The following is a 53718-nucleotide window of genomic DNA, read 5'->3' as shown; positions in this document are numbered from 1 at the left end:
ACCACCAGTTCCTTCGGGTTCTCGGCCACTTCCGGGTCGAGGTTGTTCATCAGCATGCGCAGCGGCGCTTCGGTCAGCCAGCTTTTGGCGGTCAGTTGGTTGCCGCGGGCAGCGCGGATTACGACGTCACGCAGGCGAGTGGTTTTGGCAGTCATGGTCATCTCCTCATTCAATGGTCAGCGGGTTGGCGCTAGCGTTACCGCATGTACATATACGCTTATACCAACCTGTATGTACAAGTGAATGCAAGTGAGGGGCCAAAATCTGGTTTTTTGGAGGGGGTAAAAACCAAAAAATCAATAAAAATGTTTTAAATCAAATAGTTAAATTAATGATAAAAATATCGAGCGCAGAGAGATGGCTGCAAATTCTGTTGCAACATTGCGATTTTTACGTGAAGGCGGTGTGCGTTTTGTAACACTTTTGTGCGCGTTTTGAGGCGAGGTGTCACCCTTTTGCCGATCGGTGCGGCAGTGGTAACAGCTTCAGGGGAAGTTTGTGCAGGCGGGTTCGTCGAGCGACCGGCGGGGGCCGCTCGAACGGTGATTCAGTTGCCGAATTTGCCTTCCAGGCGATAGCGCGAACCCGGATAGACCAGGCGAGCACAACCGACCTGACCTTTTGCCGCCCATGTACGACGGCGGATCAACAGGCAAGGCTCATAGCGTTTGATCTGCAGCAGTTTGCACTCGGCGGCTTTGGCGTGGATCGACTCGACGACATGCTCGCCTTCGGTCAGTGGCGCCAACTGGATCAGGTAGGCGTACGGCGTGACCTTGCTGAAGTCCTGCTGCAAATAGGCGGGGGCCACTTCGGCATTGACGAAGCGCTCTTCGATTTGCACCGGTACGCCATTCTCGTGATGCACCACCACCGAGTGAAATATCCGGCTGACACCTTCGAGCGGGAACGGCATCGAAGCCCGCGCGCGTTCCGGCATTTCTTCAAGCACGATCACTTCGCAGCGATGCTCATGCCCTCGGGCGGCAATTTCTTCGGCGATATTGTGGATCTCGAAGAGCGCGGCATGGCCCTTGGGCTCGGCGACAAAAGTGCCGACACCCTGCATGCGCACCAGCGATCCCTCGATCGTCAGTTCACGCAGGGCCCGGTTGATGGTCATGCGACTGACCCCCAGCAAATTCAGCAATTCGCTTTCCGAGGGCAGTTTGGAGTTGGGCAACCATGCGCCGGAGCGAATCTTCTGCATGATGATTTGCTTGACCCGGGCATACAGGGGGGAGGGGCTTTCGAGCGAAAAGGACTCGAGGGATGCATTATCCTCAACAGGTTTGGACACAGTAATTCCTGATTAAAAAATGAATTGCTCCGATAGGCCTGGAGCGAAGTTTACTCTGTCGCCGAGGATACGCCTATGCAGGAAATGGAGCGGAAGGGCGGTCAAAGCTATCCACAAAAGTCGTGGGTATTCCTGTGGATAAACACCCAGACACAGCGAAATGCAGGGCTTGTAATGTGTTGGTCATTTATTGAGCTTAAAGGCGCGTTCGCCGTGATGCCGGTAGCGCTCGACAGGGTTTCGAGGGCCGCCGTCGGCCCCCGCCACTACTCCATCGCCGCGACCGGGTCGGCACTCGGCGGGTTCTTCGCCGGCTTGATGATCAACAGCAGCGGCATGACCGCCAGCGACAACAGCATCAACAGCTTGAAGTCATCCAGGTAGGCCACCCAACTGGCCTGCACCGTGATCATGGCGTCCAGCGTGGCGCGACCGGAGGCGACCATCGGGTCCAGGTAGCTCTTGATCGCCCAGGCATCGAAAGCCCGGTTGAACGGAGTAACGTAGGCGCCGATTTCCGCATGGTTGACCTGGATGTTCTGCGCCAGCAGCACGGTGACGATGGAGATCCCGACGCTGGAGCCGACATTTCGCGACAGGCTATACAGCCCGGTCCCTTCGGCCCGCAGGTTGACGGGCAGTGTTGCGAAGGCAACGGTGGTCAGCGGCACAAAGAGCATGCCCAGGCTGGTGCCTTGAATGAAGCCGACCACGATGATGGTTTGTATCGACACATTGGGCGTCCAGCCGGTCATCAGCCACATGGACAGTGCCGACAAGCCCAGACCGGTCAACAGCAATAGGCGCGTATCGACTTTGCCCAGCAAGCGACCGGCGAGGAACATGGTCAGCATCGTGCCCAGGCCCCGAGGGCCCATCACCATGCCGGCGGTCAGCACCGGGTAGCCCATCAGGGTTTGCAGGTAGGGCGTCATCAACGCCAGCGAAGCCAGGTAAGTGATGCCAACGATAAAGATGAAGATCACGCTGATCGAAAAATTGCGGTCCTTGAACAGCTTCGGGCTGATGAAGGGATTGTCGGCCGTGAAGGTGTGGACCAGGAACACGTAGCTCGCGGCGGCGGCCACCACGGCTTCGATCAGGATTTCAATGGAAGAGAACCAGCCCAGCTGTTCACCTCGATCGAGGAACAGTTGCAAGGCCATGATCGCCACGCTCAGCGACCCGAAGCCGAGCCAGTCCAGGCGCGTTTCAGTGTCGGTGGGTGTTTCGCTCACGTAGTAGACGATACCGGCCAGCGCCAGCAAACCAATGGGCAAGTTGATGAAGAACACCCATCGCCAGCTGAAGTTATCGGTCAGCCAGCCGCCCAGCATCGGGCCCAGCACAGGGCCGACCATGACCGAGACACCGAACAGCGCCATGGCCGAACCGCGTTCCTTGAGGCTGTAGATGTCCAGCAAAATGCCCTGGGACAGCGGCACCAGCGCGGCGCCCGCAAGGCCCTGGAGCAAGCGGAACAGGATGATTTCTTCCAGTGATTGCGCCAGGCCGCAAAGAATCGAGGAGACGACGAAGCCGATGATCGCCCACAGCAGCACGCGTTTGCGCCCGAAGCGCCGGGCCAGAAAGGCAGAAGGCGGGGTCATGATCGCGGCAGCGACGATGTAGGAGGTCAGTACCCAGTTGATCTGGTCCGAACTGGCCGAGATGCTGCCTTGCATGTAGGGCAGGGCGACGTTGGCGATGGTCGTGTCCAGCGCTTGCATGATCACCGCCAGCACCACGCAGGCGGTGATCATGCCGCGATGGGCTACCGGTTGCGTCGCGGCCGACTCATTCATGGCCCGGGGCCTGACTGGCAAGCGACCCCGAGAACATTTCCGGCAGCCCGCGCGCCTTGCCGGTATTGATCCGGGCCTCCACGCTCATGCCGGTGCGCAGGGAGGGTTTTTGTCCGGCATCGTCGATGCTGATGCGCACGGGAATCCGTTGCACGACTTTGACCCAGTTGCCCGTGGTGTTCTGCGCCGGCAGCAGGGAAAAGCTGGAACCCGAGGCGGGGCTGATGCTTTCGACGGTGCCGTGCCATTGCACGCCGGGGTAACTGTCGACGCTGATATCGACGGGCTGGCCGGGTTTCACATGGGTCAGTTCGGTTTCCTTGGGTGATGCGGCGACCCACAGATGGTCGGCCGACACCAGGCTGATGCCCGATTGCGGCGGTTGCAGGTAGGCGCCGACTTGCAGCGAGTCAACGTTGGTCACGATGCCGTCGAATGGCGCCCTGACCACCGAGTTGGTCAGGTTGCGCTGGGCTTCGTCGACGGCGGCCTGGGCCTGCATGTAGGTGGGTTGCTGTTCGACCGGGGTATCGATGCGTCCACCCAATTGCGCTAGTACCATCTGCGCCGTGGCCTTGGCGACGGCGATTTTTTGCCGGGTGCTGTCCAGGGCGTGCTTGGCGTCGTCGTAGTTGGTCTTGGACACCGCGGAAACCTTGAGCAGGGTCTCCTGACGCTGGAAGCCGGCCTGGTAGTACGGAAGGTCGATTTGAGCCTGGTCGATTTCGGCCAGCGCCTGGTTGTAGCTGGCCTTGAGATTGAGGATCTGATTGCGCACGTTGCCCAGTTGCGCCCTGGCGCTGGCCAAGGCAATTTCAAAGGGCTCTGGCTTGAGGGTGAACAACACCTGGCCCTGGACGACCCGCTGGTTGTCCTTGACGTCCACCGAGGCCACCAGGCCCGAGACATCGGTGGAGACGCCCACATGATCGGCCTGGATATAGGCGTTGTCGGTCGAGATGATCTGCCCGCCGGTGACATACAGGTAGCCACCCAACAGCAGCATGAGGGGCAGCAATGCGAACAGCGCGGTTCGCGTGCGCTGGCGTTTCGGGCGATCAGGGGAAGCGTCGATCTGCCGGCCCTGCGCCTGGCCGAGGTCCGGTTTGGGCGCCTCGATTGACGAGGGGCTTTCCATTCGTGGGGCGGTGGGCCGCAGCGGTGACTCCGGCGGCGACTTCAGGCCTTGATCAGCCATGATGGCGCACCTCCTCCTCGTCGATAGGGCGGCTGCAGGCCTCGATCAGGTTTGCCCTGACCCGCTTCATCATCTGCAGCAGCAGTTGGCTCTCTTCCTCCGAGAACCCGGCCGTGGCTTCCTGGCGTGTCTGCTGCCCCATGCTGCGCATCAGTTCCAGCAGCGGATGGGCTTGTTCGGTCAGAAACAGCAGGGACAGGCGGCGATCGGTCGGGTGGCGGCGCCGCTCGATCAACCCGCGCTCGGCCATTTTGTCCAGCAGGCGCACCAGGGTGATCGACTCCAGCTCCAGCAAGTCCGCAAGGCCTTTTTGATGAATCCCCTCGTTGATCGACAACATGGCCAGCACCTGCCATTGCGAGCGCGTGAGACCGACGTGTCGCGCACGTTGTTCAAAACGCTTGCGCATTAAACGGGCGCTGTCGTGCAGGGCGAAACCAAGGGTCAGGATGTCGGTCATGGTGAAATCTTCAGGGGGAGAGTTAGCTCATCATAGTTGAGCTTGTAATTAGGCTGCTATCTATATTTTCGAGAAAATGCGCCGTGTGTGCGGAACGCTGCCGACGCCCCGCAGCGATCAGTCTGGCTCGGGGCTTACAGGTTGTTCGCCAGCCATTCGCAAAAGCTGCGGGCATTGTTCTCACTGTCGCGATGGGTCAGCAGGGCCCAGTTCGGACCGCGGATGGTTTGCTCGACCAGCGGCTGCAACAAGCCATTGGCCCGGGCCTGCTGGCTGAGCAATTCGCTGACCAGGGCAATGCCCAGGCCCGCGCATGCGGCATCGAGCAGCAGTCCGGGATCGGAGAAGTTCAGCCCCTGGTCTTGCTGACCGACATCGATGCCCGACTCCACCGCCCAATGACTCCAATCCATTTCCCGCTCGCCGTGCAAGGTGGTGCGCTGGTCACCGGGCAGCGCCAACAGGTTCGGGTGGCAGGCCGGGTAGAGGCGGTCGGCGTGCAGCACTTTGAAGCTGCACTCGGCCTGGGAGCTGATGTCATCGCGCACGGCAATGTCGATGGTCTGGCTGGCCATGTCCGGAACTTCATCGGTGCTGAAAATCCACAGGTCAACGTCCGGATGCTGGCGGCGAAAATCCCCCAGGCGCGGCAGCAGCCAGTGGCGGGCGAACGCCGGGGTGGTGTTGAGCACCAGTTGATTGGGTTTCTGGTATTGCCCCAGGCGTCGAATGCCAACGGCCAATTGTTGCAACAGTGCCTGGGTGGTGCTGAGCAGATCGTGGCCGGCGTCGGTCAGGCTGACGCTGCGCCCGCTGCGAAAGAACAGAGGTTGTTCAAGGTAGGCCTCCAGGCTGCGTATCTGCTGGCTGATGGCTGACTGGGTGAGGTGCAACTCCTCTGCGGCCTTGTGAAAGCTGCCCAGTCGGGCAGCCGCTTCAAAGCCGCGAAGGGTGCTGAGGGGTGGCCAGTGCTTGAGCATATCGATAAGTTTTCCTAATCAGTTGTCGGCAAAATCCATCGTTTGTTAGCCCGTTTTTGCAGCCGTAGCATGGAAGACAGGACCGCCAAGACGGTTTTTGTTGAACACAATGGCTTAACTAAAGGGCTTTTTATCATGCAGCACAACGAACTTCGAAGCACCGGTTGGATGATGCCGGCAGAGTGGGCCAGGCACGCCGCGACGTGGATGGTGTGGCCGCACAACAAGGCACTCTGGGAGTCGGGCTGGGGCGTCACCCTGGCCCAGGTACAGGAAGACTTCGCTGGCGTGGCCAACGCCATTGCCCGTTTCGAACCGGTGAAGATGGTGGTCGATCCATCGGCTGTTGCCCGTGCCAAAGCCCTGTGCGGGCCCAACATCGAACTGATCGAGCTGGCGGTAAACGACAGTTGGTGCCGCGACTCCGGCCCGAGCTTTGTCTGTCACCCGCAGCTGGGTCTGGCCGGGGTGAGCTGGCGCTTCAACGCCTGGGGTGGCAAGTCGGCCCATGATCTGGATGAAAGCCTGGCGCGACGTGCACTCAATCATCTGGGCGTGGAGTGCTTCGGCACACCTTTGAGCAACGAAGGCGGCGCCATTCACGTGGACGGCGAGGGCACGCTGATCACAACCGAATCAGTGCTGCTCAACCGCAATCGCAATCCGGGCATCGGCAAGGCTGAAATGGAGGAAATCTTCGCGCGGCTGCTGGGCGTGAAGAAGACGATCTGGCTGCCGGGTGACCCGGACCATGTGACCGGCGACATGACTGACGGCCATGTCGATGGAGTGTGCGCATTCGCGCGCCCCGGTGTGTTGCTGGTGGATGCCACCCATGACCAGCAATCGGTGTACGCCGAAGTGGTCCGCGAAAACCGGCGTGCGCTGGAACTGGCGACTGATGCCCAGGGCCGTCGGTTCGAACTGATCGAACTGTATGAAGCCACCGATGCCGTGGACAGCGAGGCAGAAGTGTTCTGTGCCTCCTGCACCAATTTCTACATCGCCAACGACGCGATCATCATGCCGGCTTACGGCATCGATGCCGATAACGTGGCTGCTGAAGTCCTGGCCAAGGCGTTTCCGGGGCGCGAAGTGGTACCGGTGCGGATCAATCATCTGGCCCATGGCGGTGGGGGAGTGCATTGCATTACCCAGCAACAGCCTGTCTGGCCGGTGGAGGGTTGATCTCATGACTGTGTTGACCATTGCCACGACCCAGATGCCTTGCACCTGGGACTTGCAAAAAAACCTCGATCAGGCAGAGCAACTGGTGCGCGATGCTGCGGCACAGGGTGCCCGGCTCATCTTGCTGCAGGAGCTGTTTACCACCCCGTACTTTTGTATCGAGCAAAGCCACCGACACCTCGCGCTGGCCGAAGAGTTTCGTGACAGTCTTGTGCTCCAGCGCTTTGCCGCGCTGGCCAGGGAGTTGGGCGTGGTGCTGCCCCTGAGCTGGTTCGAAAGGGCCGGTAACGCCTGTTTCAATTCGCTGAGCGTGGCCGATGCCGATGGGCGCTTGCTCAGCGTGTACCGCAAGACCCATATCCCCAATGCCATCGGTTATCAGGAGAAGGAATACTTCAGCCCCGGCGATACCGGCTTTCGTGTCTGGGACACGGCATACGGACGCATCGGCGTGGGCATCTGCTGGGATCAGTGGTTCCCCGAGACCGCGCGCTGCCTGGCGTTGATGGGCGCCGAGGTGTTGCTGTTTCCCACGGCCATCGGTTCGGAGCCCGGCTGCACGTCCCTGGACTCACGGGACCACTGGCAAATGACCATGCGTGGCCATGCGGCGGCCAACATCTTGCCGGTGGTGGCGGCCAACCGTGTCGGCCGTGAAGCCGCGACCACCGACCCTGACTTGCAGATGAGTTTCTACGGCTCGTCCTTTATCTGTAACCACAAGGGCAAATTGCTCGCCGAGGCCGACCGCGACAGCACCGCCGTGCTGGTGCACAGCCTGGACCTGGCCGCCATGCGCGAAGAGCGCTTGAGCTGGGGCATCTACCGTGACCGTCGCCCGGACATGTACGGGGCGCTGTTGAGTCAGGACGGTCGTCACATCAACGCACGCTGGAACACTCAAGGGGTATGACATGCGCTTATCCAACACGCTGTTGAGCGGTGCCCTCGGCCTGGCACTGAGCGGTGCCTTGCCCTCGTTGCACGCCGAGGAGAAAACCCTGCGGCTGTACAACTGGGCCGATTATTTTGCCGAGGACACCCTGAGTCGATTCACCGCTGAAACCGGGATCAAGGTGATCTACGACGTCATGGATGGCAGCGAGACGCTGGAAGCCAAGATGCTCGCCGGTGGCAGCGGTTACGACCTGATCTTCCCCGGTGACACCGTGGCCGAGCGCCTGATGCGCGCCGGTAGCCTGCTGCCGCTGGATCGCTCGAAGCTCACCGCCCTGGCCGATATCGAACCCGGTTTGCAGAAGCTGCATGGGCATTACGAGCATTCGAGCCAGGCCACGGTCCCTTATACCTGGGGCACCATCGGCCTGACCTACAATGACGAGCAGATAAGGCAGCGCTTGCCCAATGCTCCGGTCAACAGCCTGGACATGCTGTTCAAGCCGGAACTGGCGAGTAAATTCGCCGATTGCGGAATCTCGATGATTGATTCCCCGGACGAAGTGCTGGCCGTGGTGCTCAATTATCTCGGTCGGGAACCGCGCAGTGCCAGGCCGGAGGACCTGGCCGCGGCGAGTGACCTGCTGCTCAAGTTGCGGCCATACATTCGCAAGTTCCAGTCGCAGCCGGTGACGGATCTGGTCAACGGCAACCTGTGCCTGTCCCTCGGTTACAGCGGTGACATGACCCAGGCGCAACGGACCTCGGACGCCGCGGGCAAGAAAACCTCGTTCCAGTACCGCATTCCCCGCGAAGGCACCACGGTGTGGATGGACACCATGGCGATTCCTGTCGACGCCAGGCATCCGGAGTACGCCTATGCGTTCATCAACTTCGTCATGCGTCCCCAGAACATGGCAGCCATCAGTAATTTCACCGGCTACCCCACCTCGAATGCCAAGGCGCGTCCGGGCGTTGATGCAAGCATGCGCAACAACCCGGACATTTACCTCGACGAGGCCACCTACGAGCGGCTGATTCCGGGCAAGGACATTCCCCAGGCGGACATGCGGGCGCGCATGCGAACCTGGACCAAGTTCAAGACCGCCACGGCAAATTAACGTCCTCGTCATTCTTGAGGCACACAAAACCCTGTGGGGGCACGTTTGCTCCCACAGATGATTCGGGCTTATCCCGTGGATGCCTCAGCGCAGGCGTTCAAGCATTTGGTAGTACCACATGCCAGCGGCGAGCATCGGGTTGCCGAGCAGGTCGCCCATGGGGACGCGGATGTGCTGGCAGGCGGCGAAGGTGTCGAAGTGCTCCAGTTGTCCGGTGATCGCGCGGCCCATGATTTCGCCCATGATGTGGGTGGTGGCGATGCCATGCCCGGAGTAGCCCTGGCAGTACCAGACGTTGTCCGAAAGCTTGCCCAGTTGCGGGATGCGGTTGATCACGATGCCCATCGCGCAGCTCCACTGATAATCGATGGCCACGCCCTTGAGCGCCGGGAACGTTTGCTCGATGCAAGGGCGCAACTCGGCGGCGATGTCCCGTGAATCCTTGCCGCTGTAGTTGGCGCCGCCACCGAACAGCAGGCGACCATCGGCCGTCAGGCGGTAGTAGTCGAGGACGAAGCGGCAGTCGTAGACGGCCAGGTCTTCGGGGTTGATCTGTCTGGCCAGGTCGCCCAGCGGCGCGGTGGTGACGATGCCGCCCATGGCCGGGAAGATCTTGCCCTTGAGCTTGCCGGGTTCCAGTTTGTGGTAGACGTCGCCGGCCAGCAGCACCTGGTTGGCGTCGATGCGACCGTGGGCGGTGCGCACGCCAGGGCTCTTGTGCGGGCCATCGCCGTGAATGATCTCCAGCACTTCGCTGTTTTCGAAGATCAGCGCGCCCAGGCTCTCGGCCGCGCGGGCTTCGCCGATGCACAGGTTCAGCGGGTGCAGGTGCATGTTGCGGGTGTTCTTGATTGCTCCGTGGTAGAGGTCGCTTTGCAGCAGGTCGCGCACCTGGCTGCGGTCGAGCAGGCTGACCTCGTCGCCCATGCCACGGCGCACGGCTTCGTCGTAATCCTTGCGTAAACCCTCCATGTGACCTGGCTTGTAAGCCGCGTGCAGGTGACCGTGCTTGAGGTCGCAGGCGATGCCGTATTTTTCCACCCGCTGCCGGATGATCTGGTGCCCGCGCCAGCGCAGGTGCCAGATGAAATCGTCGACGTCTTCGCCGAGGGTGCGGCGCATCTGCTTGCGCATGGCTTCGTCGCCCGAGAGGCTGCCGGTGACCTGGCCGCCGTTTCGCCCCGTGGCGCCCCAGCCGATCTTGTGGCTTTCGACGATCGCGACTTTGAGGCCTTTTTCAGCCAGCTCGACCGCCGTGGCGACGCCGGTGAAGCCGCCGCCGATGATCACCACGTCAACCCGGTGTTGGCCTTGCAGGGTCGGGTAATCGGTGTCCTGGTTGAGGGTGGCGGTGTAGTAGGAATTGCAGCGTTGGTTAGTCATGTCAGGGTCCAGGCAAAAAATGAAGAGAAGTCAGCGCGGCCCCTGTGGGAGCGAGCCTGCTCGCGATAGGCCGTGTCAGTCATCTCAGTGGTGACTGACACACCGCCATCGCGAGCAGGCTCGCTCCCACAGGGGGTTGGGGGCTGATTGGGCTCACGCCTCAGTCAGATACCAGCGCCAGTCCTGCTCACCCACTTCGCCCATGAACTGCCGATACTCGGCACGCTTGACCGCCAGATAAACCCCAAGAAATTCCTGACCCAGTGCATCCCGCGCCCAGGCCGAGTTCTCCAGTGCCGTCAGGGATGTCAGCCAGTCGGTGGGCAGCAATTGCGTGGCTTGCGCATAACCGTTGCCTTGCACCGGCTCACCCGGATCGAGGTTTTCGCGGAGGCCGCGATGGATGCCGGCCAGAATTGCCGCCGCCGCCAGATACGGGTTGGCGTCGGCGCCGCAGATGCGGTGTTCGATGTGCCGGCTGTTGGCCGGGCCACCCGGCACGCGCAGGCTCACCGTGCGGTTATCGACGCCCCAGGTCGGAGCCAGGGGCGCATAGCTGTTGGCCTGGAAACGCCGGTAGGAGTTGGCGTTGGGGCAAAACAATAACAACGAATCGAGCAGCGAGGCGAGCATGCCGCCGATGGCGGTACGCAGCAGCGGGGTGCCGGCCGGGTGCTCGGAGGCGAACAGGTTGCGACCTTCGGCATCGGCAATGCTGACGTGCATGTGCATGCCGGTACCGGCCAGGTCGTCGAACGGTTTGGCCATGAACGTCGCCTGCATGCCGTGCTTGTGGGCGACCGCTTTCACCAGGCGTTTGTAACGCACGGCCTGGTCCATCGCCAGCAAGGCATCGCCGTGTTCCAGGGTGATTTCCACCTGGCCCGGGGCGTATTCGGAAATCGCCGTGCGTGCCGGAATGTCGTGCAGTTTGCAGGCGGCATAGAGGTCGGCGAGGAACGGTTCGATCTGTTCCAGCTCGCGCAGTCCGTAGACCTGAGTGTGCCGTGGACGACCGCCGTCAGCGTCCAGCGCCGGTTGCGGGCGACCGTTGTGATCGCGTTTGCTGTCCAGCAGATAGAACTCCAGCTCGCAGGCCATCACCGGGTGGTAACCCTCGGCTTTGAGGCCATCGATGACCTTGATCAGCAGGTGACGCGGGTCGGCGATGCTCGCCGGCATGCCTTCTTGCGGGTGCATGCTGACCTGCACCGCCGCTGTCGGAATCTGCCGCCACGGCAAGCGCACCAGGCTGCCTTCGAGCGGGTAGGCGCGGCAGTCGATATCGCCGACGTCCCACACCAGCCCGGAGTTCTCGACGTCTTCGCCCTGCAAGGTCAGGCCAAGGATGGTGCTGGGCAGCGGACGACCGCTTTCGTACACCGCCAGCAGTTCTTCGCGGTGCAACAGTTTGCCCCGTGGCACGCCGTTGGCATCGAGAATGAACAGCTCGATCATGTCGATATCGGGGTTGTTCGCCAGAAAGCGTTGGGCATCTTCAAGGGCTGCGAATTTCATTGTTCGTCACTCACGTTGGCGTCCCGCGGACGCACGGATTCGGGCCGCGGCACGGTCACGGACAAAGATCCGTTGCGTGCGGGCAGCGATAGCAAAAAGGCAGGGGAGGCTCGATGCGTCGAAGACGCAATCAGGCGAGCAGGCAGCTATCCGGCGGGCGTGCGGAGTGACGCAGTTTTGAGCGGCGCAGGGCCATGGGGAGGTTGACGATGCGTTTCATCAGGCAATGCCGTCCGCGACCAGCAGCGAGGTGGTCAGGATCGAGACATCCAGCAAGGGGTGCTCTGACGGCGAAGTGCGCATGACTCATGTTTCCAGGAGGAAAACGTCGGTGGCTGGTAAACAGCCATCCGGGGATGGCTGGATACTAGGGGTGAAAGCGGCACATGTAAATCTTTGATTCAGTGCAGCAGGTGCACGCCCAGTCCGATCAGGCCACAACCGAGCAACACTTCGATGACTCCGCGCTTGAACCGAAGCAAGGCAATGGCGGCCGCGATGGCGATCAGCAATGAAGGCCAGTCCAGCTGTCCGGCGAAGCCCTTGGGCCACAGCACGTGATAACCAAAAAAGCACGCCAGGTTAAGAATCACGCCGACCACCGCGGCAGTGATCGCCGTCAGTGGCGCGGTGAATTTCAGTTCGTTATGGGTGGACTCCACCAGTGGCCCGCCGGCGAGGATGAACAGGAACGAAGGCAGGAAAGTGAACCAGGTCACCAGCGTGGCCGCGAGGGCGCCGGCGACAAAAGCCTGATCGGGGCCGAACACAGGATGGACATAGGCGCCGATAAAACCGACGAAGGCCACGATCATGATCAGCGGCCCCGGCGTGGTTTCGCCCAGCGCCAGGCCGTCGATCATCTGCGTCGGCGTCAGCCAGCCATAGTGGCCGACCGCGCCCTGATACACATAGGGCAGCACCGCGTAGGCGCCGCCGAAAGTCAGCAGGGCCGCTTTGGTAAAGAACCAGCTCATTTGCGTCAGCGTGCCTTCCCAGCCGAACAGGACGGTGAGGGTCGCCATCGGCAGTGTCCACAACGCCGCGCCGATCAGCGCCAGGCGCAGCAGTTTCCAGCGACTGAAACGGGCATGGTCGGGGGGCGGCGTGTCGTCGTCGATCAGTGCCGGGCCGAAGGATTTTTTCGCAGTACCGTGGCCGCCCGTGGTGAATTTATCCGGGGCCAGGCGTCCGCCGAAGTAACCGATGATGGCCGCGCCCAGCACGATCAGCGGAAACGGCACGTTGCCGAGGAAGATCGCGGCGAATGACGCTGCGGCGATCGCCCACATCCAGCCGTTCTTCAGCGCACGGGAGCCGATCCGGTGCGCGGCTTGCAGCACAATCGCGGTGACCGCCGGCTTGATCCCGTAAAACAGCCCGGCCACCACCGGCACTTCACCGAAGGCGATGTACACCCAGGACAGGGCAATCAGGATGAACAGCGATGGCAGCACAAACAGCGCACCGGCGATCACGCCACCCCAGGTTCGGTGCATCAGCCAGCCGAGGTAGGTCGCCAGTTGCTGGGCTTCGGGGCCGGGCAGCAACATGCAGTAGTTGAGGGCATGCAGGAAGCGCCGCTCGGAGATCCAGCGGCGGCGCTCGACCAGTTCCTGGTGCATGATCGAAATCTGTCCGGCCGGCCCGCCGAAGCTGATGAAACCGAGCTTGAGCCAGAATCGGAACGCTTCACTGAGGCTGATTGGCGCAGGCTTGGTCAGTTCGGCGGGGCTGTTTGGGGAGGGCGTGAGGCTCAAGCGAATGTTCCTTGTGCGGGGGCGCTTTGAGCCGCTGACTGTAGCCATGAAGCGGGGGTTTGAACAGTCGGTTTTACTCGACCGTTGTGGGAGCTGGCTTGCCAGCGAGGGCGGCGGCACATCCGGCTTGGATGTCGACTGACAGGCCGCCATCGCTAGCCGCCCCCCGCGTTTTTTCAGTTCAGGACAAAGTCCACCGGTTCCAGTTGTGGCGGCAGTTCCGTCACGCCCAGTGCGTCCAGGACGTCGCGCTCGATGTTGCGCACGATGGCGTCGGTGGGCAGGTCGTTTTCGTCGCGGCCGAACGGGTCTTCCAGTTCATCGGCAATCGCATCCAGCCCGAAAAAGGTGTAGCTGACGATCGCGGTGAAAACCGGTGTCAGCCAGCCCAGGGGTTCGGCCATGGCGAACGGCAGCAGGATGCAGAACAGGTAGATGGTCCGGTGCAGCAGCAAGGTGTAGGGGAACGGCAGCGGGGTGTTTTTGATCCGTTCACAGATCGCCTGGGCGCGGGTCAGGTTGGTCAGGTGACCGGCAATGATTGTATAGCGCCATTCATTGATGGCGCCCGACTCGCTGAGTGCCGAGCACTGTTGGCCAACCTGCATCAGTACTTGCCCGCTGATGTCCTGGGTGCCGCCCTTGGGAATCGGCTGCAACCAGTCACCGCTGGCGGCCAGTTCGTTCTCCTTGCGCAATCGGGCGTTTAACGCATGGGCGAAGCCGCAGAGGTTACTGAGAATCGCGTGTCGCTCACGGGCGTCCTTGATGATCCGGGTTTCGCGAATCATCGACCGGACTTCCACGATGATGTCGCCCCACGCCTTGCGCGCTTCATACCAGCGGTCATAACAGGCGTTGTTGCGAAAGCTCATGAAGATCGACAGCGACAAGCCCAGCAGGGTGAAGGGCGTCGCACTGACTTTGGAAAAGTAGCTGGGGTGCAGCGTTTCGATGAACACGATGGCCGAGGCCAGCAGCGTCACCATCAGGCTGCGCAGGGCAATGCGCTTGGCAATCGAACCCTTGAGTGAAGTCAGGACACCGATCAGGTTGGGTTTGGGTCTGACGATCATGGTCTTTCAGCCGCCTGTCATGTTCATGAAGCGCACAACCTGGACATCGTCGTTCACTTCGAAATGGTGCCGATAAGGTTTGAGTTTCATCGCCTCGATGATGGCGTGTTCCAGACGTTCGGGCTGGCCGGGGTGGCTGCGCAAGACAGCCTTGAGGTCGACGGCGTGTTCGTTGCCCAGGCACAGCAGCAGGCGCCCCTCCACGGTCAGTCGCACCCGGTTGCAGGTGCCGCAAAAATTGTGGCTGTGGGGCGAAATGAACCCCAGGCGAATGTGCGGCGCTTCGGCCAGGCGCCAGTAGCGTGAAGGGCCCTGGGTCGACTCGGCGGAATCAATCAAAGTGTAGCGTTCGGCGATGTTTTCACGTACCTGGGCGCTGGAGAAAAACGCCTCGGCGCGGCTGTGTTCGTGGATGGTGCCCAAGGGCATTTCTTCGATGAAGGAAATGTCCAGGTTGCGGTCGATGGCAAAGCTCACCAGGTCATTGATTTCGTGATCGTTGCGGCCCTTCATCACCACGCAGTTGAGCTTGGTGTTGCGAAATCCGGCCTTGTTGGCGGCGTCGATGCCCTTGATGACCTGCGCCAGTTCACCGGTGCGGGTCAGTTCGCGAAAGCGTTGCGGGTCGAGGCAGTCGAGGCTGATGTTCAGCCGCTGGACCCCGGCCTCGAACAATGGCTGAGCCAGTCTGGCCAACTGCGAGCCGTTGGTGGTCAAGCACAGTTCACGCAGGCCGGGCAGGGCGGCGATCTTCTGGCACAGTTGCACCACGCCCGGGCGGATCAGCGGCTCGCCGCCAGTCAGGCGGATCTTGCGGGTGCCCAGTGCGACGAAGCTTTGGGCCACCTGATAGATCTCTTCCAGGGTCAGCACTCGCTGCCGGGGCAGGAACTGCATGTCCTCGGCCATGCAGTACACGCAACGGAAATCGCAGCGATCGGTGACCGACATGCGCAGGTAGTCCACACGCCGGGAGAACCCATCGACCAAGACTCGCTCTGACATGAATTCCTCATACGCATTGAATGAGTATCCGCAAAACCGGTAGGAACAAGCTCGCTCCTACCCTTACGAATGACGTGATGTGCGGATTTGTTGAGGGGAGGCTAAGGGCAACTCGGGAGAACGTCCAATCACTATGAGTAACCGGTTGATCGACGGCATCTATGAAGAGCTGTTTTCGTCAGGAACTGACATTTATGTTTTTTAAATTATTGATAAATAACGATAAAAATCTTGGTGTTTATCGTCGATAGAGGGGGCGCAACGAGCGAAAAGGCGACATTAAACGCGCATTCCTGTTCTTTTCACCGTCAAACGATTGATGACCTCAATCAGGTCAAGGTCAACGTCCGGCGCATCAATCGCCGTGGGCGGGCTGGTCGGCGATTACGCTCCGACAAGCCCCCTCGCCACAGAGGTCGTCTCAGGTCAGGTCGCTACTGCGCCCCGAACATCACGGTCCAGTAAATCCCCGCATCGCTCTTCGGATCGGTCGCGTAGGCCGCTCCCAGGTCACGAAACAGCGGGTTCATCACGTTGGCGCAATGACCGGGGCTGGCCATCCAGCCATCGACCACCTTGCGCACAGTGTCTTGCCCGGCGGCGATGGTCTCGCCGATCTCCTGGAAGTTGTAGCCCGCCAGTTCCGCCCGGTCGCCCGGCGTGCGGCCATCCTGGTCCTTGTGGTCGAAGAAGTTTTTATTGGCCATGTTGCGCGAATGCGCTTCGGCGGCGGTCGCCAGCGTGGCGTTCCAGGCCAGTGGCGTGGTGGCGGCAAAGGACTGCGTGCCGCACTGGCGTGCTTTGCTGCGGGCGATGTTGAGTTCGGCCAGCAGTTTCTGGCCTTCGGTCTGCCAGTCGCCCAGGCGTGCGCTGAGCAACGGACGGGCGACAACGATGCGCCAGTCACGGTCCTGATGGCTGACACCGACATCGACAAATTGCGGGTCCAGCACGATCTGGCAAAAACTCTCCTGTATCGCTTTCATCGCCGAGGCCGCATCACGGGGCCCGGACAGGCTGATCGCCTGCACATTCTTCATGGGGTAACCGGCGGTCGCCATGGCCTGCTGCAAATTGCCGATGCTGGTGGCGGACAGCACCAGGCGCGGGTCGGCCGACAGCGGCGGCAGCTCCGACGACACCTGACCGGCGCAACGCTGCAACTGGCTGCGGTAGACGTTGATCGATTCGATCAGCTGTGACTCTTCGCTCGCCATCGCGCTGGCGGCAAACAGCAGACCCAGTGACAACCCGGCAAAGCGCATTGCGGATGATAGTGAACGCATGGAAATCCCCCTTGAGCTGACTGCGCCCATGATGCGCGAAGTTACCCCGTCAAGGGCAACGGATTTTCCAGAATGTTGCGGCGAGCGTGCAAACATTTCACTACTACACTTTAGCGCTACTGCCCACTGAGTCTTGCCGACCATGCGCTTCGACTGGATTGCAACCTGCCTCGCAATAATGCTGCTCGCCGGCCCGGCATTGGCCACCGATCAGGAGCAAAAACAACAAGTTGCCAAAGAGAAGGCCGAGGTGCTGGAACAAAAGGCTACGCAAGACAGCAACCCGGCACCGGTACCCAAGGCCGAAGCCATTACCCAGCCTGAAGCCCAGGCCGTGGACCCGGCGGGCAAGGCGCCGCTGGATGACGCCATCACTTGCCTGGCCCGTTCCATCTACTGGGAAGCCAAGGGCAAGGAATCCACCGACATGGAGGCCGTCGCCAATGTGGTCATGAACCGCCTGGGCCACGAAGGCTTTCCCGATACCGTCTGCGGTGTGGTCAAACAAGGCTCGGAAACCAAGAGTTGCCAGTTCTCCTGGTGGTGTGACGGCAAGTCCGACACGGTTCAGGAGGAGGCGCCCTATGCCATGGCCAAGGAAATCGCGCGCAAGGCACTGAACAAGCAGCTGCCGGATCACACCGGCGGCGCCTTGTATTTCCATGACCGCACGGTCAAGCCCGATTGGGCGGACAAGTACGTCAAAACCGCGGATATCGGCTTGTTCAGGTTCTATAAACCCCGTGATGGGGATGCCAGGTAAGCAGGCGCGATCAGCAACGCGCTCTGAAAAAAATTATCCGAACCACCGAAACCTGAATATTTCTGATTTATAAGCTTCATGTCCGGGCCATGCAGTAGTAACTTCATGCGCGCAATCCATCTGCCGACAGGAACCGGTGTTTATCGCCGGCCAGGCCTTTGGCTTTATCGTGTACTTGCGCGATCTGCAGTTGATTGCCCAAAGCAAAAACCTTAAGGAATAAGCTATGCGTCGAACCCTATCGCCCCGAGTCGAATGCCTGGGCCTGATGCTGTTGGCCCTGTTATTGATCGGTGCAGGCCTTGGACTGCGCCAGGCGCAGAACGTCGATGAAGAACGTTTTCTCGGCGTGGCCCTGGAGATGCTGCAAAACGGCTCGTGGCTGATCCCACACCGCGCAGCAGAAATCTACGGCGACAAACCGCCGATTTTCATGTGGACAGTGGCGTTCTTCACCTGGCTCACCGGCAAACCCAACCTCGCGTTGTACCTTCCGGGGGTGTTTTCCGCGGTGACCGTCACGGCGATGGTTTATGACCTGGGCCGCCGGCTGTGGAACCAGCGCATCGGGCGCATTGCCGCGTTGTTGTACCTGGCGACCTACCAGACCTACAGCATCCTGCGCACCGGGCAGATCGACAGCTTTCTGATTCTGTTCACCACGCTGGGCCTGTATGGCCTGGCCCGCCATCTATTGCTGGGCCCGGCGTGGCGCTGGTTCTATGTGGGTTGCGCCGCCATGGGCATCGGGGTGATCACCAAAGGCGTGGGCTTTCTGCCGGCGCTGATGCTGATCCCTTATGCCTATGCGGTACGCAAGGATTGGCCGGGCGTGGTGGCCATGCCGGGCCAGGCGCGCAAATGGTGGCTCGGGTTGCTGGTGATGCTGGCGGCGATTGCGGTCTGGCTGTTACCCATGGCGTTGTCCATCGTATTCAATGGCACCGCTGACGAGGTGGCCTATGCCCGGGAAATCCTCCTGCGCCAGACCGCCGGGCGCTACGCCAACTCATGGCATCACCGCGAACCGTTCTGGTACTTCTTCACCAACGTCATTCCGCAATACTGGTTGCCTTTGGTGCTGGCCTTGCCATGGCTGGTGCCGGCCTGGCGCCGTCAGCTGAAAAAACGTGACGGCCGGGTGCTGGTATTGCTCGGTTGGGTCGCACTGGTGCTGTTGTTCTTTTGCATCAGTGCCGGCAAGCGCAAGTTGTACATCTACCCGGCGCTGCCGGGGCTGGTGCTGGTGGCTGCACCCCTGATCCCCTGGTTGCTGCAACGCTGGTTCAAGCAGCGTCCGCGACTGCGCCGGGTATTTCCGGCCCTGGTGGCGGCCTGGTTCGTGCTGTGGTTCGCCCGCGGGTTTATCGAACCGTTCGCCGAAGGCGCCAATCCGGATCGGGCCGTCATGGCCCAGGCCGCGACCATGAGTCACGGCGCGGACCTGGTGCTGGTCAACTGGGAGGAGGGGCACTGGTTGTTCGCCCGCCAGCCAATCGTGCATTTCGGCATGGACAACTCCTCGGTCGAAAAGGCCGCCCAATGGCTGCGGGAACACCCGCAGGCCTATGCCCTGGTGCCGGCCGATGTCCTGACCCGGTGCTTCAAGCCTGAGGCCGCTCATGAACTGGGCGAAAACTCCCGTGCACATTGGTCGCTCGTCGGCGCCGATGCCGATAACGGTCAATGCCAGCCAGGACCATCCCCCAAGTTCTATCGGTTCGAATGGACGCCAGTCGTCGTGAAGTAGTCAGGGGCATGAACCTTGCGATTGATGTTCAACAGCAATCGCAAGGCTTCCGGTCCTAAGGGGCTAACCCTTTAGAACTTGGCAAAATTCAACGCATCGACAATCGCCGAGCCGCCAATCCCGGTCAGCGACAACAGCAGCGCCTTGATCAGCGGGTCTTCGGCATAGCGCGAGAAAGAGCCGGTGTTGAGAGTCGCCACCCGCTCGCGGATCATCTTGAACTTGCCGTAGCAGGGCGCTGTTTCCTGGGTTTCCAGCAGGTAGGCGTCGAGTCGTTGCAAGGCCCGGGTACGGGCCTTTTCGGCGGCGCGTCGCAATGACAGCGCGGAACCGAGCAGCAACAGCGCCGTCACCAGGTACGAGATGACCAGGCCGGGCGGTGTCGGCCAGTTGTCGAACAGGCTGCTGCGCGAAGCCACCAGGATCAACATGACCACTGTCGGCGCGTAGATCAGCCGGTTGACGGCCGAGGTGCGCTTGGCGATCAGTTGCAAATCCACCCACTCATCGATGCAGGGGTGCTTGAGCATTCCGAAGATTTTCTTGTGCTCGGCCTGCAACGACCCCGGCCAGATCGCGTGATGCTCGCTCAGATGGCGGATAAATCGCGTCAGCAGCAGATTGGCGTCCATGACCCAGAACACCAACACCTGGAAAGTCAGGGTGGGGATCAGCCAGCTCACCATCCACCACATCGATTGGCCGCGAACGGGCATGCCCTCCATGGGCCAGACGACAAACAGCACGCTGGTGACGACGACGTAAAGCCAGGTGGCGAGTGCCGTTCGCAGCATGCGCGCACCGAACGAACCACAGATGCAATGCTCACCCCAGAAGCGGGCAATGGAGATCATTTTGCGCCCGTCGGTGCAACTGAGTTGAGCCGACGCACAGGGTTTTGACCAGTCTTCGCTGGCGCTCATCAACGGGAAAAATATCAGCAGCAACCAGTGCCCCAGTTCATTGCACCAGCGCCGCAAGCTCCAGCCTTTGCCTCGGCGCAGCAAACGTCGGACCTGGCCCCATAACGTCATCTCGTATTTGCGCATGTGCAGGCGCAAATGGAAGGTGGTTTCGATTTCGGCCCGGTTGATGCGCAACTTGCGCCAGCCCCAGGTCAATGCCGAGATTGATATCAGCACCGCCAGCAAACGCAACGCCACGGTCGGCCAGGCGCTGATGCCTTCGAACAGGAACATCGGCTCGCCCAGGCCGTTGTCGGTCAGGGTGCTGCGCATCTGGTAGGCCAGCATCAGCGCGAGGATGAACATCACCAGCGGGACCACGATGTACCATACCCAGGCGTCATCGGAGGCCGGGACGGGGCTGGCCATCGGATCCTCGGCCAGCGCCAGTTTTCGGGTGGAACGCCGGGTCAGGTTCAGCGACAGGATGCCCAGCAGGATCAACACGAAGGTGAACCAGAGAAACTCCGCATGCCAGAACCGTGTGGCGATGAAGGCGCACACCGCCGCGACCATGAACAGGCTGATCGGCACGCCGCGCACCCAGGCCAGCCGCGCGTCATGGTCATCCCGCGGACCTTCGATCCGCCACCAGAGGATAAAACCGGCAATCATCAGCAAGGAGAACGTGAGCGGCCCGGCCCAGAAAAAGGACTGGGTTTGTTTGAAACGCTCGCGGATCGATGGTGACGGTTCAGGGTAGGGCGGTGGCGAGGGATCCTGCAGGCAGCGCAGGGCCATGAGGTCGTGGGGGCGAATGCCGCGATCGGATTGCGATTGCGTCGGCGCCTGGCAATTGACCGGGCGCGAGGCGCTAAGCCGGGTCGCCAGGGGAATGAAGCCACTGATGCCGACTTCATAAATGCCCGGCGAAAGCAGCTCCGATTTTGAATAGTCGAATTTCGCACGCTTGACCTCGAATGACTGCGGCGCCAGCGCCGCCAGCACCGAGACAAATACGGCACTTTGCAGGCTGTCGCGAAACGGCGGCACATCTTGTTGCAGGGCGCGGGTCAGCGTGAGCCCGTAGGGGGCGGCGAGGATCAGGTTGCGGGTGGTCTGCGCCTGGCCCCGTTGCAGCATGCGGGCATCGAGGTCGGTGGAAAAGTACAGTTTGTAGGGCATCCGGCTCTTGAGTGCCTGCAACACCAGCAGCTTGTCGTAGGCATCCACGCCCAGTATGCCGATGGCGCCAATGCCGCTCTGGCCGTTGCGGTGATAAGTCGCGTCTTCGCTGGCGATGTGGTCGGCCAGGCGTCGCAGGTAGTCGAGCTGAGAATTGCCGTCGGCTTTTTCCAGCGGGCTCAGGTCGATCTGAGTGGTCCCCGCCGTGTTTTTGCTGGCATCGGTGCTGGCGGTCTTGTCGGTGCTCGCCGATTCCTCCGGCAGACGCCCATCCAGGCCGCGTAAATAGCTGAAGCGCAAAATCCATTGGTCGACCGCTTCGCGCTGGTTCTTTTCGCTGTCATTCAGGTGCGCGTCCCGGGCCACTTGCATCTTGAAGCTTTCGATCAGCGCGCGACTGTAGAAACTGTCCCATTCGGAAATCAAGGCGATGCGGTTGTCGCTGCGCCGCAGCGTGCGCGTGCAGGGTGAATCGGTCCTGCGCTGCGTGCCTTCGCCGCAACGCACGCCGATGGCCGGGTCGACGCGGCGCAACTGCAACTCTTCGAGCATCAATTGGGTCATGGTGCCGTCGTCGCTGACGGTGCGCAGCAACTTCATGGGTGGCCGATTGGCCAGCGGCGGTGACAACGGCTGGTAGCCGCGATCCAGGGTTTCGTTATCGGCGGTGGCCAGCGGCGAGTAGATCTCGACATTCGGCGTGGCCTTGCCGATGTCCTGATCCTGGAACATGTCCCGCAGCACGGTTGAGGTCGAGGGGCCGATGACCTTCAGCACGGCCTGCCCGGGCGGTTCGGCGCAGGCTGTGGGGGCGCACGCCGCAGCGACTTTCTGGTTCAGGGTCTGGCGCAGGGTTTCCAGGCTTTGCAACGGCGTCGGGCCAAGTGCGTCCTGTTTCAACCAGAAAACAATCGTGCGGTCGGGAGGAGGTGATGCGCCTTCAAGCGCTGTCGGCGGATCGAAGGAGTTGGAGATGAACACTTCATAGGGCGCGTCGACGAAAGCGCTTGCCTGCGGCGCATCGGGGGAAAGAGTGTCGGCGAGTCTCAGGCAGTGAATGTACTGCTCCTGATCCGGCACCCGATGGGAGTTCTTGAAGCCGGCCAGCAAGGCGTAGCGAATCCGCCGGCGTCGCTCGACCTCATCGGCGTAGGGGCCGCCCTCGACCAGCGCGACCATGATGTCGGGCAGCGGTTTAGCACCGGACAGCGTTGATAGCGCAGGGCTGCAAACGTTCGCGGCGTCCGGGTTTTTGCTGTCGCCGAGTTTTTTGCGATAGCGCTCCACCGCGTCGAAAGGGTCCTGCCAGAGCCGTGCTTCGATAGGCAGTTGCGCCTGGAATTGTGCGCCGACGGGGCGCGGCTCAAGGAAGGGTTCGCGGTTGAGGGCGAACATCGATACCACCAGACTCAGGATGACTGCACTGCCTGGCAACCAAAAGGCCAGGTTCGTGCCCGAACCCTTGCTGTCCACGGCCTGTGCCTCTTGTTGTCGGCCAACTGCGTACAGTTATGTATAGACGCAAACAACCAAGGGGTTTGGCCTGAATGGACGATTATTTGCCCGATTTGCCGCTGACTGACCGTTGTAGGAGCTCGCTCGCGATGGACGTCAATGATAACGCGTACATCTGGATAGACGCGGTACCGAGGAGTGCTTCGCGAGCGAGCGCCTACAGGTGTTGATTCATACAGGGCTTCGACGCCAGAAGCATCGCGCCAGCAGCGCATCGAGACTGAACTTGCCAGGGCCTGACAGCACCAGCGGCACCAGGGCGGCGAGGTAGATCAACGGCAGTTTGAAGTTGCCGTAGCCTTTATTGGTGATCGAATAGCCCTGAGCCAGGTCGCTCAAGGTCGACCAATCGGCAGGCCAGTGAACAGCGGCGGTGGCGACGATGGTCACCACGATCAGGCTGATCGCCGAAAAGCGCGTGGCCAGTCCCACCAGCAGGGCGAGGGCGCAGATCAATTCCACCCACATCGACAGTTCCCAGTTCAGCGTGGCCGGCAGGTGGTTGAACGGAAACAGGAAGCGGTCCTGGATGTCGGCAAACCAGTTTTCGCCATTGAATTTTTCCAGGCCGGACTCGAAGAATTCCCAGGCGAGGAACACGCGCAGGGTCAGGGGCGCAATCCAGCTGCCGGCACGGTCAAGGTTCAGGTGCAGGCCTTTCACGGCAGAGGAAATAGAGGCATTCATGGGCGTTGATCTCCTTCAAATCAGGGGTGTCGGGCGATGTGTTTGCCCGTTAGCGCAAGGATCGGCTTGGCCAATCGACAGGCGTATTTGATCAACCGGGTGTATCTGCGGTGTGTCGCGGGTGCGGGGGGTTGAAGGCATGATGTGTCGAGAGCCGGGCTGTACACACTTTGATACATGGCCGTCTCAAGTCATCGCCACCCTCCTGTGGGAGCGGGCTTGCCCGCGATGACGGTTGCACACCCAACATTGAGGGTGGCTGAACCACCGCTATCGCGAGCTCGCTCCCACAGGAATAGCCTTGAGCGCCTGCAATCGGCGGTCTGAGGCCCCATGCCCCAGAGCATGTCCGGGGCCGTTTGGATGGGGTTCGAGTCAGTCCGATAACGCCAGGACCCGGCTGCGCAAGTGGTCCAGGGTTTCGTCGTTGAGGACCGTGGTCAGGTCCAGCCCTTCTTTGGCCTGGAACAGGTTCATCGCGTCCCGGGTCTGCTTGCCGAGGATGCCGTCGATATCACCAGGGTGCCAGCCGAGGTACGTCAGGCAGGTTTGCGCCATGCGAATCCGCAGATCGGGTGTCCCGCCATAAGAAAACTTTTGATACGCGGCACTGAGGCGCAAGTCATAGTTGTTGATGGCGTAGTTGGGGCCATTGTAGCGACGGGCGAAATTGGCCCAGTCCTTGGCCCGCAGCGCCGCCACCGAACCCCCGCCGATCAGCTCGCCCACGGTGCACAGCAGTTGTTCGTTCTCGGATTCGACCATGCGCTTGACCATCGCCTCGACATCCGCCGAGCCCGTGGTGGCGAAATTGAAGCCCATTGTCTGGCCCAGTCCCCAGGAGGTGCTTTGCAGCGCTGCGTTGCGGTTCAGGCTGATGGCCTGATTCAGCCGATCATATTGATGCGCCCCCGATGCGCCATAGTTGCCAGGGGTCTTGCTGCTGATGTCCGGGTATTGGGTGTCAAACGCCTGTTGGGTCAAGCGGCTGAAGACGTGGCGCTCAAAAAGAATTTTCGGGCGGCGGTCGGAAAAGAATCCGTTGCCGGAGGTTTCTACTGCTAGCACAGCCCAGAGTTGCGCAGCACTGACTTTGGCCAGATCCAGGGCATTTTCCATTCCTTCGTCGTCAAGCGCCGCGCCATGGCTGGTGAATTCATCGCTCATGGCGGCCTCCTTCGAAACAGCAAATACCGGTGTACGGTTTAAGCGTAGGCGGGCCGGGCCTGTGCCGGCGGTTTTGCGATCATCGGCGCAAGGCAACGGCGGATGACGCTCAGGGACTTTTGCTATACATTTTCCGCCCGCCCATTGCATGGTGATACTGCTTCATGTCTCTCGCGCTCGAACGTCTAGTCGCTGGCACGCCGATCCCTTTCGCCGGTAATCGTGTCACCGTGGTCAGCCCTGAACTGGCAGCACGCTTTCAGCCCGGTGACCACCTGTTGGTGGAGCAGGTCAGCGGTGAACTGCTGCTGATCCCGGTGGCTGACCAGCAGGCGGCGTCGGTCGCGATTGCCCGTGCCGAAGCGGCGTTTACCGCGTTGTCGGCGGTGTCGGATCAGGCGATCAGCACCTTCTTCGACCTGTTTGCACAACGTCTGGAAAACCCGGACTGCTGGGCCCTGATCGAGGCGGCCAACCTGGCGGACATCGAGCGGGCCAAGGCTCGCGGTCGTTCGACCACGCGTTTGCTGGCCGATGAGCGCATGCGCCGCGACATGATTGCCGGCCTGCGCGCCTGGCGCGATGCCCCGGCGACACGGGGCAAAGTGGTCAGCTGCGTCGAGCATGACGGCTGGAAAGTCGAGCAGGTGGTGTCGCCGCTGGGCATCGTCGCGTTCGTCTTCGAAGGCCGGCCGAACGTCTTCGCCGACGCCGCCGGTGTACTGCGCACGGGCAACACCGCCGTGCTGCGCATTGGCAGCGATGCCTTGGGCACCGCCCAGGCCATCGTCACTCACGCCTTGAATCCGGCCCTGGCCGACGCCGGTTTGCCAACCGGCGCGGTGTCGCTGGTGGAAAGCGTCAATCATGCCGCCGGTTGGGCGATGTTCGCCGACCGGCGTCTGTCGCTGGCGGTGGCCCGGGGTTCGGGGCGCGCCGTCAGCCAGTTGGGCAGCATTGCGCAACAGGCTGGTACCGCCGTCAGCCTGCACGGCACCGGCGGGGCCTGGCTGATTGCCCACAGCGACGCCGACGCCACACGTTTCGCCGCGGTGGTGCGCAACTCCCTCGACCGCAAGGTCTGCAATACCCTCAATGTCTGCCTGATCCACCGCGACCGCGCTTCCGAACTGGTGCCGCTGTTCCTGGAGGCGCTGCAACAGGCCGGCAAGGCACGGGGCCAGGGCTGCAAGTTGCACATCGTCGAAGGCAGCGAAACCTATCTGCCAGCGCAGTGGCAAAGCGCGACCGTCGAGGTCTATCGCGCCGAAGGCTACCGCACCGAAGCACTGGCCGAACCGCTGCCGGAAGATCAGTTGGGCCGTGAGTGGGAATGGGAAGAAACCCCTGAAGTGAGCCTGAAGATCGTCGACGACCTGGACAGCGCCATCGCCTTGTTCAATCGCTACAGCCCGCAGTTCACGGTGTCGCTGCTCAGTGAAGACGCAGCGACCCAGGAGCGTTTCTACAACGCGGTCAATGCGCCCTTTGTTGGCAACGGGATTACCCGTTGGGTCGACGGTCAGTACGCGCTCAACAAGCCGGAACTGGGCCTGTCGAACTGGGAGAGCGGTCGCCTGTTTGCGCGCAGTGCGATTCTCTCCGGTGATGGTGTGTTCACCATCCGTAGCCGCATGACGCAGACGGATCTGTCGGTCAAGCGCTAGAAAATGGCGCAGCGGCTGCCTCGGCGGTCGCTGCGATCGGCTCAGGCCGCTTCAACGGCTTTGCCGTAGACGGCACAGGTGCCTGGGTGTTCGGCCAGCGAAACGAAGGTGCGGCTGCCGGCATCCAGGGCATCGATCGAACCGGTCTCGATGTCGTAGACCCAGCCATGCAGGTTCAGCAGGCCTTTTTCCTGGGCCAGGCGCACGCTCGGGTGAGTCTGGATGTTGGCCAGTTGGGCGATGACATTCTCGCGCACCATCGAACTGACTTTGGCCGCGTCATCGGTGTGGGGCCGGGATTCGTTGATGACTTTCGCCGACTCGGCGTGTTGCAACCAGCCGCTGACGGCGGGCAGGTGGTCCATGCATGTGCATTTGGCGACGGCGGTCATGGCGCCGCAGTCGGAATGGCCGCAGATGACGATATCGGTCACACCCAGCACCGCGACGGCGTATTCGACGGTAGCCGACACACCACCCGGATGGGGGCTGTAGGACGGCACGATGTTGCCGGCGTTACGGATCACGAACAGCTCACCGGGTTCTTGCTGGGTCAGCAGTTCCGGCACGACGCGACTGTCGGAACAGGTGATGAACAGCGTGCCCGGATGTTGCGTGGTGGCCAGGTGCTTGAACAGGTCGGTGCGTTGCGGAAAGACTTCTTTCTGGAACTTCAAAAAACCGTCTATGAGCGCTTTCATGGGGGCATTTCCTTTCAGTTCAGTAGTTGGGGATCAGTTGGAACAACCGGTGCCGAACACGCTGTATTGCAGAATGTGGGTCGCGCCTTTGGAGTCCTGGTACGTCATTTCAACGGGGACAACGCCGCAGATGTCCGCAGGTGGCGTGATGTTCACGACCTGCGCGATATCCAGTGTCATGCCGTATTGATAAGGCACGACGGCTTCCCGGGCTTGAACCTGAGCGGACACGCCCGCTATCAGCGAAAGAACCAGCAGAATTTTTTTCATGGGGCATCCTCCAGAGCAGAGTGGTGAGTGCTAGACCGTTGTCGGGTTTTGACCGGGTTGGGCCCGCACCGGAGCGCGGGCCGGTCGCCACTCAGAAAGGACGCAGGGGCAGGAACTTGCCGTCGAGGGTAATCACTGCGCGGGAGCCGCCTTCCGGGTCTTCGACTTTCTTCATGTCGAGCTTGAAGTTGATCGCGCTGATGATGCCGTCGCCGAATTGCTCATGAACCAGGGCTTTCAACGTGGTGCCGTAGATCTGGATCATTTCGTAGAAGCGGTAGATGGTCGGGTCGGTCGGGACACCCGAAAGACTGCCGCGCAGCGGGATGATCTGCAGACGGGCTACCGAGTCGGCGTCCAGTTCGAGTTTTTCGCCAATCACTTTGGCGGCACTTTCCGGCAATGGATGCTGGCCGAGCAGGGCGGCGGTGACATAAGCCAGGCCAAGGCCGGTGCCGTCAGCCAGGTCCTGCCAGGACAGGTTCTTGCGCGCCTTGGCATCGAGGATTTCGGTGGTCAGGGCCAGGCTTGGGTCGTTGTAAGCGTGGGACTGTTGCATGGTGTTTCTCCTGTCGCAGTGGGTTGTGTTTCGGTGTGAAGCCATCTTCTGCCGATTCACCCATAGCGTCCAAGACCGATATACAATGCAAAGCATAAGCACTGCCTATAGATGGTGAGCCCATGTTGCTGCGTCATTTGCGTTATTTGCTGGCCGTGGCTGATCACGGCGGTTTCACCCGCGCCGCCGAGGCGCTGCACGTATCCCAGCCGACCCTGTCGCAACAGATCCGGCAGCTGGAAGAAGCCCTGGGCGTCAGCCTGTTCGACCGCACCTCGCGCACGGTCAAGCCGACCGACGCCGGCCAGGCCTACATCGAATGCGCTCGTCGGGTGCTGGTGGAACTGGAGGCGGGCAAGCGAGCGCTGCATGACGTGAAAGACCTGTCGCGCGGCTCCCTGCGCCTGGCCATGACGCCGACCTTCATGGCGTATCTGGTGGGGCCTCTGGTGCGCGACTACGTGGCGCGGTTCCCGAACATCCATCTGGAGATTTTCGAATTGTCGATGGACGACATCGAATCGGGGCTGGCGGAGGATTCGCTGGATATCGCGATTGCGTTTGACCAGGTGCGCAACGCCGACATCGAATCGATCCCGGCGTTTACCGAGACACTGGGCTTGATGGTCGGTCGGGCTCACCCGCTGTATGAAAGCGAAGGCGCGCTCGCCAATGAGGCAGTGGCGCAACTGGAGTTTGCATTGCTGACCGCGGACTTCGTCACCCGTACGCGCATCGACGAGTACTTCGCCCAAGGACAGATCACGCCCAAGGTGGCCATCGAGGTCAACTCGGTCAATACCTTGCTGGAAGTCATTCGGCACACGGCGATGGCGACTATCCTTCCGGAGCCTATTGCAACCAGCGATCGCGCGTTGCGCAGGATCCCGTTGGCGGGGGAGGCGCCCCGGCGCGGAGCGGCTTTGCTGCGGCGTAAAAACAACTACCACAGTGCGGCGTCGTTGGCGTTTGTGCAGTTGGTGTTGGGTGCCGATATATCTTGATCAGCAAATATTGGTGCATGGGCTTCAAAACTAAAAAGGGCCTGCTCTTGTTGGGAGCAGGCCCTTTTTATAGTTGAGTCAGTTTAATCAGTAGAACCGGTCAATCACCCGAACTTCGTTCTGGTTCTGCATCGATGCCCAGGCCTGTTTCAGGGTTTGCAGAACATTACCAATGAAGTCCTTGTCGGCCGCGGCTTTCTTGCCGACGTAGCCCTGGCCGCGACGGTACATTTTCAGTCGGGCGAGCAGGTTCTGGTTGTTCTGGTCAAACTCCGCTTCATGGGCATGCGGGGACAGGCAGTCGATATGAACCTGGCCGGTCTTGCTGATCCAGAGGATATGGCTGTCGTGGCTGTCTTTTTGAGCAGCGAACATACGGGCCAGTTCTTCGATAGTTGGTTGATTGTTCAAATTCATCTTAAAACCCCTTGACCATTTGGTGATCTTTCAAAGTTGATTCGCTAATACAAGTAGCCCATCGGTTAGTTGATCCCTGGCACCGAAACCAGGACGTCAGCAGTCGTCCGCCAAATTCGGCGGGGCCCTGCGTCTGTTGCATGTAGTCGTGTTGAATAACTGCTACGCGTTAGCGTCACAACGAAGAGAAGCAGCGAATACCTTCAGGCCACTGCCGACGTTTTCAGGGTCGGGCACAAGCTTCATGAGGATGGATCGCTAGCATTTCTCGCCCTTGTACTGGACGTTCAGGCCAGGTCAGCTTCTTCAATCTGCCTTGTGGGCAGCGTGTATCCGGAAAAAACAGCTCGGCGGTCAGACGAGCTTGCTCAAGCGTGTTGCGTGTACTCCCGATCGGGGAGACGTCTGCATCATGCAAGGGCAAATCGAAGGCGTCAACGGTTTTGTAGTGAATATTTTTAGTCACTACATATTGTCGGACAAAGCTGTCTGGAATTAAAAAACGTAACCGGGTGTGCGGATCAGGACGACGGCAGCAAAGCTTCGAAGCGGTAAAAGGTGCAGGGATAACCCTTTACCGTCAGGGAATGTCGGGTGAAGCCCTCTGCCACGAGATCGGGCATGACGGCGGCCCAGAACAGCCGCGCGGGTTGATTCACTTCGATGTGGAAAATCTGCCACTGACCGGGGAATCGGCTCAAGAGGGTGGAAACAACAAACTTCGCGACACCCCGGCCACGAAAGCGCCGAGCAACGAACAAGTAACCAATGTTGTGCTCGGCACCGGGCAGGTGGGTTTCGTCGTCCACTGTTACAAAACCAGCCAATTCCCCGTCCACCTTGATCAGAAACGCTCGGGTCGAGGGTTTTCGCCAGTAGTCGGTCAGGGGCAAGATGTTGAAAAGGCCGTGTTCAGCGAGTTTCAGTGGCATCCACTCACTGAAGTCGTAGGTATAGAACTGCATCAGGCATTCGATGGTTTCCAGGTCATCGCGCTGAGCGGCGTGCAGTGCTATCGAGGACATTACCTGCGGCTCCTGGCATCAGTCAGACAAGGATAGACGGAACGGTGAATGGCTTGTGAGGGGATGTGTCGCGAGGGAGCAAGCTCCCTCGCCACAGGGGTAAGTGTCAGGCTTTGGGGGCCGTGCGTTTGTTGACGGGCGATGTCTTGCGCTTGGCCGGTTTACGCTTGTTTTTCCAGGGCGTCGCGCCACGTCCGGCAGGGCTGGCCGGACCGCTGATGGTCAGGCTCAGGCCGGCGCAACGGGCCACTTGCTTGCTCATCCACGCCGCCTGTTTGGTGACGAATTCTTCAAGACTCATTTCGCCGCTCTGCACCATGTCCAGCGCCTGCTCCCAGATCGCCGTGGTACCCGGATCGGCAATCGCCCGCGGCACTGCATCGATCAGGCTGAAAGCGGCAGGCGTGGCAGCCAGTGCCTTGCCGTTCTTGACCAGGTAGCCGCGGTCGAGCAGGCCCTGGATGATCGAGGCGCGGGTCGCTTCGGTGCCGATGCCGGTGGTGTCCTTGAGTTTTTGCTTGAGCAGCGGATCTTCCACCAGTTTGGCAACGTTCTTCATCGCCTTGATCAGATCGCCCTCGGTGAACGGCTTGGGCGGTTGGGTCCAGAGGTCCTTGAGCTGCACGTTGGCCACCGCGCACTCAATGCCTTCCATGAGGTGGGGCAGCGTTTGCGGGGCTGGTGCTTCACGGCCCCTGGCCGGGGCAAGTGCTTCGGGCAGTGCACGTTTCCAGCCGGGCTCGACGATCTGCTTGCCAACGGCACGCAAGGCTTCACCGGCGCAGTCGAAGTCGGCCTGGGTACGGTCGTATTCGTGATTGGGCAGGAATTGGGCGAGGTAGCGTGCGCGGATCAGGGTGTAGACCGCCCGTTGTTTGCCCGCCAGTTTTTCCAGGTTCTTTGCGGCGGCGGTGGGGATGATGCCGTGGTGCGCGCTGACCTTGGCATCGTTCCAGGCCCTGGAGCGCCGTTGCGGTTCGAGGTAATCGTGCAACGCGTTCAGCGCCGGATCGGCCTGACGCAGCGCCGCCAGAATGCCCGGCGCTTCGCTGTGCTGGCTGAGGGGCAAATAGCCGCAGTCACTGCGCGGGTAGGTGATGACTTTATGGGTTTCGTAGAGCGCCTGGGCGATATCGAGGGTTTCCTGGGCGCCGAGCCCGAGTTTCTTCGAGCAGACTTCCTGCAAGGTGCCGAGGTCGAACGGCAGCGGTGCCACCTCGCGCATGCGCTCGGTGCGCAGCTTGATCACCCGGGCGCTCGCGGCGCCTGCCATCGCAGCTGCGGCTTGTTGGGCCAGTGCCTGATTCAGGCAGCGCTCCTGATCGTCGCAAACCTCCGAGGCGGCCCGCCATTGCGCGGTGAATGGGGTGCCGTCGTGTAACAGCTGGACGTCGATGGCCCAGTAAGCGACCGGTACGAAGTTGGCGATGCTGCGATCGCGATCCACCACCAGGCGCAAGGTCGGCGTTTGTACCCGACCGACCGGCAACACGCCCTGATAGCCGGACTGGCGACCCAGCAGGGTGAACAGCCGACTCATGTTCATGCCGATCAGCCAGTCGGCCCGGGAACGCCCCAGCGCCGAATGGTAAAGGCTGAAGGTTTCGGCGCCCGGCTTGAGGGCGGCGAGGGCCTTGCGGATCGAGGCGTCGTCCAGTGCCGACAGCCACAAGCGGCGGATCGGCCCACGATAACGGCAATGCTCCACCAGTTCCCGGGCGATCATCTCGCCTTCGCGGTCGGCGTCGGTGGCGATGATCAGTTCGTCGGCCTCGCCGAGCAGGCGTTTGACGGCTTTGTACTGGCTGGCCGTGCGCGGTTTGACGGTCATTTTCCATTTGTCCGGAATGATCGGCAGGTCCGCCAGCACCCAGCGCTTGTAGCGCGCGTCGTAGGCGTCCGGTGGCGCGGTTTCCAGCAGGTGGCCAATGCACCAGGTCACGGTGACGTCTGTTCCCAGCCAGCAGCCATCGCCGCGGCGCCGCGCGCCGAGCACGGCCGCAATGTCTTTGGCCTGGGAAGGTTTTTCACAGAGGTACAGCCGCATAACCATCGTCGTCGATCAGTGTCCGGAGAGGTGCACAGAATGGCGGGATATGGACTCGGGGGCAATCTTTATCTGTATGGATGTACAGTTAGTGCGTTGCGATAATTTGCCTGGTCCGTTCGGCTGCAAGGCGGTCATGCCTGCCGAATCTGGGTTATACCTGATGAATCGTGGTCTCGGGTCATGGGGCTGCTGCGCAGCCCGTCGCGGGCAAGCCACGCTCCCACAGGGTCAATCATCGTCGTGAGGAACGCATTCCATGAAAAGCTCCGGTCCCAGCCCTGTCATCACCATCGCCGAGCAGCCCGGTTGCCTGCTGGTGAAATTTCACGGAATCCAGGTGGCCGCCTCCTCGCGCGCCCTGGTGATGCTGGAGGCCAATTACCCTCCGGTGTACTACGTTCCGCGAGAGGACATCGACGAGAAATATTACGTCCGCACCGATCACACCAGCTATTGCCCGTACAAGGGCGATGCCAGCTATTTCAGCCTGCAGGTGCCGGGGCATGAGGGCGCCAATGCGGTGTGGAGCTACGAGAATCCCAAGGTGTCTGTCAGGCAGATTGAAAACTACGTGGCGTTTTACCCGGATCAGGTGACGTTCGAGTTGCTTGAGATCGAAGAGTGATATTCACGCTGACTTTCACAATACCTGTAGGAACGAGCCTGCTCGCGATGGTGTGTCAGTCAACGCGATGACAACTGATACTCCATCGCGAGCAGGCTCGCTCCTACAGGTTTTCCCTTAATTTTTGTGCAGGTCCACGTTGCGGGTCTCGCGCAAACAGATCATTCCCACGACCAGGCTGACGCCGGTGATCACCACCGGGTACCACAGCCCGTAGAAGATATCGCCGGTGTAGACCACCAACGCAAACGACACCGTCGGCAGAAACCCGCCGAACCAGCCATTGCCGATGTGGTAGGGCAGGGACATCGAGGTGTAGCGGATGCGCGTCGGGAACAGCTCGACCATCAGCGCCGCCAGCGGCCCGTAGCACATCGCGGAAATGATGATCAGCGCCACGATCAGCGCGACGATCATCGGTTTGTTGATCTGCTGCATGTCGGCTTGCTGCGGATAGCCGGCAAGGGTCACGGCACCGCGCAATGCCGCTTCGTCAAATCCGTCGATCTTCACGTCGCCAACGCTCACTTGCACCGTGCTGCCGGCCGGTGCCACTGCGCTGGAGTACGGCAAGCCCTGTTTGACCAGGAAGGTTTTGACCTTGTCGCACGGGCTGTCAAATTTCGCCTTGCCGACCGGGTCGAACTGAAAGGTGCAGGTGGCCGGGTCGGCCAGCACGGTGATCGGTGCCTGACGGCTGGCCTGGTCGATGGCCGGATTGGCGTAGTGAGCCAGGGATTTGAAGATCGGGAAGTACAGCGCGGTGGCCAGCAGCAGGCCGATCATCAGCACCGGCTTGCGCCCGACCTTGTCCGACAGCCAGCCGAAGAAGATGAAGAACGGCGCACCAAGGGTCACGCTGACAATCAGCAGGCCGTTGGCGACGGCAGGGTCCATTTTCAGGAATTGGGTGAGGAAGAACAGCACATAGAACTGCGCGGCGTAGAAGGTCACCGCTTGCCCGGCGTTGATGCTGAACAGGGCGATGAGCACGACCTTGAGGTTTTCCCATTTGCCGAAGGAGTCGCGGATCGGCGATTGGCAGAGTTTGCCTTCTTCTTTCATTTTCACGAAGGCCGGCGACTCGTGCAGGCTCAGGCGAATCCAGGTCGAGATGCCCAGCAAAATGATCGAAAACAGGAACGGAATGCGCCAGCCCCAGACTTCGAACTGATCGCCCGTGAAGTAGCGGCAACCGAGCACCACCAGCAGCGATAACAGCAGGCCAAGGGTGGCAGTCGACTGAATCCAGCTGGTGTGAAAGCCGCGTTTGCCGATAGGCGCGTGCTCTGCGACGTAGGTCGCGGCGCCGCCGTATTCGCCGCCCAGGGCCAGGCCCTGAAGCATGCGCAGTGCCACGAGAATGATCGGCGCGGCGATGCCGATGCTGGCGTAATTGGGCAGCAGGCCGACGCAGAAGGTCGCCAGGCCCATGAGGATGATGGTGGCGAGGAAGGTGTATTTGCGTCCGATCATGTCCCCCAACCGGCCGAACACCAGGGCGCCGAACGGCCTCACGATGAAACCGGCGGCGAAGGCCATCAGGGCGAAGATGAACGCCGTGGTGTCGTTGACCCCGGCGAAGAACTGCTTGCTGATCACCGCCGCGAGGGCGCCATAGAGGAAAAAGTCATACCACTCGAAAACCGTTCCGAGCGACGAGGCGAAGATGACTTTCTGGGTGTCCTGGCTGGTACGCGCGCTGCGCAAGCTTTCCAGGGGCTGAACGTGTTCTGACATATCGGTATCCCTCACAGTGATTGTTTTTGTTGTTCCACTGTCGGCGCCGTCCTTGTGGGCTGGTGCCGCTACTTCGATGTATCGGATGTACGCGTTTGCGCAGGAGCGAGCTTGCTCCGGGCGGCGTTCCGACGATGACCTTCAGAGCGCACATGGGTGTCAGGTTGTCAGCGTTATCGTTGACGACCATCGCGAGCAGGCTCGCTCCTACAGTGTTCGTGTGGATTCACGAGTGTGTGACCCGTTCCTTTGTCTCGGTGATGCTCCTTGTGTGGGGGCTGAGGATCAGTTGTGCGGCTTTCTCGGCGATCATCAACGTGGGTGAACAGGTATTACCCGAAGTGATGCGCGGCATGATCGAGGCGTCGGCGATGCGCAGACCGGGGATGCCGTGCACACGCAGTTCGGCATCGACCACGGCGTGCGTGTCGTTGCCCATCCGGCAGGTGCCGACCGGGTGGAAAATCGTGGTGCCGATCCGGGCGGCGGCTTCGTGTAATTGCTCTTCGCTTTGCAGGCTGTCGCCGGGCAGGTATTCGACCGGATTGAACGCCTTCAGCGCTGGTGCGGCGACAATGCGCCGGGTCAGGCGAATGGCGTCGGCCGCCACGCGCAAATCCTCCGGATGGCTCAGGTAATTGGGTTGAATCAGCGGTGCCTCCTGCGGGTTGGCGGAGCGGATTTCGACCCGGCCACGGCTCTGCGGACGCAAGTCGCAGACCGAGGCGGTAAAGGCCGGGAACGCATGCAGCGGTTCACCGAAGCGCTCCAGGGACAGCGGTTGCACGTGGTATTCGAGGTTCGCCGACGTCTGTTCCGGCCCCGAGCGAGCGAAGGCGCCGAGCTGACTGGGCGCCATGGACAGCGGGCCGCTGCGGTCATACAGGTAGCGCAGGCCCATGCCCATCTTGCCCCACAGGCTGCCGGCGATCTGGTTCAGGGTACGGGCATTTTGCAGTTTGTAGATCAGGCGCAGTTGCAGGTGGTCCTGCAGGTTGCCACCCACGCCGGCCAGTTCATGCGCGACGCCGATGCCCAAGCGTTGCAGGAGCGGGCGAGGGCCGATCCCGGAGCGCTGGAGGATGCTCGGTGAGCCGACGGAGCCGGCGCACAGGATGATTTCCTTGCGGGCCTTGAAGGTCCTGGCCTGATCCTGCCAACGGGCGCTGATGGCACTGGCACGACCGCTTTCCAGCAGCACGCGGTCGGCTTCAACGCCGGTCAGCACGGTCAGGTTGGGACGATGGCGGATCGGCTTGAGAAACGCCTTGGCCGCATTCCAGCGGATGCCGGCCTTCTGATTGACCTGGAAGTAGCCGCAGCCTTCGTTGTCGCCCTGGTTGAAGTCATCGATGCTGGCGATGCCGCTTTGCTCGGCGGCGCTGCGGAAGGCATCGAGAATCGGCCACGACAGACGCTGGCGTTCGACCCGCCACTCGCCGGCACCGCTGTGAAACGCCGAGTCGCCGGCAAAGTGGTTTTCGCTCTTCTTGAACAGTGGCAGGACGTCTTGCCAGCTCCAGCCCGGATTGCCTTCGGCAGCCCAGTTGTCGTAGTCGCCCGCCTGGCCGCGCATGTAGATCATGCCGTTGATCGAGCTGCAGCCCCCGAGCACTTTGCCGCGCGGATAGCTCAGGGCACGGCCTTGCAGGCCGGGTTGGGCTTCGGTCTTGAAGCACCAGTCGGTGCGCGGGTTGCCGATGCAGAACAGGTAGCCCACGGGGATGTGAATCCATGCATAGTTGTCGCGGCCGCCGGCTTCGAGCAGCAGTACGCGGTGCTGCGGGTTGGCCGACAAGCGATTGGCCAGCAAACAACCGGCCGGGCCGGCCCCGACCACGATGTAGTCGTACTCATCAAGGGAAGTCTGCATCCCTGACCTCATGTTGTTGTTCTTGTTGGGATCCATCCTAGTTGTTAGCTTTCGTCAAAAGAATGTTAGTTTTTGCGCAGCTGCTGTTCGTTTTTAAACACCTGTAAACAAGGATGATTCATGTTCGACTGGAATGACGTGCGGTTTTTTCTCGAATTGCAGCGTAGTGGACGTTTGCTGACCGCTGCCCGGCGCTTGAACACCACCCACGCCACCGTTGCGCGGCACATCGAGGCCATCGAAAAGAGCCTCGGCACCGCGTTGTTCGTCCAGCATGCGCAGGGCTATGAGTTGACGCCGGCCGGCGAAGCGCTGCTCAAGCACGCCGAAGCCATGGAGAACGTCGCGCTGCTGGCCCAGGAGGAGATCACCCAATCCACGGCGCCGCTGGGCAAGATTCGCGTGGGTGTGACCGAGGGCCTGGGCATCATGTTCCTGGCCAGCCGCATGAATGGCCTGTTCGAGCGCTACCCGGGGCTGGAGGTCGAACTGGTGGCGGTGCCGCGCTTTGTCAGCATCCTCAACCGCGAGGCGGAAATCAGTATTCACCTCGAGCGCCCGGCCGCCGACATGCTGGTCACGCGCAAACTCACCGACTATCGACTGGCGCTGTACGCCAGCCAGGATTACCTCGACCGTTCGCCCGCGCTGCACAGCCGCGAAGACCTGGGCCGGCATGCATGGATCGGTTATGTCGACGACTTGCTGTTCAGCCAGGAACTGATGTTCCTCAACAGCTTCTGCCGTAATCCGCGTGTGGTCTTCCACAGCACCAGCGTCATCGCCCAGCATCAGGCTGCGCGCGCAGGCCTGGGGATCGCGGTGCTGCCGTGTTACATGGCCAGCGCCGACCCTGGCCTGGTGCCGTTGCTGCCGGACGAGAGCATCCAGCGCAGCTACTGGATCAGCACCCGCCGCGAACTGCACAAATCCGTGCGGTTGCGCGTGTTGTGGGATTACGTGGTGGAAATGTGTGAGCGGGAGCAGGACCTGTTGCAGGGGGCCGCCCGCGCCCCCGCGTAGTCGGCCCGCAAAACGTTCGCTAGGAAGCGCTGAGTGGCCGGGTATCTGGAATCGTCAGGGTCGCGCGCAATCCGCCTTCAGCCCGATTGGCCAGGGTGATGCGTCCGCCCAGCCGATGGGCAATGGTGTTGACGATCGTCAGCCCCAGTCCCGCGCCATGGGTGTTTCCGCGACTGTAGAAGCGTTCGAACACCCGTGCGTGGTCCGCTTCGTCGATGCCCGGTCCCTGATCCAGGACACTCAGGGCATAGAAACCCTCCGCCTGACTCAATTGCACGGTGATGACGCCGTGCTCGGGGGAAAAGTTCGCGGCGTTGGTGATCAGGTTGTTCAATGCGATATCGATGGCGGCGGCGTCGGCGAAGACTTTGCAGGGGCGGTCACTGGCTTCGAAGGCCAGTTCCAGATGTTTGCTCAGCAACCAGGGCGTGAGCTCGACCAGGCTGTCACGCACGCTTTCGGTCAGGTCGATAGCCTTCAGCGCCGGCGTCTGGGCTTGGGGTTCGAGGCGGGCCATGGTCAGTAACTGGTTGACCAGTCGGCTGGTCCGGTCGACGCCGGCGATCAGGAATGCCAGGGATTCGCGGCGCTCGTCTTCGGTTCTGGCTTCCATCAGGTTCTGCGCGTGCACCCGCAAGATCGCCAGGGGCGTGCGCATTTCATGGGCGGCATCGGCAATGAAGCGCCGCTCTCGTCCGAGTACTTCCTGAATCTGCGCCAGCATGCGGTTGAGGGCCGCCTGCATTGGTTCGAGTTCGCTCGGCAGGGGTGTCAGGTGCAACGGCTCCAGCGAGCCACTGTGACGAGCCCGCAGGGTCTGCGCCATATCGGCCAAGGGTTTGAGGCCCCAACCAATGGCCACCCAGACCATCGCCGCCAGCACCAGGCTGCCCACTATGTTCGGCCACAAGGTATGACTCACGATGCGATCCACCAGATCCGCGCGCACGTCGTCGCGCTCACCGACCCAGATCCGCAACTCGTTCTGTTTGTCTTCGAGCAGGAATGCGCGCCATTGGCGGTTGTTCAGGTCCACCACATCGCTGAAGCCTGGTGTGGAGGGCGGCGCGGTGAATGAAGGAGCACTGGCGGTGTGCACCAGCACTTCGCCCTTGCGGTTCCAGACCTGAAAGGCAATCTTGGTTTCATAGGGATGGCCATCGACCTTTGGCTCGGCTGCGCCCAGGGCCTGGTTGAACGCCTGATACAGTTCGGCGTGCTGCTTGCTGGCCAGTGGCATGCGCATTACGCCTTGCAGCAACCGCGCGTTCTGGGCCAGTTGCGCGTCATAGACTTCGGCGATTTCATGGTTGCTGTCATGCAGGTTGAGCACGCTGATCACGGCGATACCGGTGAGCATCAGGCCAATGATCAGCGTCAGGGTGCGACGCCGAATCGAAGTCATCGACGCTCCTCCACCAGATAACCGACCCCACGAATGGTGCGGATCAGATCGGTGGAGAACTTCTTGCGCAGGTGATGGATGTGCACTTCCAGGGTGTTGCTCTCGGCTTCTTCGTTCCAGCCGTACAGCAATTGCATCAGGTGATCGCGGGTGATCACCCGGCCGGGTGGCGAGAGCAGTTCGTGCAGCAGCTGGTATTCCTTGGGCGTCAGGGCTACCGGCTCGCCGTTGTAGCTGACTTGCTGGGTGCCAGGGTTCAGGCTGATGCCAGCGTGCTCGATCAGCACCTGGGCGCGGCCGGCGCTGCGCCGCAACAACGCCCGCAGGCGGGCCTTGAGCTCGGCCAGGTCAAAGGGCTTGATCAGGTAATCGTCGGCCCCGGCATCCAGCCCGGCAATGCGATCTTCGGTGGCGTCGCGGGCGGTGAGGATCAGCACCGGCAGGTTCGAGCCGCTGTCACGCAGCCGTCGCAGCACTTCGAGGCCGTCCATGCGCGGCAGGCCAAGGTCGAGCACCGCCAGGTCAAAGGATTCACTGAGCAGCGCATGCAAGGCGCTGTTGCCGTCCTGCAACCAATCCACCGTGTAGCCCTCACGGCTCAGGGCCTGATGGATGCCTTCGCCCAGGGCCACGTCATCTTCAACCAGTAATAAGCGCACACGGACTCCTGTCAGCCGAGTTTTTTATTGACGTCCACCAGTAAGGCTTCGATTTCCTTGCGACGACCGGCATCAGCGGTTTCGCGGCCCGCTCTGGGCGCCGCTTGCAGGGCTTTTTGCAAGGCTGCCCTGGCTTCGGTGTAACGCTTTTGACGGTAAAGGTGATCGCCCCAGAAGTACAGGCTGTCGATGCCATTGGGGTTGAGTTGCAACGCTGTTTTAAGCAATTGCTCGGCCTTGTCCGCGTCGCCGAAACCGATGGGCCAGCCGGGTACGCGGTCGTACAGCGCGCCAAGGCTGGTGTAGGCCGAACCTTGCAGCGCCTTGGGGTCCAGGGTCAGGGCCTTTTCCAGATCGGCTTTCGCCGCCTTGACCTTGCTCAGCGCGCCAAGCCCGCCCTGGGCACCGGCCCAACTGCTGTTGACGATCCCCGACCAGATCCAGGCCTCCGCCACGTTCTGGCGCTCCTGGGTGAAGGTCGCGGTCTGGGCGGCGAGTTTTTCGAACGCCGTCGTGCGTTGCCCCTCAGGCAGTTCGTATTGAATGTGCGCCCAGTTCTGCTGAATACTCACCAGCCGCTGTTCGTCAACGGCGTCCAGCGCCCAGGCGCTCTGGCTCAAGGCCCCCAGCAGCAGGTAGGCGGCTATCTTGTTCATGGTTCGAGATTCTCCTTGTCGGGTTTCTGACTCAAGTGGCGGATCAGCGGCAATTGTTTGCGCAGACCTCGGTCCACCAGGTTGGGCAGCAGACTGTTGAGGCGCACGAAGAAACGTTCCGGCCAGCCCAGGTACAGATCGCGACGGTCGCCGGCAATGGCGTGAATCACAGCGGCGGCCACGGTTTGCGGGTCGTCGACGCTGGACTTCAGGGCATCGTTGAGCGCCTGGGCCGCCGGGCTGTTCATGCTGGTGCGGGTGGCACGCGGGGCGACGTAGAGCACACTGACCCGGGTGTCCGCCAGTTCCCGGCGCAGGGCTTCGGAAAACCCGCGCAACGCGAACTTGGTGGCGCAATAGCTGGCGTAACCGGGGTAGCCGATGGACCCATAGGTGGAGCCGACGTTGACCACCATGGCGCTGGGGGCCTGCTTGAGCAGGGGCAGGAGGATTTTCGTCAGGCAGATCGGTGCACCGACATTCAGCGCGAGCATCGCGTTGATCTCGCTGTCCTCCAGTTGTTCGAGCATGGCGAAATGATTGACCCCGGCGGCGTTGATCAACAGGTTGATGCCTCCGATGCTTTCGGCCTCGGCCAGCACTTCACTACGGTCCGCCGCCGACGTCAGGTCCGCCGCGATCCAGCACAGGTTATCGGGATACCGCTCAAGCAGCGACTCCAAGGGTTGCCGATGCCGAGCCACGGCCAATACCCGGGCACCGCTGGCGCACAAGGCCGTGGCGATCGCCAGGCCGATGCCGCCGCTGGCACCGGTCAATACCACGCGAGCTTCAGACAGGCGCATGGACGTTCTCCCCGTCACGCGGCAAACCGCGGAACATGTCGGCGTAGAGCGTGTACACCACTTTGGAAGCATGAATGACCGCGGCCTGATCGTCCGGGTCGTCCAGCTTGTTCATCAAGCGACGGTAGGTCTGCATGTGTTCGATATCCAGGGCGCCGTGGGAACTGAGGTAGCTGAAAGCGCTTTCCGGCAAATCCAGCCGCTGGCGAATGCTGCCGGCGGCATGGGTGGCCAGGGCGATGCTGGTGCCTTCCAGCACGTTGACCATGCCGAACAGACCGACCGGGTTGTCCCGGGCAATCAGGTCGTAGAGAAAACCCACCATCAATTCGATGGGGAGGGAAGGGCGACCGTCGCGGACCGCGGATTTGTCGCCGCCGCAGGCTTCGATGTCGTTGAGCACCCATTGTTCGTGGCCGTACTCATCCTCGATGTACTCGCACACGGCCTGCCGCAGCCATTCCAGGCGCGAGGGCAGGCGCGCGCCGCAGGCCATCATCAATGGCACCGTGTGACGTACGTGGTAATAGGCTTGCGTCAGGAAGGCCCGGTAGCTTTCCAGGCTGACCTTGCCCTCCAGGGCATCGCGAATGACCGGGAGGTTGAACAGTTCGTGGCGTTCCTGGTGGGTGGCTTCTTGCAGGGTGTCGAAAAAACTCATGATGCGGTGTCCTCTGGAAACGCAGATTCGCTCAGTTGCGCCCGGTACTGCTCGACGATGGCGTCGCGACGGGGGCGGCCATTGGCGGTCAGCAGGCCATTGGCCGGGGTGAAGGGTTGATCCAGCCGGGTCCAGCGATGGACCTGGGCGTAGTCAGGCAAGGCCTCGTTGGCCTCGGCCACGGCGGCGGCCAGTTGCTCGTCCGGGCAGTCGGGGCGATGGGGCCAGAGCAGCGCATGGTTGTGTGGCATGGCTTCGCCGTAGACGAAGGCCTGGGCGATATGCCGCCGTTGAGTCAGCTCGGCCTCGACCCATTCGGGGTTCACATTGCGTCCGAAACTGGTGACGAACTGATGTTTCTTGCGCCCCTTGAGGTAGAGGTAACCCTCGGCGTCGAATTCGCCGAGATCGCCGCTGGGCCACCATTGATCGGTGTGCGGCGCGTCCCCCAGGTAGCCGAGCAGGGTCGCCCCCTTGATCAGCACTTCACCATCGTCGGCCAGGCGAATCTGCACATGGGGCAGGGGACGACCGACGCTGCCGGGCCGGCAGGCCTGCGGCCGGTTGAGGCAAACCACCGACGCGCACTCCGACAGGCCATAGCCTTCGTAGACCGGCAGGCCCACCCGTTGCGCCCGGTGCAGCAAATCTTCGGCAACCCGCGCGCCACCCACGGCGGCAAAGCGCAGGTGTTGCGGGTTGAAGCCTTTCTGCTCCGCAGCGCTGACCAACATCAACAACAGTTGCGGTACCAGAATCAGACTCTGCGGGGCGCGACTGGCCAGGAATCCCAGCAGGCGTGGCACATCGACGCCGCTGGCGCCTTGAATGCCCAGGGTTTTCTGGCTGGGCAGGCTCAGGGTCGCCCCGGCGTACAACGCGGCATAACAACCGATGTTTTCCAGCAGAATGGCCAGCGGCAGCAGGGCCAGATGATGCTGCGGATGGCTGGGCCGGCTGGCCAGCTCCAGTTCGCGGGCCACCTGCAGAATGCTCTCGGCACTGAGGCAGACGCCTTTCGGCGTGCCGGTGGTGCCGGAGGTGAACGTCAGCTTGGCGGTGCCTTCGGGCATCCGGTTGGGGCCCTTGAAGGTGCGGCGCCAGAATTCGCCGGTGTGCGCATAGCCGCTCGCTTGCAGCTCGCTTTCCAGCTCCGGGCCGGCGATCACGACCTCGGCCTGGCTCTGCTCCAGGCAATGGCTGCGTTGGGCGGCGCTGAAGAACGGCGGCAACGTCAGGCACGTCAGGCCTTCAAACAATGCGGCCAGGTCCCAGAGCATCGCTTCGACGCCATTGTCCAACGCCAATGCGACCACCTTGATATTCCCATCGCGCAGGCGCTGCCGGCGGGCCATCACCTCGGCGTACAGCGTGGCGTAGTCCAGCATCGATTGATCGCCCCACAAGGCGATGCCATGGGGCGTTTCTTCGGCATGGCGGCGCAGGATCCGGTCGAAACGTGCCGTTTCAGGCGACATGGATGAACCCCTCGATGGATGTCGGCAATCCCAGGCGACCGAACAGGCCGATATTGCGCAAATGAATGAAGCCGGCGCGGATATTGCCCACGTGCACCCAGGGCTTGCTCTCGTAATAGCTGCCCCAGCTGTACCGGTCGTCGCCCAGCCGCGCCGGGTCGGCGGCGCACAGGGTCACCGGTTTCAAACCGAGCCGGTGGAAGCTGTTGACCAGGCCGATGTTGCCAGTGAACGCCACCCATTCCAGGCCACCCATGGCCAGCAGGTATGTGATGGCGATGATGCTCATTCGTGCGCTGCCGGTGTCGCTGGCCGCCAGATTGCCCACTTCGACAATACCGGCCCGCTCCACCGGGCGATCAGCGGCGCCGCTGATCAGCGGGTCGATCGGTTCATCCAGATAACGCTCCAGAAACAACTCCCCGTCATCGGCCAGGCGTACGCCGGCCACGGCGCAGAGCTCTCCGGCGTCATTGCTCATGCCGAACAGTTCCGGCATGAAATGGCGGATATCGGCACCGTGGGCCTTGCGGAAACGTTGTTGGATATAGGTTTCAAAGCATTCGCGCTGGGGGTCATCCGGCAGCGCTCTGGCCAGACTCATCGGCGGCGTATCCGCTTGGCCGAACTGCAGAGGCAAAGGGATGTTCCAGTCGAAGTGGGGCATTGAATGGCGCCTCCCGGGAGTTTATGGGAGGAGTATCGGAAGCATTTCTTAACGGAGTCTGAAGGTGAGAAAAAAGTTAAATAACGTCGTCTTCAGGTTCGCTTAAGATTGCGCTGGCAGGGTGGCGCTCGATCTGGTGGCGCGAATGAGTCGCCAGCCTGGACTGACACTCACGAGGCCCACGATGACCCGCGATTCAACAACACAACGTTACGGAAAACTGTCGATAGCCATGCACTGGTTGATGCTGGCGCTGTTTGTCGGCGTCTATGCCTGCATCGAAATCAAGGGGTTCTTGCCCCGTGGTGGTACCGGGAGGAGTTTTTTTCTCGGGCTGCACGGTTTATTCGGTTTGAGTATTTTTGCCCTGGTCTGGATCCGTTTGCTTGGGCGGCTGTCCCCGCGCCCACCCATCATGCCGGCACCGCCCACCTGGCAGACCGGTGTTTCCCACTTGATGCACCTGGCGCTGTATGTGCTGATGATTGCCACGCCGGTACTGGCCTGGCTGATGCTGGCCGCTGGCGACAAGCCGATGCCCTATTTTGAGTTTGCCTTGCCGGCACCGGTGGCGGTCGATCCCGACCTGGCCAAACAGTTCAAGCACTGGCACGAGCAACTCGGAAACGCCGGCTACTGGTTGATCGGCTTGCACGCGGCGGCTGGTTTGTTCCACCACTATTGGGTCCAGGACAACACCCTGACGCGCATGCTGCCAGGCCGTTCCCGGGATTCGCTCAATCAGCGTCAACAGTAATTTCGAAGGCCGAACTCGCCAGCCGTTCGCCATTGATCAGCACATGCACCGCATGCCGGCCCGCGTAGTGCCGACGGGTGGTCAGTTCCTTGATGTGCTGGCCCCGGGCAATGGATTCGGTGGCCTTGCCGGGCAAGGTCAGGGCCTTGAGCTTGAAGACCTTGGTCGACGTGCTGCCGTTGGACTTGACGTAATCGATGGCGTAGTCGATCACCAGGCGCTGGCTGGCCTCCACCGTGGATCTGACGGCAAAGGACAGGGTGATTTTTTCCCCCAGGCCTATCACCGGCGGATTGACCTGTACGTCGAGGATCTCGACTTCAGGCTTGCCGCTGGCGCCGATGATCGCCAGCGCCCTTTGATTGCCCTGTTTGATCAGGCTGCGCAGCGCGTGCCTGGCGATCCATGCCGTGTGTTTGTTATCCAGCGACCAGCCTTCGATCAGGTCCAGCACCCACTGCGGGTGATCCTTGGTGATGTCGTTGAGGTGGTTGGCCACGGACTTGCGGACATACAGGCTGGGGTCGGCCTTGAGATTGTCGAGAATGGCGGCGGCCAGCCGTGGCTCGGCCTGGATCGACTCCAGGCGAAACGACCACGGCAAGCGTGGCCGGCAGCCTTCACTGGCCAGGCGTCGGACGTGTTCGTTGGCATCCAGCGACCAGTCATGCATCAGTTTGAGGGACCGCTCCAGATCGCGACGCAGGAAGTGCCGGATGGCGAACTCCGAGGAGCCGAAGGCGGTGAAGTACTTGAGCGCGTCCATGGACAGGTCGAATCGCTCGGTGCCGTAGGCTGCCACGTAATGCGGCAGGCACATGCTGACGAAACCGCTGTTCAGGCGCGGGGCGAGGGCGCGCAATAATGGCAGCGAGGCCTCGAAGTCCAGCGCCAGCACCGTGTGCAGGCATTCGCTGACGCGGGCCATGCGCTGCATCACCGACAGGTCCGCCAGACCGCTTTTGGCCAGCTTCAGGAAGGCCCTGGCATCGAACCGGGGATAGACCGCGGTCATCTCGGTGGCGATGTGCTGGAGGCGTTCGCTGTTGAAGATTTCCTTGAGGGCGGGGGAGGATGAATCAGCAGCCATTGTGGGTTCCTTTGTATTTGTTGTTTACCCAATACATCGGGTAATCGTTCTTCGCGAGCAGGCTCGCTCCCACAAGGCGCTTGCCAACGACACCTGTTCAATGTGGGAGCGAGCCTGCTCGCGAAGAGGCCCTCCAAGTCACTTCATTTCCTGGCCGCTTGCTCTTCCAGCTGATCCGACTCAAACAGCCGCGCCAGTTCCGCCCGTGCTTCCTGGGCCGTCTGCATGACTTTCGCCGCATCGTCGTACACCGCATGCTGGGCTTCGAGCACCTGTTCGTCATGGTGTTTGAAGCGCTTGATCCGCGCATCCGCCTGGGCCTGGGTCAATCCCAGCCCGATCAGGGTCTGGCGGCTCATTTCCAGGCTGGAATAAAAGGTCTCGCGCACCGCCAGGGCGTCGACGTCCATCAGCCGATGCACATGCTGACGGTTACGGGCGCGGGCGATGATTTTCATCTCCGGATAGAGCTTGCGCACCAGCTCGGCGGTCTTGATGTTGGTGTCCGGGTCGTCGGTGGCAATCACAAAGAACTCCGCTTCGCCGACTTTCGCGGCCTTGAGAATTTCCGGACGCATCGGGTCGCCGTAGAACACCGGTACACCGCCGAAGCTGCGGGACAGCTCGATGGTTTCCACCGAGGTGTCGAGGGCCACGAACTTGATGTTCTGGGCCCGCAGGATACGCGCAACGATCTGCCCCATGCGGCCCATGCCGGCGATGACCACCCGGGGCGCTTCGGTATCGATCTCGCGAAATTGCTCGGGGACCACCACCGGTTGCACCTTGGGGCTGACCAGGCGGGCGCACCCCAGTAACAGCAACGGCGTGAGCGCCATGGACAGGGTGATGGTCAGCACCAGCAAGTCATACAGGTGCGGTTCGAACAACCCTTGATCGCGGCCGATCTTGAACACCACGAAGGCGAATTCACCGCCCGCCGCCAGCACGATGCCGAGGCGAATCGCGCTGACCTTGCCCAGGCCGCCGGCCAGCCGCCCCACGACAAACAGCAACGGCAGCTTGATGGCAATCAGCAGCAGGGTCAGGCCCAGCACCACGGCGGGCGCGCTCAGCAGCAGACTCAGGTTCGCGCCCATGCCGACACTGATGAAAAACAGCCCCAGCAGCAGCCCCTTGAACGGTTCGATTTGCGCTTCCAGTTCATGACGGTATTCGGAGTCTGCCAGCAGCAGGCCGGCGAGAAAGGCGCCAAGGGCCATCGACACGCCCACCAGGTCCATCAACCATGCCGTGCCGATGACCACCAGCAGTGCGGTGGCGGTGGACACCTCCGGCAAACCGGTTTTCGCCACCACCCGGAATACCGGTCGCAGCAGATAACGTCCGCCGATCACCACGACTGCAATGCTGCCCAGTACCCGCAAGCCGTGATTGACATCGTCGGCGGCACTGGCGTTGTGATCGACGCCGGCCAGCAATGGCACCATGGCGATCAGCGGGATCGCGGCGATGTCCTGGAACAGCAGGATCGCAAACGCCAGGCGCCCGTGGGGGCTGGTCAGTTCCTTGCGCTCGGCCAGGCTTTGCAGACCAAACGCGGTGGATGACAAGGCCAGGCCGAGGCCCAGCACGATGGCGCTGTTGAGCGGCTGGCCGAACAAAAACAGCGCCACCACACCGATCACCGAGCCGGTCAACAACACCTGCGCCAGGCCGACGCCAAACACCGATTTGCGCATCACCCACAAGCGGCGCGGCGACAATTCAAGGCCGATGATGAACAGCAGCAACACCACGCCGAGTTCCGAGATGTGACTGACACTCTGCGGATTGCCGATCAGGCCCAGCACCGAAGGCCCGATGATCACCCCGGCAAACAGATAACCCAGCACCGCCCCCAGTTGCAGCCGCTTGGCCAGTGGCACGGTGAGCACCGCCGCGAACAGAAACACGACAGCGGCTTGCAACAGATTGCCTTCATGGGGCATGACGAAACTCCATTCACTCGGTACGGCAGGGGCGACAAGGATAAAGGCTGGGGTTGGCTGAGTCAGCCATGGGTTGGAACTCAGTTGTTACATTTTGCATTAGTTGGTTACATTCATAGAATAAGTGGATCAATCCGATTCCTCTGCGAGTGCAGACCATGGCCATCAATTTCGACCTCAACGACTTGCAGGCCTTTCGTGCCGTGGTTGAGCAGGGCAGCTTTCGCAAGGCTGCCGACACGGTGCGCATTTCCCAGCCGGCCCTGAGCCGGCGCATTGAAAAACTCGAGGATGCCCTGGGCGTGAGGCTCTTTGAACGCACCACGCGCAAGGTCAGCCTGACCCAGGCCGGACGCGGTTTCATGCCGAGCGTGGAGCGCCTGCTGGACGATCTGGACGTCGCGTTGCTGGGCATCAGCGAAGTCGCCTCGACGCGTCTGGGCCATGTCACCGTCGCTTGCGTGCCGTCGGCGGCGTACTACTTCATGCCGCGGGTCGTCGCTCATTACCATCGGCAATTTCCACGGATCAAAGTCAAAGTGCTGGATTCCAGCGCCCACGAAGTGCTGAGTGCGGTCGTCAACGGTGAAGCGGATTTCGGCCTGAGTTTCATGGGCACGCAGGAGGCCGAAGTGGATTTCGAGCCGCTGGTGCAGGAAAGTTATGTGGTGGCCTGTCGCCGTGACCATCCATTGGCCGGACGCAGCAGCGTGACGTGGAATGAGTTCTATCAGCAGGATTACATCTCGCTGGATAAAACCTCGGGCAACCGTTTTTTACTGGATCAGGCATTGACCCGGGTGGTGCCGCAGCGGCCGAGCATCTGCGAAACCCGACATGTGACGACCATGATCGGCCTGGTGGAGGCGGGGCTCGGTGTGGCGGCGGTGCCGCTGATGGCAATGCCGGCAGCGGATCACCCGATTCTGACGCAGGTGCCGCTGACCGACCCAAAGGTCATGCGCAGCGTCGGTTTGATCAAGCGCCGGGGCCGAACCCTGACCCCGGCTGCACTGGAACTGGAACGCCTGGTGGTGGAAATGAAAGTCCAGCCGCCGTCTGTCAGTGACTGACCGAATCCAGTCCGGTGGCTTTCACATCCGGCTGTGCCTGGGCTGATGCCAGATAGGCCAGCAGTGCTTTGGCTTCGGCCGGGTGTTGCGCCCCCACCGGAATGCCGGCAGCGAAACGGGTCACCGATTGCACTGACTCCGGAATCTTCGCGACAAAGCTCACCCCTGGCACTGGCAGCAATTCGCTCACCTGCTGAAAGCCCAGTTGATAGTCGCCGGTGGCCACCACGGAACCCACGGGTATTTTCGGGACCATGGTCGACTTGGGCTTGAGCTGGTCTTCAATGCCCAGGCGCTTGAACAGCTGCTGTTCAACGTAGACGCCGCTGGCGCTGTCGGAATAGGCCACGGATCTGGCGTCGAGCAAGGTCTTTTTCAGGCCGTCGATGGAACTGATGTCCGGCTTCGGCGCCCCTTCGCGCACCACCAGGCCGATTCGCGAGTCTGCCAGTTCGACCCGTGAAGCCGGGTCGACCTTGCCTTGCTTGATCAGGTCGTCGAGGGCGTAGCCGACCATGATCACGACATCGGCCTGTTCACCGCGCGCCAGGCGATTGGGGATCGCTTCCGGGGCTTTGCCCATCGATGGGCCAAGATCGGTATGGAGAGTGTTGCCGGTGGCTGCGGCGAATTTCGGGCCGAGGATCTTGTAGGCGGCAGTGAAACCGCCGGAGGTCATCACGCGGATCTCTTCAGCCTGGGCCATGGCATTCAGGCCCAGGCTGAGGAGCAGGCTCAGGGCCGTAACGTTGAATAGCTTTTTCATCGTGTGTGTTCTCGAAAAGGACGGGCTCAGGAAAGGGCGGGTTGCAGGCGACCGCTGGCGCGGCGATACAGGTACAACGTCGCGCACAACGCACAGAGCGCGGCGAAACTCATCCAGTAGCCGGGCGCAGCCTTGTCGCCGGTGTACTGAATCAGCAGGGTCGACATCGCCGGAGTGAATCCGCCAAACACGGCGGTGGCCAGGCTATACGCCAGGGAGAACCCGGCGACCCGCACGTGCACCGGCATGATTTCAGTCAGCGCCGGGATCATCGCGCCGTTGTACAAGCCATAAATGAACGACAACCACAGCAGCACCAGCAACATGTTGAGGAAGCTTGGTGCCTGTACCAGGTACGTCAGCGCCGGATAGGTGGTGGCCAATGCCAACAGGGCCATGGCGATCAGCACCGGGCGTCGGCCGATACGGTCGGACAACGCGCCGCCAATCGGCAGCCAGAAGAAGTTCGACACGCCTACCAGCAACGTCACCAGCAACGCATCGGATGTACTCAGGTGCAGTACGGTTTTGCCGAAGGTCGGCGCGTACACGGTGATCAGGTAAAACGCCGTGGTGGTCAAGGCGACCATCATCATGCCGGCGAATACGACCACCCAGTTCTGTGCGAGCGTACGCAATACCTCGCCCATGCCCGGACGGTGTTTACGAGCCGCGAACTCTTCGGTTTCTTCCAGGTTACGACGCAGCAGGAAGATGAACGGCACGATCATGCAGCCGACAAAAAACGGAATCCGCCAGCCCCAGTCGGCGACCATGGTTGGCGCCATCCATTGGTTCAGGCCGTAGCCCAGCGCGGCGGCGACCACGATTGCCACTTGCTGACTGGCTGATTGCCAACTGGTGAAAAACCCCTTGTTGCCGGGCGTGGCGATTTCCGAGAGATACACCGAGACGCCGCCCAGCTCCGCGCCCGCCGAAAACCCTTGCAGCAACCGTCCGATCAGGACGAGGGCCGGCGCGAACAGACCAATGGTTTCGTAGCCGGGCACCAGCACAATCAGGATCGTGCCGCTGGCCATGATCGACAAGGTCACGATCAGCCCTTTGCGCCGACCCACATCATCAATGTACGCACCCAGCAGCACCGCACCCAATGGACGCATCAAGAAGCCTGCGCCGAACACGGCAAAGGTCATCATCAAGGAAGCGAACTCGCTGCTGGCCGGGAAGAACACGGCCGCAATCTGCGTGGCATAGAAACCGAAAAGGAAAAAATCGAACTGTTCGAGGAAATTGCCCGAGGTGACCCGGAAAATGGCACTGGCGCGGGAGCGTCCGCGCGAAATTGAGGCTGTCATCGATAAGTACTCCACCGCTTTTATGACGTGCACTGCCTGTAGGCGGTGCACGGTTCTTATTGGGGCGGATAGTGGAACAGGGTGATTGATATGATAAGTGCGTTTTTGGCATGCATTGATGCGCAGGGCGGATCAATGCTTTCGGGCACTCACTCCACCCGGCTGTGGCTCAACGCCTGATCACCCAATCGGTACTGATTGTTCCCGCTGCGCTTGGCCGCATACATCGCCAGATCGGCAACGTGGATCAACCGGTCCATGCTCGGTGCATGGTCGGGGAACACGGCCACGCCCAGGCTGGTGCCGATATGGCGCTGGTCGTTGCCGATGGTGACGGGCGGGGAGAGTTCGACGAAGATTTTCTGACAGATGCTGCGCGCTTCGTCTTGCAGGCAGCGGCCCTGAGGCAACCCTTGAAGAATGACCACGAACTCATCGCCGCCGATGCGGGCGACGGTGTCGGTTGCGCGCAGGATCTTCTTGAGGCGGGTGGCGGTGGTAACCAGTACGCGGTCGCCGGCGGCGTGACCATAGTGGTCATTGATCGCCTTGAAGCCGTTGAGGTCGACGAACACCAGCGCCACCCGCGTATCGCTGACACGCGCCTGTTCCAGCGCTTCGGCCAGGCGCTCTTCGAGCACCAGCCGGTTGGGCAATCCCGTCAGCGGGTCAAAGTGCGCCAGGTGTCGCAGGTAATTGGCGGAAGCCTTTTCTTCGGTGATGTCGCGTACCACGCCCATCATCTTGATCGTTTCGTCCTGCTCGTTCTTCACCACGTTGCCGGTCTCGCGCAACCAGCGGATGGTGCCGTCGGGCCAGACCACGCGGTATTCCTCGTCGTGATTGTCACCGGTTTCCAGACAGCGCAACTCGCCGGCCCGGACCCTGACCCGGTCATCCGGATGCACACAGGCGCAGAACAAGGTGTAGGAGGGGGTCACTTCGCCGATCTTGAACCCGAACATGCCGTAGATCGCGTCTGACCAGTACAGCCTGTCAGTGTCGACATCCCAGTCCCAGGTGCCGATGCGGGCAAAGTACTGGCTGCGCTTGAAGCGCTCGGCGTCACCGTTCTGGTGGATGTTCTGCCCTTCGGAGAGGCGGTCGATCAGCGTGCGACATTCGCTCAGTTGCTTGCGTAATGTGCGCTCGCGCCACAGCAGCACGATGATCAACGTGAGTATTACCAGGCCAAGGGCAGCAGGGGTCGAAAAAAATATCATTCTGGGGTGGCCATCATGGCGATGTGAACCGTCCGGGGAGGTTTGTTTATCCTACTTCAGGACACTTCGGCAAACAGCTTTCAACGCCGTACCTGACGGCGGGAAGGGTTGCCAATCGAGCGCGGATCTGGGAAAACGGCGCCGGTCAGGCCCTTTTCGGGCGAGAGAGCATACGAGTGAATCCAATGAATGACGAGCTTCAGGTAATCGATCTGCAACCGGGTGACGGTAAAGCGGCCGTCAAAGGCGCATTGATCACCACCCAATACCGTGGATGGCTGGAAGACGGCACGGAATTCGATTCTTCCTACAGCCGGGGCAAGCCTTTCCAGTGCGTGATCGGCACCGGTCGCGTGATCAAGGGCTGGGATCAGGGCCTCATGGGCATGCAGGTCGGTGGCAAGCGCAAGTTGCTGGTACCGGCGCATCTGGCTTATGGCGAGCGGAGCATGGGCAAGATCACGCCGAACTCGAACCTGATTTTCGAGATTGAATTGCTTGAAGTGCTGACGCGTGATGATTGACCGCGATGGTCTGGAAAGGCCGATAGTGGCCATCGACGAATACGCCGCCGTTGAATGGCTGGACCGGTCTTATCGGCACTGGACCGGCGAAAACCTGCCGGCGCCAAACTCGCTGAAGGGCGCCGAACGCCTGCACTGGCTGCACGCCCACGCGCCTTACAGTCTGCTGGCCCATGGCAGCGAAGCCGATCCCTGCTTCTTTTACGCCAATGAACAGGCGCTCACCTGCTTCAAATACCCCCGCGAGCAGTTTTTGGGCATGCCATCGCGCTTCAGTGCCTCGCCGTTGGACCGGGCCATGCGCCAGACCCTGCTCGAACAAGTCAGCGCCCATGGCATCGCCCACGGGTACAGCGGTTATCGGGTGGACCGCCATGGCCATCCGTTCATGATTCACGAAGGCAAGGTCTGGACCCTGATTGACCGCGATGGCGTTCACCGTGGGCAGGCCGCGCTTTTCTGGCCGGATGCCGGGCGTGTGGGCCTGATCGATTGATCGATACAGCCGGTGGTACGAGCCGGCTCGTCACCGCGCCAATACACCTCTCTGAATAATTCTTGCGTCAACGCCTTGCCAACTCTCGGGCTATCGGTGACTATGCGCGCCAGATAGGGGTAGGGGGTATAGGTATGTCGCACATTCACGAACACAAAGATGACTTGCTCAAACGGGTGCGGCGCATTGCCGGCCAGGTCCAGGCCGTGGAGCGCGCGCTTGAGTCGGATGCCGATTGCGCCAAGACGTTGCACTTGGTCGCGGCCATCCGCGGGGCGGTCAA

48 protein-coding genes and 2 pseudogenes (1 of these 50 cut by a window edge) are annotated in these 53718 nt (G+C 61.4%); 15 read left to right on the top strand and 35 right to left on the bottom strand.

Annotation, left to right across the window (positions count from 1 at the left end):
• The 6 genes and pseudogenes from ACVWYU_RS06475 to ACVWYU_RS06450 form a co-directional block, all read right to left on the bottom strand.
• Positions 1-155: pseudogene (locus tag ACVWYU_RS06475) on the bottom strand (urocanate hydratase); the annotation flags it as partial.
• A gap of 392 nt (positions 156-547) precedes the next feature.
• A complete protein-coding gene (gene hutC / locus ACVWYU_RS06470) occupies positions 548-1300 on the bottom strand; it encodes a histidine utilization repressor (RefSeq protein ID WP_090320430.1) in 753 nt (250 codons plus the stop codon).
• A gap of 266 nt (positions 1301-1566) precedes the next feature.
• A complete protein-coding gene (locus ACVWYU_RS06465; protein ID WP_457372259.1) occupies positions 1567-3105 on the bottom strand; it encodes an MDR family MFS transporter in 1539 nt (512 codons plus the stop codon).
• A complete protein-coding gene (locus ACVWYU_RS06460) occupies positions 3098-4303 on the bottom strand; it encodes an HlyD family secretion protein (RefSeq protein ID WP_457372258.1) in 1206 nt (401 codons plus the stop codon). The genes ACVWYU_RS06465 and ACVWYU_RS06460 overlap by 8 nt, the downstream gene beginning before the upstream one ends.
• On the bottom strand, positions 4296-4763 hold the full coding sequence (locus tag ACVWYU_RS06455) for a MarR family winged helix-turn-helix transcriptional regulator (RefSeq protein ID WP_247256402.1): 468 nt from the start codon (positions 4761-4763) through the stop codon (positions 4296-4298). The genes ACVWYU_RS06460 and ACVWYU_RS06455 overlap by 8 nt, the downstream gene beginning before the upstream one ends.
• Before the next feature lie 134 nt (positions 4764-4897).
• Positions 4898-5743 (bottom strand): LysR substrate-binding domain-containing protein, encoded by an 846-nt coding sequence (locus tag ACVWYU_RS06450; protein ID WP_090320443.1) that lies wholly within the window; start codon positions 5741-5743, stop codon positions 4898-4900.
• Positions 5744-5878: 135 nt separating this feature from the next.
• Between ACVWYU_RS06450 and ACVWYU_RS06445 the strand changes: the two genes are divergently transcribed.
• Genes ACVWYU_RS06445 through ACVWYU_RS06435 form a run of 3 tightly spaced genes read left to right on the top strand, consistent with a single transcriptional unit; the run spans position 5879 to position 8949 of the window.
• Positions 5879-6931 (top strand): agmatine deiminase family protein, encoded by a 1053-nt coding sequence (locus ACVWYU_RS06445; RefSeq protein ID WP_457372257.1) that lies wholly within the window; start codon positions 5879-5881, stop codon positions 6929-6931.
• A 4-nt stretch (positions 6932-6935) separates the two neighbouring features.
• Positions 6936-7844: an N-carbamoylputrescine amidase gene (gene aguB, locus ACVWYU_RS06440; protein WP_457372256.1), complete on the top strand. Its 909-nt coding sequence runs from the start codon at positions 6936-6938 to the stop codon at positions 7842-7844.
• 1 nt (position 7845) lies between these two features.
• Entirely contained in the window at positions 7846-8949 is a 1104-nt protein-coding gene (locus ACVWYU_RS06435; protein ID WP_090320449.1) for an extracellular solute-binding protein, read from the top strand.
• A gap of 84 nt (positions 8950-9033) precedes the next feature.
• On the opposite strand, the gene ACVWYU_RS06430 is transcribed toward ACVWYU_RS06435, so the two are convergent.
• The 6 genes from ACVWYU_RS06430 to ACVWYU_RS06405 all read right to left on the bottom strand — a co-directional run bounded on the left by ACVWYU_RS06430 (position 9034) and on the right by ACVWYU_RS06405 (position 16977).
• Complete coding sequence (locus tag ACVWYU_RS06430; protein ID WP_457372255.1) at positions 9034-10332, bottom strand: NAD(P)/FAD-dependent oxidoreductase; 1299 nt, start codon at positions 10330-10332, stop codon at positions 9034-9036.
• Between the two features lie 153 nt (positions 10333-10485).
• A complete protein-coding gene (locus ACVWYU_RS06425; protein WP_248916612.1) occupies positions 10486-11850 on the bottom strand; it encodes a glutamine synthetase family protein in 1365 nt (454 codons plus the stop codon).
• Between the two features lie 401 nt (positions 11851-12251).
• The gene (gene chrA / locus ACVWYU_RS06420) at positions 12252-13610 is read right to left on the bottom strand and encodes a chromate efflux transporter (protein WP_457372254.1); all 1359 of its coding nucleotides are present in this window, start codon (positions 13608-13610) and stop codon (positions 12252-12254) included.
• A 176-nt stretch (positions 13611-13786) separates the two neighbouring features.
• Entirely contained in the window at positions 13787-14686 is a 900-nt protein-coding gene (locus ACVWYU_RS06415) for a bestrophin family protein (RefSeq protein ID WP_090320460.1), read from the bottom strand.
• A gap of 6 nt (positions 14687-14692) precedes the next feature.
• The gene (gene moaA, locus ACVWYU_RS06410; protein ID WP_457372253.1) at positions 14693-15691 is read right to left on the bottom strand and encodes a GTP 3',8-cyclase MoaA; all 999 of its coding nucleotides are present in this window, start codon (positions 15689-15691) and stop codon (positions 14693-14695) included.
• 434 nt (positions 15692-16125) lie between these two features.
• Entirely contained in the window at positions 16126-16977 is an 852-nt protein-coding gene (locus ACVWYU_RS06405; protein ID WP_090320466.1) for a CAP domain-containing protein, read from the bottom strand.
• Between the two features lie 142 nt (positions 16978-17119).
• On the opposite strand from ACVWYU_RS06405, the gene ACVWYU_RS06400 reads away from it, so the two are divergent.
• The 3 genes and pseudogenes from ACVWYU_RS06400 (at position 17120) to ACVWYU_RS06390 (ending at position 19490) form a co-directional block, all read left to right on the top strand.
• Positions 17120-17740: a cell wall hydrolase gene (locus tag ACVWYU_RS06400; RefSeq protein WP_457372252.1), complete on the top strand. Its 621-nt coding sequence runs from the start codon at positions 17120-17122 to the stop codon at positions 17738-17740.
• Between the two features lie 124 nt (positions 17741-17864).
• Positions 17865-17963 (top strand): annotated as a pseudogene (locus ACVWYU_RS06395) (lipid-A-disaccharide synthase N-terminal domain-containing protein); the annotation flags it as partial.
• Between the two features lie 3 nt (positions 17964-17966).
• Positions 17967-19490 (top strand): ArnT family glycosyltransferase, encoded by a 1524-nt coding sequence (locus tag ACVWYU_RS06390; RefSeq protein ID WP_457372251.1) that lies wholly within the window; start codon positions 17967-17969, stop codon positions 19488-19490.
• 71 nt (positions 19491-19561) lie between these two features.
• Here ACVWYU_RS06390 and ACVWYU_RS06385 read toward each other — a convergent pair whose 3' ends face one another.
• The 3 genes from ACVWYU_RS06385 to ACVWYU_RS06375 form a co-directional block, all read right to left on the bottom strand.
• Positions 19562-23053, bottom strand: a complete 3492-nt coding sequence (locus tag ACVWYU_RS06385) for a hypothetical protein (RefSeq protein WP_457372250.1) — start codon at positions 23051-23053, stop codon at positions 19562-19564.
• A gap of 213 nt (positions 23054-23266) precedes the next feature.
• The gene (locus ACVWYU_RS06380) at positions 23267-23782 is read right to left on the bottom strand and encodes an HvfX family Cu-binding RiPP maturation protein (protein WP_090320479.1); all 516 of its coding nucleotides are present in this window, start codon (positions 23780-23782) and stop codon (positions 23267-23269) included.
• A gap of 375 nt (positions 23783-24157) precedes the next feature.
• Positions 24158-24949, bottom strand: a complete 792-nt coding sequence (locus ACVWYU_RS06375) for an N-acetylmuramidase domain-containing protein (protein WP_457372249.1) — start codon at positions 24947-24949, stop codon at positions 24158-24160.
• 164 nt (positions 24950-25113) lie between these two features.
• Here ACVWYU_RS06375 and ACVWYU_RS06370 point away from each other — a divergent pair, with 164 nt between their 5' ends.
• Positions 25114-26616 (top strand): aldehyde dehydrogenase family protein, encoded by a 1503-nt coding sequence (locus ACVWYU_RS06370; RefSeq protein ID WP_457372248.1) that lies wholly within the window; start codon positions 25114-25116, stop codon positions 26614-26616.
• 41 nt (positions 26617-26657) lie between these two features.
• On the opposite strand, the gene ACVWYU_RS06365 is transcribed toward ACVWYU_RS06370, so the two are convergent.
• From ACVWYU_RS06365 to cynS, 3 genes are all read right to left on the bottom strand, one after another.
• On the bottom strand, positions 26658-27317 hold the full coding sequence (locus ACVWYU_RS06365; protein WP_090320489.1) for a carbonic anhydrase: 660 nt from the start codon (positions 27315-27317) through the stop codon (positions 26658-26660).
• Positions 27318-27350: 33 nt separating this feature from the next.
• Positions 27351-27587: a DUF2790 domain-containing protein gene (locus ACVWYU_RS06360; RefSeq protein WP_090320492.1), complete on the bottom strand. Its 237-nt coding sequence runs from the start codon at positions 27585-27587 to the stop codon at positions 27351-27353.
• A gap of 91 nt (positions 27588-27678) precedes the next feature.
• Positions 27679-28146, bottom strand: coding sequence for a cyanase (cynS, locus tag ACVWYU_RS06355; RefSeq protein ID WP_090320495.1), 468 nt, complete (start codon positions 28144-28146; stop codon positions 27679-27681).
• A gap of 122 nt (positions 28147-28268) precedes the next feature.
• On the opposite strand from cynS, the gene cynR reads away from it, so the two are divergent.
• Entirely contained in the window at positions 28269-29150 is an 882-nt protein-coding gene (cynR, locus tag ACVWYU_RS06350) for a transcriptional regulator CynR (RefSeq protein ID WP_457372247.1), read from the top strand.
• 87 nt (positions 29151-29237) lie between these two features.
• Here the strand turns inward: cynR and ACVWYU_RS06345 are convergent, their stop codons facing one another.
• From ACVWYU_RS06345 to ACVWYU_RS06335, 3 genes are all read right to left on the bottom strand, one after another.
• The gene (locus ACVWYU_RS06345; protein ID WP_090320500.1) at positions 29238-29567 is read right to left on the bottom strand and encodes a hypothetical protein; all 330 of its coding nucleotides are present in this window, start codon (positions 29565-29567) and stop codon (positions 29238-29240) included.
• A gap of 521 nt (positions 29568-30088) precedes the next feature.
• On the bottom strand, positions 30089-30592 hold the full coding sequence (locus ACVWYU_RS06340; protein ID WP_457372246.1) for a GNAT family N-acetyltransferase: 504 nt from the start codon (positions 30590-30592) through the stop codon (positions 30089-30091).
• 106 nt (positions 30593-30698) lie between these two features.
• On the bottom strand, positions 30699-32639 hold the full coding sequence (locus ACVWYU_RS06335; RefSeq protein WP_457372245.1) for a DNA topoisomerase III: 1941 nt from the start codon (positions 32637-32639) through the stop codon (positions 30699-30701).
• A gap of 259 nt (positions 32640-32898) precedes the next feature.
• Between ACVWYU_RS06335 and ACVWYU_RS06330 the strand changes: the two genes are divergently transcribed.
• A complete protein-coding gene (locus ACVWYU_RS06330; RefSeq protein WP_457372244.1) occupies positions 32899-33267 on the top strand; it encodes a DUF427 domain-containing protein in 369 nt (122 codons plus the stop codon).
• 117 nt (positions 33268-33384) lie between these two features.
• Here the strand turns inward: ACVWYU_RS06330 and ACVWYU_RS06325 are convergent, their stop codons facing one another.
• Together ACVWYU_RS06325 and ACVWYU_RS06320 are read right to left on the bottom strand one after the other, a co-directional pair.
• Entirely contained in the window at positions 33385-35007 is a 1623-nt protein-coding gene (locus tag ACVWYU_RS06325) for an MFS transporter (RefSeq protein WP_090320507.1), read from the bottom strand.
• A gap of 226 nt (positions 35008-35233) precedes the next feature.
• Positions 35234-36880: a GMC family oxidoreductase gene (locus tag ACVWYU_RS06320; protein WP_457372243.1), complete on the bottom strand. Its 1647-nt coding sequence runs from the start codon at positions 36878-36880 to the stop codon at positions 35234-35236.
• 120 nt (positions 36881-37000) lie between these two features.
• Here ACVWYU_RS06320 and ACVWYU_RS06315 point away from each other — a divergent pair, with 120 nt between their 5' ends.
• Positions 37001-37903 (top strand): LysR family transcriptional regulator, encoded by a 903-nt coding sequence (locus tag ACVWYU_RS06315; RefSeq protein WP_457372242.1) that lies wholly within the window; start codon positions 37001-37003, stop codon positions 37901-37903.
• A 19-nt stretch (positions 37904-37922) separates the two neighbouring features.
• Here ACVWYU_RS06315 and ACVWYU_RS06310 read toward each other — a convergent pair whose 3' ends face one another.
• The 7 genes from ACVWYU_RS06310 to ACVWYU_RS06280 are packed head-to-tail and all read right to left on the bottom strand — an operon-like array spanning position 37923 to position 44235.
• Positions 37923-39308: an ATP-binding protein gene (locus ACVWYU_RS06310; RefSeq protein WP_457372241.1), complete on the bottom strand. Its 1386-nt coding sequence runs from the start codon at positions 39306-39308 to the stop codon at positions 37923-37925.
• The gene (locus tag ACVWYU_RS06305; RefSeq protein WP_090320518.1) at positions 39305-39967 is read right to left on the bottom strand and encodes a response regulator; all 663 of its coding nucleotides are present in this window, start codon (positions 39965-39967) and stop codon (positions 39305-39307) included. Before ACVWYU_RS06305 ends, ACVWYU_RS06310 begins: the two co-directional genes overlap by 4 nt.
• A gap of 11 nt (positions 39968-39978) precedes the next feature.
• Positions 39979-40623 (bottom strand): tetratricopeptide repeat protein, encoded by a 645-nt coding sequence (locus ACVWYU_RS06300; RefSeq protein WP_457372240.1) that lies wholly within the window; start codon positions 40621-40623, stop codon positions 39979-39981.
• Complete coding sequence (locus tag ACVWYU_RS06295) at positions 40620-41429, bottom strand: SDR family oxidoreductase (RefSeq protein ID WP_090320524.1); 810 nt, start codon at positions 41427-41429, stop codon at positions 40620-40622. Before ACVWYU_RS06295 ends, ACVWYU_RS06300 begins: the two co-directional genes overlap by 4 nt.
• On the bottom strand, positions 41416-42090 hold the full coding sequence (locus ACVWYU_RS06290) for a TenA family transcriptional regulator (RefSeq protein ID WP_457372239.1): 675 nt from the start codon (positions 42088-42090) through the stop codon (positions 41416-41418). The genes ACVWYU_RS06295 and ACVWYU_RS06290 overlap by 14 nt, the downstream gene beginning before the upstream one ends.
• Positions 42087-43568 (bottom strand): AMP-binding protein, encoded by a 1482-nt coding sequence (locus ACVWYU_RS06285; protein ID WP_457372238.1) that lies wholly within the window; start codon positions 43566-43568, stop codon positions 42087-42089. Before ACVWYU_RS06285 ends, ACVWYU_RS06290 begins: the two co-directional genes overlap by 4 nt.
• Positions 43558-44235, bottom strand: coding sequence for a thermostable hemolysin (locus tag ACVWYU_RS06280; protein WP_457372237.1), 678 nt, complete (start codon positions 44233-44235; stop codon positions 43558-43560). The genes ACVWYU_RS06285 and ACVWYU_RS06280 overlap by 11 nt, the downstream gene beginning before the upstream one ends.
• A 184-nt stretch (positions 44236-44419) precedes the next feature.
• Here ACVWYU_RS06280 and ACVWYU_RS06275 point away from each other — a divergent pair, with 184 nt between their 5' ends.
• Entirely contained in the window at positions 44420-44992 is a 573-nt protein-coding gene (locus ACVWYU_RS06275) for a cytochrome b (protein ID WP_090320536.1), read from the top strand.
• Here ACVWYU_RS06275 and ACVWYU_RS06270 read toward each other — a convergent pair.
• Both ACVWYU_RS06270 and ACVWYU_RS06265 read right to left on the bottom strand, forming a co-directional pair.
• Positions 44973-46082 (bottom strand): DNA alkylation repair protein, encoded by a 1110-nt coding sequence (locus tag ACVWYU_RS06270; RefSeq protein ID WP_457372236.1) that lies wholly within the window; start codon positions 46080-46082, stop codon positions 44973-44975. The genes ACVWYU_RS06275 and ACVWYU_RS06270 overlap by 20 nt on opposite strands.
• 143 nt (positions 46083-46225) lie before the next feature.
• Positions 46226-48034, bottom strand: coding sequence for a monovalent cation:proton antiporter-2 (CPA2) family protein (locus ACVWYU_RS06265; protein WP_090320542.1), 1809 nt, complete (start codon positions 48032-48034; stop codon positions 46226-46228).
• Between the two features lie 158 nt (positions 48035-48192).
• On the opposite strand from ACVWYU_RS06265, the gene ACVWYU_RS06260 reads away from it, so the two are divergent.
• Entirely contained in the window at positions 48193-49107 is a 915-nt protein-coding gene (locus ACVWYU_RS06260) for a LysR family transcriptional regulator (protein WP_457372235.1), read from the top strand.
• On the opposite strand, the gene ACVWYU_RS06255 is transcribed toward ACVWYU_RS06260, so the two are convergent.
• From ACVWYU_RS06255 to ACVWYU_RS06245, 3 genes are all read right to left on the bottom strand, one after another.
• Positions 49097-49873 carry a substrate-binding domain-containing protein gene (locus ACVWYU_RS06255; protein ID WP_457372234.1) on the bottom strand — a complete coding sequence of 259 codons (777 nt, stop codon included), beginning with the start codon at positions 49871-49873 and terminating at the stop codon, positions 49097-49099. The genes ACVWYU_RS06260 and ACVWYU_RS06255 overlap by 11 nt on opposite strands.
• A 26-nt stretch (positions 49874-49899) precedes the next feature.
• Positions 49900-51192: a tricarballylate/proton symporter TcuC gene (gene tcuC / locus ACVWYU_RS06250; protein ID WP_457372233.1), complete on the bottom strand. Its 1293-nt coding sequence runs from the start codon at positions 51190-51192 to the stop codon at positions 49900-49902.
• A gap of 149 nt (positions 51193-51341) precedes the next feature.
• Positions 51342-52415, bottom strand: coding sequence for a diguanylate cyclase domain-containing protein (locus tag ACVWYU_RS06245; protein ID WP_457372232.1), 1074 nt, complete (start codon positions 52413-52415; stop codon positions 51342-51344).
• Between the two features lie 185 nt (positions 52416-52600).
• Here ACVWYU_RS06245 and ACVWYU_RS06240 point away from each other — a divergent pair, with 185 nt between their 5' ends.
• From ACVWYU_RS06240 to ACVWYU_RS06230, 3 genes are all read left to right on the top strand, one after another.
• On the top strand, positions 52601-52939 hold the full coding sequence (locus tag ACVWYU_RS06240) for an FKBP-type peptidyl-prolyl cis-trans isomerase (protein ID WP_090320571.1): 339 nt from the start codon (positions 52601-52603) through the stop codon (positions 52937-52939).
• Positions 52932-53435 carry an MEKHLA domain-containing protein gene (locus ACVWYU_RS06235; protein WP_247258034.1) on the top strand — a complete coding sequence of 168 codons (504 nt, stop codon included), beginning with the start codon at positions 52932-52934 and terminating at the stop codon, positions 53433-53435. Before ACVWYU_RS06240 ends, ACVWYU_RS06235 begins: the two co-directional genes overlap by 8 nt.
• A gap of 134 nt (positions 53436-53569) precedes the next feature.
• A protein-coding gene (locus ACVWYU_RS06230) for a metal/formaldehyde-sensitive transcriptional repressor (protein ID WP_047528162.1) crosses the window boundary here: on the top strand, positions 53570-53718 show its 5' portion. 127 nt of this gene lie beyond the right edge of the window; only the first 149 of its 276 coding nucleotides appear in the window; its start codon is at positions 53570-53572; the stop codon falls past the right edge of the window.

The sequence above is a fragment of the Pseudomonas sp. TE12234 genome (genome assembly GCF_054061835.1).
The sequence above is the reverse complement of the archived record's forward strand: the minus strand, read 5'-3'. Positions and strand labels throughout refer to the sequence as shown.

What these genes read in the sequence shown, in the direction of transcription:
- ACVWYU_RS06380 (WP_090320479.1), bottom strand. Translation starts at nt 23,782, where the DNA reads ATGAATGCCTCTATTTCCTCTGCCGTGAAAGGCCTGCACCTGAACCTT.
- ACVWYU_RS06295 (WP_090320524.1), bottom strand. Translation starts at nt 41,429, where the DNA reads ATGCGCCTGTCTGAAGCTCGCGTGGTATTGACCGGTGCCAGCGGCGGC.
- ACVWYU_RS06345 (WP_090320500.1), bottom strand. Translation starts at nt 29,567, where the DNA reads ATGAATTTGAACAATCAACCAACTATCGAAGAACTGGCCCGTATGTTC.
- ACVWYU_RS06465 (WP_457372259.1), bottom strand. Translation starts at nt 3,105, where the DNA reads ATGAATGAGTCGGCCGCGACGCAACCGGTAGCCCATCGCGGCATGATC.
- moaA (WP_457372253.1), bottom strand. Translation starts at nt 15,691, where the DNA reads ATGTCAGAGCGAGTCTTGGTCGATGGGTTCTCCCGGCGTGTGGACTAC.
- ACVWYU_RS06245 (WP_457372232.1), bottom strand. Translation starts at nt 52,415, where the DNA reads ATGATATTTTTTTCGACCCCTGCTGCCCTTGGCCTGGTAATACTCACG.
- ACVWYU_RS06290 (WP_457372239.1), bottom strand. Translation starts at nt 42,090, where the DNA reads ATGAGTTTTTTCGACACCCTGCAAGAAGCCACCCACCAGGAACGCCAC.
- ACVWYU_RS06390 (WP_457372251.1), top strand. Translation starts at nt 17,967, where the DNA reads ATGCGTCGAACCCTATCGCCCCGAGTCGAATGCCTGGGCCTGATGCTG.
- ACVWYU_RS06260 (WP_457372235.1), top strand. Translation starts at nt 48,193, where the DNA reads ATGGCCATCAATTTCGACCTCAACGACTTGCAGGCCTTTCGTGCCGTG.
- ACVWYU_RS06405 (WP_090320466.1), bottom strand. Translation starts at nt 16,977, where the DNA reads ATGCGTTCACTATCATCCGCAATGCGCTTTGCCGGGTTGTCACTGGGT.
- aguB (WP_457372256.1), top strand. Translation starts at nt 6,936, where the DNA reads ATGACTGTGTTGACCATTGCCACGACCCAGATGCCTTGCACCTGGGAC.
- ACVWYU_RS06320 (WP_457372243.1), bottom strand. Translation starts at nt 36,880, where the DNA reads ATGCAGACTTCCCTTGATGAGTACGACTACATCGTGGTCGGGGCCGGC.
- ACVWYU_RS06430 (WP_457372255.1), bottom strand. Translation starts at nt 10,332, where the DNA reads ATGACTAACCAACGCTGCAATTCCTACTACACCGCCACCCTCAACCAG.
- ACVWYU_RS06335 (WP_457372245.1), bottom strand. Translation starts at nt 32,639, where the DNA reads ATGCGGCTGTACCTCTGTGAAAAACCTTCCCAGGCCAAAGACATTGCG.
- ACVWYU_RS06325 (WP_090320507.1), bottom strand. Translation starts at nt 35,007, where the DNA reads ATGTCAGAACACGTTCAGCCCCTGGAAAGCTTGCGCAGCGCGCGTACC.
- ACVWYU_RS06330 (WP_457372244.1), top strand. Translation starts at nt 32,899, where the DNA reads ATGAAAAGCTCCGGTCCCAGCCCTGTCATCACCATCGCCGAGCAGCCC.
- ACVWYU_RS06375 (WP_457372249.1), bottom strand. Translation starts at nt 24,949, where the DNA reads ATGAGCGATGAATTCACCAGCCATGGCGCGGCGCTTGACGACGAAGGA.
- ACVWYU_RS06370 (WP_457372248.1), top strand. Translation starts at nt 25,114, where the DNA reads ATGTCTCTCGCGCTCGAACGTCTAGTCGCTGGCACGCCGATCCCTTTC.
- cynR (WP_457372247.1), top strand. Translation starts at nt 28,269, where the DNA reads ATGTTGCTGCGTCATTTGCGTTATTTGCTGGCCGTGGCTGATCACGGC.
- ACVWYU_RS06315 (WP_457372242.1), top strand. Translation starts at nt 37,001, where the DNA reads ATGTTCGACTGGAATGACGTGCGGTTTTTTCTCGAATTGCAGCGTAGT.
- ACVWYU_RS06255 (WP_457372234.1), bottom strand. Translation starts at nt 49,873, where the DNA reads ATGAAAAAGCTATTCAACGTTACGGCCCTGAGCCTGCTCCTCAGCCTG.
- ACVWYU_RS06270 (WP_457372236.1), bottom strand. Translation starts at nt 46,082, where the DNA reads ATGGCTGCTGATTCATCCTCCCCCGCCCTCAAGGAAATCTTCAACAGC.
- ACVWYU_RS06265 (WP_090320542.1), bottom strand. Translation starts at nt 48,034, where the DNA reads ATGCCCCATGAAGGCAATCTGTTGCAAGCCGCTGTCGTGTTTCTGTTC.
- ACVWYU_RS06235 (WP_247258034.1), top strand. Translation starts at nt 52,932, where the DNA reads ATGATTGACCGCGATGGTCTGGAAAGGCCGATAGTGGCCATCGACGAA.
- ACVWYU_RS06435 (WP_090320449.1), top strand. Translation starts at nt 7,846, where the DNA reads ATGCGCTTATCCAACACGCTGTTGAGCGGTGCCCTCGGCCTGGCACTG.
- ACVWYU_RS06400 (WP_457372252.1), top strand. Translation starts at nt 17,120, where the DNA reads ATGCGCTTCGACTGGATTGCAACCTGCCTCGCAATAATGCTGCTCGCC.
- ACVWYU_RS06340 (WP_457372246.1), bottom strand. Translation starts at nt 30,592, where the DNA reads ATGTCCTCGATAGCACTGCACGCCGCTCAGCGCGATGACCTGGAAACC.
- ACVWYU_RS06425 (WP_248916612.1), bottom strand. Translation starts at nt 11,850, where the DNA reads ATGAAATTCGCAGCCCTTGAAGATGCCCAACGCTTTCTGGCGAACAAC.
- cynS (WP_090320495.1), bottom strand. Translation starts at nt 28,146, where the DNA reads ATGCAACAGTCCCACGCTTACAACGACCCAAGCCTGGCCCTGACCACC.
- ACVWYU_RS06365 (WP_090320489.1), bottom strand. Translation starts at nt 27,317, where the DNA reads ATGAAAGCGCTCATAGACGGTTTTTTGAAGTTCCAGAAAGAAGTCTTT.
- ACVWYU_RS06285 (WP_457372238.1), bottom strand. Translation starts at nt 43,568, where the DNA reads ATGTCGCCTGAAACGGCACGTTTCGACCGGATCCTGCGCCGCCATGCC.
- ACVWYU_RS06460 (WP_457372258.1), bottom strand. Translation starts at nt 4,303, where the DNA reads ATGGCTGATCAAGGCCTGAAGTCGCCGCCGGAGTCACCGCTGCGGCCC.
- ACVWYU_RS06445 (WP_457372257.1), top strand. Translation starts at nt 5,879, where the DNA reads ATGCAGCACAACGAACTTCGAAGCACCGGTTGGATGATGCCGGCAGAG.
- ACVWYU_RS06360 (WP_090320492.1), bottom strand. Translation starts at nt 27,587, where the DNA reads ATGAAAAAAATTCTGCTGGTTCTTTCGCTGATAGCGGGCGTGTCCGCT.
- ACVWYU_RS06275 (WP_090320536.1), top strand. Translation starts at nt 44,420, where the DNA reads ATGACCCGCGATTCAACAACACAACGTTACGGAAAACTGTCGATAGCC.
- tcuC (WP_457372233.1), bottom strand. Translation starts at nt 51,192, where the DNA reads ATGACAGCCTCAATTTCGCGCGGACGCTCCCGCGCCAGTGCCATTTTC.
- ACVWYU_RS06455 (WP_247256402.1), bottom strand. Translation starts at nt 4,763, where the DNA reads ATGACCGACATCCTGACCCTTGGTTTCGCCCTGCACGACAGCGCCCGT.
- ACVWYU_RS06280 (WP_457372237.1), bottom strand. Translation starts at nt 44,235, where the DNA reads ATGCCCCACTTCGACTGGAACATCCCTTTGCCTCTGCAGTTCGGCCAA.
- ACVWYU_RS06310 (WP_457372241.1), bottom strand. Translation starts at nt 39,308, where the DNA reads ATGACTTCGATTCGGCGTCGCACCCTGACGCTGATCATTGGCCTGATG.
- ACVWYU_RS06415 (WP_090320460.1), bottom strand. Translation starts at nt 14,686, where the DNA reads ATGATCGTCAGACCCAAACCCAACCTGATCGGTGTCCTGACTTCACTC.
- ACVWYU_RS06450 (WP_090320443.1), bottom strand. Translation starts at nt 5,743, where the DNA reads ATGCTCAAGCACTGGCCACCCCTCAGCACCCTTCGCGGCTTTGAAGCG.
- ACVWYU_RS06240 (WP_090320571.1), top strand. Translation starts at nt 52,601, where the DNA reads ATGAATGACGAGCTTCAGGTAATCGATCTGCAACCGGGTGACGGTAAA.
- ACVWYU_RS06300 (WP_457372240.1), bottom strand. Translation starts at nt 40,623, where the DNA reads ATGAACAAGATAGCCGCCTACCTGCTGCTGGGGGCCTTGAGCCAGAGC.